Raw genomic sequence first — 56,269 nt, forward strand, 5'->3', positions numbered from 1 at the left:
ACATGGAAGAACTGGTATCGCTCGAGCGCCAGCCGCTTGGCATCGAGGACCGGCCGGGCGCCGGTCCCATTGCAATCGGTCAAGGCGAGATTCGCTTCGAGCACGTCACGTTTCACTATGGCGCGAGCGCCGTCCCGCTCTACCGCGACTTCTGCGTGCGCATTGCGCCTGGCGAACGCGTGGGTCTGGTCGGCCATTCGGGCTCGGGCAAGACCACGTTCATCAAGCTGATCCAGCGTCTTTACGACGTGTCGGGAGGCCGCATTACGATCGACGGCCAGGACATCGCGCGCGTCAAGCAAGCGTCGTTGCGCAGCCAGATTGCGATCGTGCAGCAGGAGCCGGTGCTGTTTCACCGCTCGCTGGCAGAGAACATTGCGTATGCCCGGCCCGAGGCGAGCCGTGCCGAGATCGAGCAAGCGGCGCGGCTTGCTAACGCGCACGACTTCATCAGCGCGTTGCCGGACGGCTACGACACGCTTGTCGGCGAACGCGGCATCAAGCTCTCGGGAGGCGAACGTCAGCGGGTAGCCATTGCGCGCGCGTTTCTCGCGGACGCCCGCATTCTGATCCTGGACGAAGCCACCTCCAGCCTCGATAGCGAAAGCGAAGTGCTGATCCAGCAGGCGATGGAGCGGTTGATGTTGGGCCGCACGACGCTAGTCGTCGCGCATCGTCTTTCGACTGTGCGCGCACTCGACCGGCTGCTCGTGCTCGACAAGGGCAAGGTGATCGAAGAAGGCAGCCATGAAACGCTGATCGGCCTCGAGAACGGCGTGTATCGCCGGCTCTTCGAGCGTCAGGCGCTGGAGTTGATCAAGGGCTTGAGCGAACCGCCGGTGGTTCGGCATGAAGCGTCGCAGGTGCGCGCCGCTCACGTCGACGATTCGAGTCTGCTGGTCAGCGAGTAGAGAAGAACAGGCACCGAGCGGCAAAGCCGGCGCACGTCAACCGGAACCGCCTTCATTGAAGGCTCGTTCCGCCGACGTGCCGCCGGCTCACACCACGCCCGAAGGAAGACCGATGCCGCGCGCCATGCCGGTGGCCGCAAACACCATCAGCACCAGCAGGACGGTCTGAATCACGCTCAGATGCGCATAACGGCGCGCGTTGTGCAAATCCGGCGCCTCGCCTTTTCGGATCGACGCACGCCAGCGCATGAGCGCGAGCATGGACGGCACTTCCAGCGCGAGAATCGCCACGAGCAGCGCCATCTTCACGTGAAAGAGCGGCTCGTGGAGATAGTAGTCGGCGCCCTTCTCGTACGAACCAAAAGCACGCATCAGTCCGGTGATGATCAGCACCAGTGCAGAGAGACCCCATCGCGTATCCGCACGGAACACCGAGCGCAACGCGGCGGGCACGGCTGCGCGACGCAGCGACCATGTGCGCCGCAGAATCGACGCGAGCGCAAAGCCATAAGCGAGCAGATGAAGAGCGGCAAGTAACCAGCGAACCAGCATAGCGACTCCTGCAAACGACACGGCAATATCGATTGTTATCGCCCGCGCAGCGTCAGGCGCGGGCGGCATCTTTGTTTCATTATCGACCACGGCTTACTGTACAACGCGTTCATCGGTCGCGACATGTGACCGAATGCACACAGCAGGCTTCAGACCTGCCGCAACGTGCTGTCGAGCGCGCGTGCCGCCACGCGGTCGCCTTCGGTTGTCAACGCGGTGCGAAAGACAGTTTGGCGGTTGTGGCCCGCAGCAGCGGGCGAATCCCACAGCAGCTCGATTTTTGGACGCCGGCCAAACGCAGCGCGTGCGAGCGACGGCCCGCCGCCGCTGCGCGAGGACGCGGCCGTCGTGAACGTTTCGGCCGCCGCGTGCAGCGCGACCATCGGCGCGGGCGGCGACGCAGACCCCGTGCCCGCGCCGTCCGCCCAGCGCACCGAGAGTTCGCGTGCGTCGTACTGCCCCACCTTGCGACGCTCGGCCCACACGCTCACGGTGCGCGTAAGCGGATCCAGCGACACGGCATAGCGCCCGATCGCAAAGCGACGCGCGGCAATGTTGGTGCGCCACAGCGCGCGCGGACGGCAGATCCAGAGAACGGCCGCGTACAGTGCCGGCGCGGCCAGCAGCCAGCCATTCGTTGCCGCGACCGTCTGCGCGGCGCGGCGCCAGCCGGCGCTGACAGCGAATGCGCTGACAGTCCACACCGCAAACAGGAAGCCGAGGAACGCGAACAGACGCAGTGCTTGCCGCAGCCATTGCGGCAACGGATGAAACGGACGCTCGGCCACCGCCCGCGCGCCCGGCAGAAAGATCAGCAGGAACAGAAAGACAAGGTTGATGCACGCCCACGGCGAAGAGGCCATGGCCGACAGCGACGACGTCAGATCCATCTCCGACATCGAAAACAGCCAGCGGGCAAGAAGCACGAGACCGATGGCGCGCAACGCGAAAATCGTTCCGGCGCCGGGCGCGGCATTCGCACGCGTCTCTTTCGTTCTCGCCAAGGCATCCTCCTGTCGTCGGCGGCGCCGCAGCCAAATTTGCGGCACGGCCATTATAGGGATATTACGAAAGCCGGCTCGCCCCCGCGGCCCGAAACACCCGGTTTGCATCGCGAAACGCGAAAAAACGCGGCGCGCATGCAACAACGCCCCGCGAGCGGCTTGCAAGCGGGGCGTTGCGGGTGGCGGGCGAAGCGCGCTAAAGCGCTAGATTCGCCACGCCGGTTGACTGACCGACAGCTTCAGTCCGGCGTGCGCTTGGTTCGCGCTTAGGTCGCGCTTAGTTCGCGTTCACTTCGCGCAGCACGGTGCGGTGCTTCTCACGCAGCAGCTCTTCATACGTGGCGACGTAATTCCGTGCCATCACCTTCGACGAGAAGCGCGCTTCGAACGCCTTGCGCACCAGCTCGCGCGGCAGCGTGTGCAGGCGCTTGAGTGCCGCGACTGCGCTGATTTCATCTTCAACGACAAAGCCCGACACGCCGTTTTCGATCACTTCCGGCACCGAACCGCGATTGAACGCGATCACCGGCGTGCCGCACGCCATCGCTTCGATCATCACGAGACCGAAGGGCTCCGGCCAGTCGATCGGGAAGACCAGCGCATGTGCGTTGCCGAGGAACTCGCGCTTCTCGGCTTCGCCGATTTCGCCGATGTACTCGACGTGCGGCAGCGCCATCAGCGGCTTGATCACTTCTTCGTAATAGGCGCGGTCGGCCTTGTCGATTTTCGCGGCCACCTTGAGCTTCATGCCTGCCTGGCCCGCAATGCGGATCGCGCGATCAAGGCCCTTCTCCGGCGAAACGCGGCCGAGGAACGCGAGGTAGCCGGGCTGCACGTCGGGGATCGGCCGCAGCACGTCTTCCGGCAGGCCGTGATACACAGTTTGCAGCCAGTTTGCCTGCGGCAGCGGAATGCGCTGGTTGTCCGAAATCGACACCACCGGCACGTCCTTGAACGTGTTGAAGATCGGCTGCAGTTCCGGCAAATCGAGACGGCCGTGCAGCGTGGTCAGGAACGGCACCGGCTGGCGTGCGAAAAGCGAGAACGGGTAATAGTCGATGTGGAAATGCAGCACGTCGAATTCGTCCGCGCGGCGGCGCACTTCTTCGAGCAGCAGCATGTGCGGCGCCATCACGTCGCGAATGGTGGGATCGAGGCGCAGCGCTTGCGGCCAGAAGGCTTCGAGCTTTGCCGAGGTTTGCGAATCGCCGCTCGCAAAAAGCGTGACGTCGTGACCCTGCTCGACCAACGCTTCGGTCAAGTAGGAAACCACACGTTCCGTACCACCGTACAGCTTGGGAGGAACCGCCTCGTGCAACGGAGCGATTTGAGCGATTCGCATAGTGAAAACTCCTCGTAAAAACCGGCAAAAGTACTGCGTTTGGTAAAAGCGACTCGCTTTGCTCGCCAGGGCAGTCGGGCCGGACACCCCGGCGCGGGCCTGATTCTTTCGAGATTTCCTGCGGCAGGTCGCTTCAGTTTAAATAGCCCGGACGGCAATCGCCTTCCATGCCTGTGCGGTAAACGCACAGACGTGCTCGACGTTGACAAACTGTCAGAAATTTCGCAAGGGCTTACAGCGCACGCATTATCAGTGCCTGGCTTCTCGCTGCAGCACAACATTTCAAAGTCTTTACGTTGTTACAAGGGGGATACACTTTGCAAACCCTTGTTTTGCAAGACAGTTTTACAGTAGCGACTGGCCGGCGACATGAGGCTGCCCGACTCTCGCGCCACTCGCCGGTTGCGCTTTGCGTCACGCTTGCCGGCACGGGTTGAAGAGAATCCAGCGCCCGGGCTGAATGCAATTTGTAATTATATCCCGAAACAATCCGCGATCAGCGTGAACCCTTGCCACCGCAGTCAGTCCAGCAAGAGGTAGATCGCGGACGTCCATCGCGACACCAATCGCGCCATATGCCCGGAAACCCAGGGCGCAATTGCCTTTGCGTGTTTACAATGCGAAGCATTGCCTGCGCCGCGACATTTTTTCGCGTGGCCCATGCCTTGCATGCACACCTCCGACTCACACCAACCTCTCGATCAATTGGAACATTTGACCATCGCCCAGCGCAACGCCCAGAACGCAAAGCTCGCGAGCTATGCGCACAGGCCGCTTGCGTTCGTTTTCCGTTTTATCCGCCGCCATCCGCTCGCTCATGCGACCGTGCTGTGCAGCGTGATAGCGGCCGTGGGCTGTGCGCTCGCTTCGCAATACGCGATCAAGCACCTGATTGATGTGCTCGGCACCGGCCGGCATCATCCCGGGCCGTTGTGGGGCGCGTTCGCGATACTCGTCGGCCTCATCGCCGCAGACAACCTGCTGTGGCGGGTCGGCGGCTGGGTCGCGGCTCACACGTTCGTCGCGGTGACCGGCGACTTGCGGCGAGACCTGTTCCAGTACCTGAGCGGACATTCGCCGACCTACTACTCCGAGAAGCAGCCCGGCATGCTGGCAAGCCGCATCACTGCGACCTCGAACGCGGTCTACACGGCGGAAAACACCACCGCCTGGAACGTGCTGCCGCCGTGTATAGCCGTGCTCGGTGCAATCGTCATGATCATCGCCGTGAACCCGCTGATGGCGGCCGGCCTGATGCTGTGCTCGGCAATTCTGTCGGTGGTGCTCTACAAGCTCGCCGGCCGCGGTTCGGTGCGGCACCATCATTTCGCGACCCGGGCGGCGTCCGTAGACGGCGAACTCGTCGACGTGATCAGCAACATGGGCCTCGTGCGCGCGTTCGGTATGACGTTGCGCGAGCAGCAGCGCTTCGGCGCCACGGTCAAGGCGGAAATGGACGCGCGTCAGCAAAGCCTGCTCTATCTGGAAAAGCTGCGCCTGCTGCACGCGGTAATCACGGCGCTGCTCTCCGCTGGCCTGCTTGGCTGGGCGCTCGTGCTGTGGGACCAGGGCAAGGCGACCTCGGGCGACATCGTGCTCGTCAGCTCGCTCGGCTTCACCATTCTGCACGGCACACGCGATCTGGCGGTCGCGCTGGTGGACGTCACGCAGCATATTGCGCGTCTCGCAGAAGCCGTGCGCACGTTGCTCGAGCCGCACGGCATGCCCGATCGCGACGGCGCGACGGAACTGGTGCCGCAAGGCGGGCGCGTGGACTTCGAAGGTGTGACGTTCGCGTATCCGCGCCGCCGGCCGATCCTCGATCATTTCGATCTGCACATCGAGCCGGGCCAGCGCGTCGGTCTGATCGGCAAGTCGGGCGCGGGCAAATCGACCGTGCTCGCACTACTGCAGCGCTTCTACGAAACACAAGGCGGCGCGATCAAGATCGACGGCCAGGACATCGCCGCCATCACGCAGGACAGCCTGCGCCATGCCATAGCGCTGGTGCCGCAGGACATTTCGCTGTTCCACCGCACCGTGTACGAAAACATTGCGTACGGCCGCCCCGAAGCGACGCGCGAGGAAGTGCTGGCCGCGGCGCGCGAAGCACGCTGCACGGACTTTATCGAGGCAATGCCCGAAGGCTTCGACACGATTGTCGGCGACCGTGGCGTGAAACTCTCCGGCGGACAGCGCCAACGCATCGCGATTGCGCGCGCGATTCTCAAGAACGCGCCGATCCTGCTGCTCGACGAAGCCACCTCGGCGCTCGACAGCGCCTCGGAAGAAGCGATCCAGAAGGCGCTCGACCGGCTCATGGTAGGCCGCACGGTGATCGCGATTGCACACCGCCTGTCGACGCTGCATAACTTTGACCGCATCATCGTGATGAGCGCTGGCAAGGTGATCGACGACGGCAGCCCCGAAGAACTGCGCCAGCGCCCCGGCCTCTATCGCGACCTGCTGTCGAAGCAGTACGGCAAGGGCACGACGTTGCACATCGGCGGCAAGAAGGTCGACGAGCAGCACGTGATCTGAGCCGCGCACCGCCGGCAAAGAGCCTGAGGTCTACGACAAGTAAGCCGCACAACGCCCGCAAGGTCCGCCGCGTCCGCCGCGTCCGCCCTGCGCGGCCCCGGCCCGGCCACCAACAGAAAAGCCGCTTTTCAGCGGCTTTTCTGTTTCCGAAATCATGCGTGCGGGCAATCAGCCGGCCAGAACTTCGCGCGTATTTTTCTTCCCCACTCGGGCGCGCGAACGCGCGAGCGCGGTGCGCGTTGCACCATCGGCGCGCTGCAGATCGCGCATGAAGTTGTCGCGCCACACCGAAACATTGTTCTCGCGCAGTTGCGCCATCATGTCCCGATGACGCGCCTGGCGTTCCGCAAGCGGCATTTCGAGCGCTGCCGCGAGCGCATCGGCCATGCCGTCGATGTCGACCGGATTCACGATCAGCGCACCGTCCAGTTCCTGCGCTGCGCCGGCAAAGCGCGACAACACGAGCACCCCCGGATTCTCCGGGTCTTGCGCCGACACGTATTCCTTCGCGACGAGATTCATGCCGTCGCGCAAGGGCGTCACATAGCCGACGTGAGCCGTGCGAAAAAGCGCGGCGAGCACCGAGCGTTCATATTGCTTGTGGATGTAGAGAATCGGCGTCCAGTCCAGCTCTGCGAAGCGCCCGTTGATGCGGCCCGACTCGCCCTCCAGTTGCAGGCGGATGTCCTGATACGCGTGCATGTCGGCGCGCGTGGGCGGCGCGATTTGCAGGAACGACACCTTGTTGCGCTGCGCCGTGGTGTGCTCGAGCAGGCGCTCGAACGCACGAAAGCGCTCGACCAGTCCCTTCGAATAATCGAGGCGGTCCACGCTCATGATGAGCTTGCGCGAATGCAGCGTCGCTTTCATCGTGCGCACCGGCTTGCCCCGCTCTCCTGCTTTCGCGAGTTCGGCGATCTCGTCCGGATACACGCCGATGGGATAGGCCGCGGCGCGCAGCGTGCGGTCAAACGCGTGAATGGTGAGCGGACCGTCGGACGACGTGTCCACCGTGCCGTTCGCCTCGTTGACGATGTAGTCGCAAAACGCGCGCAGATCGGGCGCCGTCTGGAAGCCGAGCAGGTCGAATGAACACAGGGCTTTCACGAGCTCGCGATGCGGCGGCACCGCAAGCAGCACTTGCGAGGCCGGAAACGGAATGTGCAGAAAAAAGCCGATGCGGTTCTTCACGCCCGCCGCGCGCAGCGCCTCGGCGAACGGTATCAGGTGATAGTCGTGGACCCAGATCACGTCGTCTTCGCGCAGAAGCGGCACGAGTTGCTGCGCGAGCCAGGCGTTCACGCGGCAGTAGCCTTCAAAATCATGCCGGTCGTACTGCAGCAGATCGGCTCGATAGTGGAAGGCCGGCCACAGCGTCGCGTTCGAAAAACCGCGGTAGTACTGGTCGTAATCCCGGCGCATCAGCGCGATCGTCGCGAACGTCACGGGGCCGCGCTCCTCGACCTTGATCTGCGGCAGGCCGGAACTCAGCACATCGCCGCTCCAGCCGAACCACATGCCGCCGGTTTCCTTCAGCGCGTCGTACACGCCCACAGCCAGACCGCCCGCAGCCGGACCGCCCTCCGAGATCGGCGCGACCCGGTTCGAAACGATAATCAGTCGGCTCATGAAGCGCTGTCCCCGATGTAATACGTCGTTCTGTTGCTATGTTGTGTGTGGTGCCGCGCGCAACATTGCGCGCCAACTCGTGTGCGTCCCAGGCATTGCAGCGTGAACGACGCGAGCCTCATGCGTGACGCGCCGCGGCAATCACTGCCTGTAGCCAGTCGAGCAGCGCGCTTACCGACTCGATGCGGGTCTGCGCCGTCGTTTCGCCCGCGCCGACCTTGATGGACAGTCCGGCGCGCTCGTTGACGACCGCAAAGCCTTTTTCGTCCGTCAGATCGTCGCCGGCAAAAACGGCCTTGCGGCCGACGAACGGCGGCTCGTCGAGAAATGCACGCAGCGCGCGGCCCTTGTCGACGTCCTTGGGCTTGATTTCGTAGACCATCTTGCCTGGCTGCAGCACGTACGCGCCCGCATAATCGGCAACCAGCCGCTCGGTCGCCTCGCGCGCCGCCTGTTCGCGGTCCGGCGCGTTGCGAAAGTGCAGCGCGAGCGCCGCGCCCTTGATCTCGAGGAGCATGCCGGGGTTGGCGTTGACCACTTCGGCCAGCACCTGCTCCATGCGCAGTAGCCGCTCGTCATGAAAGCCGATGCGTTGTGTGTCGCCGTTCGCGTCGCGCCGTTCGGCGCCGTGCAAGCCGGCAATCGGCAGATCGGGCATGCCGAGAAAGCCGTCGATGCTGTCGATCCCGCGCCCCGAGACCACGGCCACCGCCCCATTCGTCAGGCGGCGCAATTCGCCGAGCAGTTCGATGACGCGAGGTTGCACCTGCACGCCATCCGGCGTGGGCGCCAGTTCGACGAGCGTGCCGTCGAAATCGAAGAAAAACGCGGTCTCGCTCGGAGACAGAAAAACTGGAGGTGCCTGCATCGGGTCATTTTGCCTTTCGGCCTTGTGCAGCCGGAAAAGTGTGCGCATCTTACCGCGCATCCATCAATTTTTCGAGAAAGGAAACAGGGGCGCAAGCGCCGCAAGCCAGCGCAGCGGCACCATCATCGCGCACCCGTACGCATTGCGCTCAAAATGGCAACGATCCGGTTTCAGAGGGCTTTCAACTGCGTGCGTCAAATTGCCTCGCGACCGGCGCGCCAGTGGGCCTGCGGCGACACGGCCCGGCATTTTGCGATACAGTCGCAGCCACACAAGACTTTGGCGTTACGACGATTTTTGTCCACTATCGCAATCTGCCTGCCTTGCAAAGCGTACGCCAGCTGGATGAGCGCGTGCGGGCGGCGCGCCGCTTCTTAATCGAGTCATTCATACCCGCTTTGTTCCCGACCATCTCACCGCGACGGCTTCACCCCGATCTGGCGCGTGCGCCGCGCGCCGGCCGCACGCGCCGCTTCGCGCCCGTGCTCGGCACCGCTGCCCTGCTCACGATGATCGCACTCGCCGGCTGCAGCCAGCGCGCCGAACCGTGGCATCTGACGAACGTAAGCGGCCATCTACCCGACCTCGATTTCTCGCTGACGGGCGACGACGGCCGGCCCGTTACCGGCGCTTCCTTCAAGGGGCGCGCGTCGCTTGTCTACTTCGGCTACACGCACTGCCCGGACGTCTGCCCGGAAACCATGGGACGGCTGATGCAGGTGCTCGGCAAGCTCGGCCCCGACGCGCAAAAGGTGCGCATTCTCTTTATTACTGTGGACCCGGCGCGCGACACGCCGCAGGCGCTGCACGACTACGTCGGCGCATTCGACGCGACGCACGCCGAGGGACTGACCGGCACGGACTGGCAGATCGAGTCGCTCGCCAAGCGCTACCGGGTCGCCTATCAGATGGAAAAGCGTGACCCGAACGGCAACTACGAAGTCACGCACAGTTCCGCCGTGTATGTGTTCGACGCGCAAGGCCGCGCGCGACTGCTCGCCACCGACAACGACACGCCCGATGCGATCGCACAAGACCTGCGCCGCATCGTCGATCAACGCTCCTGACTTTCAATCATGAACCTGATGACGACCAAAGTTCGCACCCTGTCAGCCTCCGCCGCCGCTGCCCTTTCGCTCTCGCTTTCGCTCGCGTTCGTGAGCCACGTTCAGGCCGCCGCCCCGCAGGCGATTACTGCCAAAGACGCATGGGTGCGCTGGCTGCCGAACAACCTGCCGGCGGCCGGCTACGTGACGCTCGTGAATGCCGGCGACAAACCGGTCGATCTCGTCGATGTCTCGAGCAGCGACTACGGCGACGCGATGCTGCATCAAACGGTATCGAACGGCTCGTCGCAGAAAATGGTGATGGTCGACAAACTGACCGTTCCCGCGCACGGCCAGGTTGCCATCGCGCCCGGCGGCTATCACCTGATGCTCGAAGACGCGAAGCACAAGATCGCACCGGGCGACACTGTGCACCTGAAGCTCAAGTTCTCCGACGGCGCGACGCTCGACACGCCCTTCGCGGTCAAGTCACCGGCGCAAACAAAGTAAGCAGGACGAGCCACAGTGATGAACCTGTTCTACTGGCTCGATCCGTGGGAATTTTCGCCGACGGTCGTTATCGCGCTACTCGTGCCCGCAATGCTGTTCTTACGCGGCGCGCGCAAGGCAAAGGTGTCGACGGCGCGGCGCATCTCCTTCTGGTTCGGGCTGGTGGCGCTCTACGTCGCGCTGCACACGCGGCTCGATTACTTCTTCGAGCATGAGTTCTTCATGCATCGCGCACAGCATCTCGTGCTGCATCATCTTGGGCCGTTCTTCATCGCGCTGTCGTATCCGGGCGCGGCCTTGCGCGCGGGCATTCCGTTTGGCTGGCGGCAGCGCTTCGTGCGGCCAGCGTTCGCCACGCCAGCCGTGCGCAAGCTGCTCGACGTCGTCATGCATCCGGTGGTCGCGGTGGTCCTGTTCGTCGGGTTGATCTACTTCTGGTTGCTCTCGCCGATCCATTTTGTCGCGATGCTCGACTGGCGGCTGTATCGCGTCATGAACTGGAGCATGGTGATTGACGGTCTGTTGTTCTGGTGGCTCGTGCTCGATCCGCGCCCTGCGCCGCCTGCCCGCCTGTCGCCCGGCAAGCGCGTGCTGGTAGTGATAGCAGCCATTCCGCCACAGATCGTGCTGGGCGCGTTGATCTTCTTTACGCCGCGCGAACTGTACCCGATCTATTCGATCTGCGGCCGCGCATTCACGTGGCTTAGTCCGATGCGCGATCAACAGATCGGCGGGCTGCTACTGTGGATTCCCGGTTCGATGATGAGCGTCATCGGTGCGCTGGTCGCGCTGCGTCACTGGATGCGCCTGTCCGCACGCGGACGCGTGCGCGGCGAACGGCGCGCGGTGGCAGGCAATGCTGCCAAGGCTGCCGATGCAACGAATGCATCGAATGCATCGGACCCATCGAACGCAGGCAACGCGACGCACTCGGCTAGTGCAACCAACGCTACCAACGCGCTCGCTGCGAAGGCCGCTGCGGCGAGCCGCGCTGGTCGCGCGTAGCGGTTGGGTGGAGCGTGCGTGGTGTGTGGGTGGGCGCTGCATGGGTGGCGCTTGAATAACGCTCGAGTGGCGCATCGCTCGCGCCGCCGCCCGCATGGGCGCCAATGTCTGTTAATCGCCCTCAGGCAGATCGCATCCACACGTGCGGAATGCCGTCTTCCTCATGAATTTCGGACACCGGCTCGAAACCAAATGCACCATAGAAACGTTGCAGGTGCGCCTGCGCGTGCAGGCGAATGGGCGTGCCCGGCCATTGCTTGCGAATCTGCGCAATGGCGCGCTCGAGCATCGCATTGCCGAGACCGATGCCGCGAAACGCCGCGGTAGTCAGCACGCGTCCGATGCGCACGTCGGCGTCGTCGGCGTCGGGCAGCAGCACGCGCAGATAGCCGGCGAGCGGCGCCCGCTGCGCGCCCGCAGCTGCTTGCGGACTTGCCCCCACAGATGGGCCGAAGGCAAGCAGATGCCACGCGTCGACATCCAGACCATCGATATCGCCATACAGGCAGTTCTGCTCGATCACGAAGACGGCGCTACGCGCGGCTAGCATCGCGTAGACCTCGGCGCTCGTCAGATCGTCGAACGCTTTCCAGCGCCATTCGAGTGCCGCGAGTCTGGCTGCGGAGGTTTGCTGCGGTTCAGTCATGAGAGGATGTCTTAAGAGAAAGATACGTGCATTTTGACGCGATGGCCCACGCAACCTGAGCGGCAACGGCAAGCACGCAATTATGCCGCGGGCAGCGGCATACGGAGTGCGATTGCGTCGATTGCAGACAGATCACCTATCCCGCTACTCGCTTTCGAACACCGGCTGCACAGACCGCGCAAGACAATCGACAAGGTTGTCCGGCCCGCACAGATGCAGCGCGCCGACCACTACCAGCGTCCGCTCAGGTCGAGCGAGCAGCTCGCTCACGCGCTGCGCCCAGAGGCGGTTGCGCGTATCGAGAATGGCGCGCCGGATCTCGGGCAACGCGAACATTGGCGATTCGACGGCGATGCGCTGCACGCCCGCCAAATCTCCTTCGAGCCACGCTGCATGCATGCGCTCGAGCGTGCGCTGCGGCTCGCCGACGTCCGCCGTCAGCGTGGCAAGCACGTCCGCGACAACGGCAAGCGGAATGGCTTCGAGCGCGTCGGCGACTTCACTCGCCGTTTCCAGATACTCATACGGCTTGCCGTGCGCCATCGCCCAGCGCAGCATGCGCGGCTCGACGCCGTCGACGAGGTGCTGGAACAGCGTCGGCGCCACGACCAGCGTGGCCCACGGACGAAGCCCGGCGAGCGGCGCAAGCGGACCTTCGGTCGGCCACGCGGCTTGCAGACGGGCCCAGGCATCGGCAGAGATGAGCGGTTGCAGATGTTCCGCGGCGCTCTGTCCATCCGCTTTCAGGAAAGGCAGGATGGTCGGAGGATCGGACTCGAATACCAGCGTTTGCGCCCAGTCATAGGCTTCTTCGATCCAGGGCGGCGTTCTGCGGCTCGCTGCCGGAAAGAGATGCATCGAGCCAAGCAGGCGGACATTCGTGCCGGTGATGTGTAAATACATGCGCGTTCGGTGGCGAGGAGCAAAGACGCCATTGTGCGCCATGTCCTTTGCGCGCTGCATGCGGGGCAAGGCGTGTCGCACACGGTGTGCGATGCGCTGCGGATTGCGGACGCACAAAAAGAAAAGCCCCGACGTGTCGGGGCTTTTCTCTACTTCAACTACTGGAGGCGCGAGCCGGAGTCGAACCGGCCTAAACGGCTTTGCAGGCCGCTGCATAACCGCTTTGCTATCGCGCCGCAAGCGGAGGGGAATCTAGTTGCAGATTCGCTGGTTTGCTGGATGGACAACCGTCAGTCCACCAAACAAAAAGGGAAGCGTTGCTTCCCCTGATGTATGGAGCGGGAGACGAGGCTCGAACTCGCGACCTCAACCTTGGCAAGGTTGCGCTCTACCAACTGAGCTACTCCCGCATTGCACTGCTTCGCAACGCCTTGCACTTTAACTTGCTGAACTACTTAACCGAACAACGCGCTGCTTCAAAAATCTGGAGCGGGAGACGAGGCTCGAACTCGCGACCTCAACCTTGGCAAGGTTGCGCTCTACCAACTGAGCTACTCCCGCGTAGTACTGCTTGGTGTTGCTTTGTACTGCTTCGTGCCGCTTAAAAGGCCCTACTGCTGCCTTCTTGCCGGTACTGCATCCGACGTTTCGAACTGCGTGCATCGGAGAAACGAGATTATGGAGAAACGACCGAAACGTGTCAACCCCTTTCGCCTATCTCTTTAACTGAACAGAATTGACTCACGAAGTCGCCGCCGTTCACCGGCTTTCAACGGCACGCGCTTGTCACATGAAGCATCCAGGCAAGCGCGCGCACCGGTTCACACAGCCCCGCCGCGCTCGCGGATTTGCGGCCATGCGAGCTTCATGTAATAGAGCATCGACCAGATGGTCAGGACGGCCGCAAGATAGATGAGCCACAGGCCCCAGGTGCGCGTGTCGATCGCCACCCCGCCGCCGAACGACAGCGGACCGTTGAACAGCAGCATCGGAATTGCCACCATCTGGCATGCGGTCTTGAACTTGCCGAGCGAATTCACGGCGACGCTCTTCGACGCTCCGATCTGCGCCATCCATTCCCGCAGCGCCGAAATGGCGATCTCGCGTCCGACGATCACGAGCGCGATTGCCGAGTCGATGCGCGCGAGCTGCACCAGCACGAGCAACGCGGCGGTCACCATGAGTTTGTCCGCGACCGGATCGAGAAACGCGCCGAACGCCGAAGTCTGATTCCACTTGCGAGCCAGATAGCCGTCGAACCAGTCTGTCAGCGCGGCCAGCACGAAGATGGTCGCCGCGGCGAGATTGCGGTGCGCGGGGCTCATCATCATGTCGGGCAAATAGAACACGCCGACGACGAGCGGGATCAGAACGATCCGCAGCCAGGTCAGGAAAATCGGGAAATTGAACGGCATGGGCAGGCGCAACGTCTGACAGGAGAGATGCAATTGTGCCGTGTCACCGTGGCTGCCACAAGCAAAGCGGCGCCGCGAGCCCGGTGCGTGCGCCTGCTGTGAACACGTTGGGCGACGCGCGCGCCCAGCTTTCGGGCGAGCGCCGTCTCGAGCGTTGGTTGGCAGTCAGTGCAATTGCCGGTAGATCTGCTCGGCGAGCGCTTGCGAAATGCCTTCGACACTCGCGAGATCTTCAACGCTCGCCGCGACCACGCCGCGCAATCCGCCGAAGCGCGCGAGCAGGCGCTGCCGCCGTTTCGCGCCGACGCCCTCGAGTTCCTCGAGCCGCGAGGTCTGACGCGTCTTGCCGCGCTTCGCGCGCATGCCGGTAATGGCGAAGCGGTGCGCCTCGTCGCGGATCTGCGCGACCAGCATCAGCGCGGCGCTTTCCTTGCCGAGTTCGAGCGGCGCGCGGCCGTCGGCGAAAATCAGGGTTTCCAGGCCGACCTTGCGCCCCTCGCCCTTCGCGACCCCGACCAGCATGCCGGTGTCGAGTCCCAGCTCCGTGAACACCTGCCGCGCGATTTCGACCTGGCCCTTGCCGCCGTCGATCAGCACGATGGTCGGCAATACGCCGCCCGCGGCCACCGGCTCGGCCGCCTCCGGCGTCAGCGACGGGTCCGCGGCTGCGTCGCTTTGCAGTTCGGCGGCTTCGTCCGCAGCGTTGGCGGCGGCTTGCGCGACCATCTTCTCGTAGCGGCGCGTGAGAACCTGGCGCATCGCCGCGTAGTCGTCGCCCGGCGTGATGCCGGTAATGTTGTAGCGGCGATATTCCGACGACTGCATCTTGTGATGGTGATACACGACGCACGACGCCTGCGTTGCCTCGCCCATCGTGTGACTGATGTCGAAGCATTCGATCCGCACGTGTGCGAGGTCGTCGCATTCCATGCCGAGCGTGTCGGTGAGCGCGCGCGTACGGGCCTGCTGCGATCCCTGTTCCGAAAGCAGCCGAGCGAGCGCAAGCCGCGCGTTCTGCTCAGCCATAGCGAGCCACGCGCGGCGCTGGCCTTGCGGCTGACGCAGCACGGTGACCTTGTGGCCGGCCTGCTCGATCAACACGTCGACGAGCTCGCGCGTGGCCGGCGCATGGCTGACCACGAGCACGGGCGGCACGCGGTTGCCGAGATAGTGCTGTGCGATGAATGCCTCTAGCACTTCCGATTCGATGCCGGCCGCGGCGCGGCGTTTGCGCCCTTTCGCGGGCGCTTCGCCGGCAGTGGCGTCGGCGTCGGCGTCCGCATCGGCGGCGTCGTCTTCTTCGGGTGGCAGTTCCTGTGCGATGGCGAGGGCGTCGGCTTCAGCGTCCGCATCGGCGTCAACTGATTGCGCGTCGCCAGCCGCCTCGTTGTCCGCCTCGTCGCCCGCGTCCTGTTCGACCGGCGAAGTCGTATCCGACGCAAGATCCGCGAGCACGTCGCCACCGTCGCCGTCCTCGAGTCCCCCCTCTTCCGCCGTCAGCGCGCTTTCCACATGGGCGGGGAAATATGCCTTGTCGCCCAGATGCCGGCCGCCGCGCACCATCGCGAGATTCACGCACACGCGGCCGCCGAGCGCGACCACTGCGAGGATATCGACGTCGCTGTCGCTACCCACTTCGATAGCCTGCTGATGCAGCACCGTCGACAGCGAACTCATCTGGTTGCGCACCGCGGCGGCCTGCTCGAATTTCAGCTCGCTCGCGAACGCATGCATCTTCTGCTCGAGCTCCTTCATCACTTCGCCCTGGCGGCCAAGCAGGAAGCGCGACGCGTTCGCGACGTCGCGCGCATAGTCTTCTTCGCCGATGTTGCCGACGCACGGCGCGGTGCAGCGCCCGATCTGATGCAGCAGGCACGGCCGCGTGCGGTTGTTGAACACCGAGTCCTCGCAGGTGCGCAACTGAAAGACCCGCTGCAGGATCTGAATGCTCTCGCGCACGGCCCACGCGCTCGGAAACGGGCCGAAGTACTGGTTCTTGCGATCCACGGCGCCACGGTAGTAGGCCATGCGCGGGAACTTGTGGCCCGTCAGCTTCAGATACGGATACGACTTGTCGTCGCGAAACAGAATGTTGTAGCGCGGCGCGAGCGCCTTGATCAGATTGTTTTCTAGCAGCAGCGCTTCCGCCTCGGAACGCGTGACGGTCGTCTCTACGCGCGCAATGCGTGTGACCATCATCGCGATGCGCGGCGACAGTTGCGTCTTGGTGAAATAGCTCGAGACGCGCTTTTTCAGATCGCGCGCCTTGCCGACATACAGCACCGCGCCGTGCGTATCGTAGTAGCGATACACGCCTGGCAGATGCGGCAATTGGGCGAGCACCTTCTTGGGCTCGAATTCAATGCTTGCTTCGGGTTCGGTCATGCAGGATCGGCTGGGTGGACTGTCTCGGAAGCCTCGCGCCGTGTGCCGCCCGGCGCATGCACTCTGGCACGCAAACTCCGGAGGAGGCTTTCATACGAGTGCTTTAGAATCGCCAGTTTAGAACATTCCGCGTTCGCACGAGCCCTGCCGATGTCCTCCTCCGCGCCGCTCACTGCTTCATCCGTCGCTCGGCCCGCCGAACTATCCGCCGAACCGTCCACGGCAATTGCCTGCGATATTTTCTGCGCGGTGATCGACAACTTCGGCGACATCGGCGTCTGCTGGCGCCTTGCGCGGCAACTGGCGAGCGAGCACGGCTGGCAGGTCCGCGTCTTCGTCGACGAGTTGCGGGCGTTCCAGAAGCTCTGCCCGTCGCTCGCGCTGGATCGGTCACGGCAGACGGTCGAGGGCATCGTCGTCGAGCATTGGCACACGCCCACGCACGCGGGCGACACGCTCCAGGTCGGGGACGTCGTGATCGAGGCATTCGCCTGCGAGCTGCCGCCCGTCTACGTGGCGGCAATGGCGCAGCGCGAGCGCGCGCCCGTGTGGATCAACCTCGAATATCTGAGCGCCGAAGACTGGGTCGCGGACTTTCACCTGCGACCCTCGCCGCATCCGCAATACCCGCTCGTCAAAACGTTTTTCTTTCCGGGGCTCGGCCCAGGCACCGGCGGCGTGCTGAAGGAACAGGGTCTGGATACCGCACGCGCCGCGTTCGAAGCGTCGCCGGGCGCGCGCGACGCCTGGTGGCACGCAACCGTCGGCCATGCGCCGCCGGCCGGGGCGACCGTCGTGTCGCTGTTCGCTTACGAGAATCCCGCCCTCGACAGCCTGCTCGAACAGTGGCGCGACAGCACCCAGCCGGTCGTGCTGCTGGCGCCGGAGGGTCGCATCTCCGGCGCACTGGCGCGCTTTTTCGGACTCCCTTCGTTTGACGCGGGCGCTCACGCAGAGCGCGGCTCCCTGAGCGCTCGCGGGCTCGCGTTCACCGAGCAGTCAGCTTACGACGCGCTGCTGTGGGCCAGCGACATCAATTTCGTGCGGGGCGAGGATTCGTTCGTGCGCGCCCAGTGGGCCTGCAAACCCTTCGTCTGGCACATCTATCCGCAAGCCGACGACGCGCATCTGCCGAAACTCGACGCCGCGCTTGCGCATTACACCCGCACGCTTGGCGAAGATTCCGCCGCTGCTCTCGCACGCTTCTGGCACGCGTGGAACGGCGCCGGCGCCCCCGACTGGGCGGACCTGTGCCGTCACTCCCCCGCACTGCAGCGGCGTGCGGCCGAATGGGCGGCCGAACTCGCGCAAGTTGGCGACCTGGCGGGAAATCTGGCCTTGTTCACAAAAACTCAGTTAAAATAAGCGGTTATCCAACGGCCGACGACGCAAGCGCGGCCCGATCGCAGCAAAAAATCCTGGTGTTTCCGGTTTAACGTGGCGCAGAAAACCCTGCGCCAGGCGTGAAAAAACCGCGCAAAACGGCGTAACACTGCACCAGGACCACGCTGCCGACCGGCGCCACTCGTGTACACGCCCGCATCGGGTAAAAAGCAGGTAACGGACTGCGGGAAACGGCGAAGCGCGCTGCATCGGCAATTCTGTCGGCGGCGTCCATCGCGAATCCCGCGGCAAGCCAACCCACGCTTCATGCACCGCTTTGCGCCGGGCCGTCCCGGCGCCGCGCGGCGCGCAGGAACGTCGAAGCCGCTTGCGCCGTATGCCGTTGAGCACCAGTTACAGCTACTTATTTCGTACAGGACAGTTTTATGAAGACCGCACAGGAACTCCGCACCGGCAACGTCGTGATGATCGGCGCAGACGCCATGGTCGTGCAAAAGGCCGAATACAACAAATCGGGCCGCAACTCCGCCGTCGTCAAGATGAAGTTCAAGAACCTGCTGACCGGCGCAGGCATGGAAAGCGTGTACAAGGCAGACGACAAGTTCGACGTCGTCGTGCTCGAGCGCAAGGAAGTGACCTACTCGTACTTTGCCGACCCGATGTACGTGTTCATGGACGCCGACTACAACCAGTACGAAGTCGAAGCCGAAATGATGGGCGACGCGATGAACTACCTCGAAGACGGCATGGCTTGCGAAGTCGTCTTCTACAACGACAAGGCCATCTCGGTGGAACTGCCGACCACGCTGGTCCGCGAAATCATCTACACGGAACCGGCTGTGAAGGGCGACACGTCGTCGGGCAAGGTGCTGAAGAGCGCCAAGCTGAACACCGGTTTCGAACTGCAAGTGCCGCTCTTCTGCAATATCGGCGACAAGATCGAAATCGACACGCGTACGCACGAGTACCGCAGCCGCGCTTAAGCGCCGGCCCACTTCTCCCGCGCGCCGGGAAAAACAGAAAAGCGCCCAGACGGGCGCTTTTTCTTTTTTGGGCCGCCGGGTATCGTTGAGGAAAACTTTACCGGCAATTTTCTTCAAATTGCCGCCCCCGGCGCCCGTTCTTGCCGCGTAGGCCACACATAAGCCCTTGATCTGGCAAGTCAAAATGGATTGGCATAAGTCGTGCTAGTCAGCCTTTACCCTATATTTGCGATTGCGGAGATGCGAGATGAACAACGACATCGCTGAAGGCAAGTGGAAGCAACTGGTTGGCAAAGCCAAAGCGGCATGGGGCGAACTGACGGACGACGAATTGACGATGGCCGAAGGCCGCGCCGACCGCCTCGCCGGCCTGATCCAGGAACGTTATGGCAAGACCCGCGAGGACGCGCAGCGCGAAGTGCGCCGCTTCTTCGACAGCAACCGGGATTTCTGACAGCAGAACTGACAGCAGAAGTGAGGTAAGTACCGGCGCCCTCGCCCGTCGCATCGTGACGGCGAGGAGGCCGGTGGATTTGGACCGGGGCGGCGCGACGCGAATCGGTGAGTCGCGAATCGCCCTCTTGCTACAGCAAAGGACCAGAACTACGTGAGTCGACTCGCCGCCCGCTTCGCCCGGTGTGATGCACGCCGGATACCGCGCACATGCCGACTGGAGCGTCGCTGTCGCGCCGCCTCGGCTGACGCCGCGGGCGTGGCGGCGCATCCGACCGACAGTGCCGGCCAGCCATCGTGCCCGCGCCGCGCGTTGCAATCTCCGCGCGCAGAAGCGGGTATTCCATCCATCTAAAAAGTTGCGCTCGCCATGCCACACGCCCTGATTGTTGAAGACGATCCCAATAGCCTGTCGGGCCTGTCTGCCATTCTCGCCGCCGACGGCTTTTCCGTCGACACGGCGACCACGCTCGCCGAAGCGCGGGCCGCGCTGACACGCTTCATCCCCGACGTCGTGCTGGTCGACCTGAATCTTCCTGACGGCAGCGGGCTCGACCTGCTGCAGCATCTGCCCGCGCATCCGCCAGGCGGCGCGTTGCCCGTCATTGTCATGACCGGCAACGCGACCGTCGAAAGCGCGATCGAGGGGTTGCGGCATGGCATCTGGGACTATCTACTGAAGCCCGTCAATATTCCGCGGCTGCGCAGCCTGCTCGCCCGCATTCCGCGCCCCTACGAACTAACTGAGGAGGTGCAGACGCTGCGCGCGTCGCTGCGCCAACTGGGCCGTTTCGGTTCCATGCTCGGCCGCAGCGGCGCCATGCAGCACGTCTACGACACGATCGAACATATCGCGCCCACCGAAGCGGCGGTGCTCATTTCAGGCGAAGCCGGCACCGGTAAGCAGGTAGCGGCCCGCACGATGCACGACATGAGCCGGCGCCGCAAAGGCCCGTTCGTGACACTCGACTGCCGCAGCGCGGGCGGCGCGGTGGCGCTGCGCTCGCTGGACAGCGTGCTGTTCGGCCACGAGCGGGGCGCGTTCAGCGGCGCAGAGACGCGCGAGCCGGGCCTGTTCGAGCAGGCGAGCGGCGGCACGCTGTTCATCGACGAAATCGCGGAGTTGCCGCGTGCACAACAGGAGGCGCTGCTACGCGCGCTCGATTCGCAGACGTTTATGCGCGTGGGTGGCACGAGCCAGGTGGTGACCGATTTCCGCCTGATCGCGTCAACCCGCAAGCCGCCGCGCGCCGCGGTCGCAGACGGCAGCCTGCACCAGGACCTCGCGCTGCGCCTCGAAGCCGCCGCCGTGACCTTGCCGCCGTTGCGCGAGCGTGGCGAAGATCCGGCGCTGATGGCGCAGGCCATCGTCGACGAATTGAATCATGACGCGGCGGCGCGCGGCGCTTCGGAGGTCGCGAAACAGATCGGGCCGAATTTCCTGCGCGAATGTCTGAGCTACGAATGGCCCGGCAATGTACGCGAACTGCAGGACCGCGTGAGGCGCGCCTATCACGCGTCGGGCGACGTGTTGGAGTCGCTGCGTGCGGACGAAGCCGGCTCCGTGAACGGCCGCGATCTGAACGGCAGCCGTGTGCAGGTGACGGTCGGCACGCCGCTCGCCGATGTCGAAGAAATGCTGATCCGCGCGACGCTCGACGCGGTGGGCGGCACGCGTCATAGGGCGGCGTCGCTGCTCGGCATCAGTCCGAAAACGCTCTACAACAAGCTGCAACGCATGCGGCTGAATTGACGGGTACGGATAGCCAGCGGAAGGTAGCGAACGAGAAACGGCGTCTCTTGCGAGACGCCGTTTTTTCTGGCCGCTGTTCGCTGTTCGCTGTCCGGCGCTCGCCGTTCGCCGCTCACGGGAAGACGCTGCGCAACAACGCCTGCGCTTGCAGATACTGCGGTTGCGCGACGAGCTTGCTCCACTTGAGCGCCTTGCCGCGCGGCCGCATGCGCTTGATCCGCTGCTGCGATTCGCGGGACGGCGTAAAGCGCAATTCGTCCAGCACCCGTTCCGCCTGTTCGGGCTGATTGCAGATCAGCACCATGTCGCAGCCGGCCTGCAGTGCCGCCGTCGCCCCTTCGGTGAGCGTGCCGCCCTGGCGCGCGGCCTCCATCGACAGATCGTCGCTGAAAATCGCGCCTTCGAAGCGCAGTTTGCCGCGCAGAATGTCCTGCAGCCAGACGCGCGAGAAACCCGCCGGCTTCGAGTCGACTTGCGGATAGACCACATGCGTAGGGATCACCGAGCCGAGCGACAGGCCGAGCCAGTCGTACGGCGCGACGTCGTCGCGCAGGATCTCGTCGAGCGAGCGATCGTCGACGGGCATCGCGACGTGCGAATCGGCGTGCGCGAAACCGTGCCCCGGAAAATGCTTGCCGCAGTTACTCATGCCCGCCAGCGCAAGACCATGATTGAGGCTTTTCGCGAGCAGCGTGACCACGCGCGGATCGCTATGAAACGCGCGATCGCCGATCACCTGCGACTGACCATAGTTCAGATCGAGCACCGGAGTGAAGCTCATGTCGATCCCGCATGCACGCAGCTCGGAAGCGAGGATGTAGCCGACCGCCGTCGCAACCTTGGTGGCGTGCAGCACGTCGCTATCCCACAACGCGCCGAGCTTGCCCATCGCCGGAAGCACCGTGAAGCCGTCGGTCCGGAAGCGCTGCACGCGGCCACCCTCGTGGTCCACGGCGATCAGCAGATCCTCGCGAATCGCGCGGATCGAATCGGTTAGCGCGACCAGTTGCGCGCGGCTCTCGTAGTGGCGCGCGAATAGAATCACGCCGCCGGTCATCGGGTGAGCAAGGCGGCGCCTGTCGTCGTCGTTCAGCGTTTTGCCGACCACGTCGAGCATCACCGGTCCGGGAATGGTTTTCATCGAATTCCGTTTTGAAGAATGCGTGGAGCAAGGAAAGACGCGGCCGCGCAGGCCCCGGTTCCTCGTCAATTTTTGTCGGCAGGATGAGTGGCGCGACCCGGGCTCGTGTTCTCGGGATTCCCTGGCTGCGTGCTCTCGGCGATCACGAACGACACCGCATAATCGCGCTCGTCGCTGATCGTGACGCGCGCCGTAATGCCGCGCTCCGCGAGCCATTCGGCGAGCTCGCCCGAGGCCACCACCATCGGCTCGCCGCTCGGCTTGTTCAGCGTTTGCAGCGCGCGCCATGTCATCGGCCAGTGCATGCCGAGGCCGATTGCCTTCGAGAACGCTTCTTTCGCCGAAAAACGCGTGGCGAGGAAGGCAAGGCCGCGCGCCGCCGAACGCGCATGGCGTGCGTGATAGACGCGCAGTTCGTCGGGCCCGAGCACCTTCTCGGCAAAGCGGCCGTTGGTGCGCTGCATGACCGCCGCGACGCGGCTCACCTGCACGATGTCGGTACCGATACCGTAGATGGTCATATGCGTGACTCGTCCGCGCGAAGGCATCAGGCGCGTGCGCCGAGACGGGCGGCGACCATGATCGCCTTCATCTCGCGCACCGCGTTGTCCCAGCCGGCGAAGAGCGCGTGTGCGACGATCGCATGGCCGATGTTCAGCTCGACAATGCCGTCGATCGCCGCGATCTGCTGGACGTTCGTGTAATGCAGACCGTGGCCGGCATTCACCTTGATGCCGAGCGTCGCGCCGAACTCGGCCGCGCGGACCACGCGCTCGTACTCGCGCTGCTGTTGCGCGGGATCGTGCGCCTCGGCGTAGCGCCCCGTGTGCAACTCGATGACCGGCGCGCCGGCTTCGTGCGCGGCGCGAATCTGCGTCTCGTCGGGGTCGATGAAGAGCGACACGCGCGAATTCGCGTCCGCAAGCTGACGGCACGCGGCGCGCACCGCCTCGAACTGGCCGGCCACGTCGAGACCGCCTTCGGTTGTCAGTTCCTGACGCTTTTCGGGCACGAGGCAAACGTCGTGCGGCTGCAACTCGCACGCGATGTCGAGCATTTCCTGCGTGACCGCGCATTCCAGATTCATTCGCGTCTTCAGAAGCGGACGCAGCGCGCGCACGTCCGCGTCCACGATATGTCGGCGGTCTTCGCGCAGATGCAGCGTGATTGCGTCGGCGCCCGCCTCTTCCGCCATCAGCGCAGCGCAAATCGGGTCAGGATAAGAGGTGCCGCGCGCGTTGCGCAGCGTGGCGACGTGGTCGATATTCACGCCGAGATCGATCACGTTCGGCGAGGTTAGAAAGAAGCTCATAAGTTCTGCAAGTCGATCAGGATCTGGCGCGTCGCGAGCGGCGTGCCGGCAAGGTAGGTGTTGAGCAGAAAGCGCATTAGCGTTTTGCTTTGCGCGACGGTCTGCGCTCGATGGTAATCGTCCTTTTCCATATCGAGCAAGGTTTGCCCCGCGACCACCGGCCATTGCGCCGGCAAGTCGTCGGATGCTTCGCGCACGCCGCGCTCGGGGTCGAACACATAGCGGCTACCCGCTTCGACCGCCTTGCGCGTAACCGTGCGATCCAGCGACATGGCGTAACCGGTCTCACGCAGCAGCACGCGCTCGAACGAGCGCAGCACCTGGACCGGCGGCTCGTCGTGCGCGAGGCGCGTCATCGTGACAACGTAATGATGGAACAGTTGCGGGTGCGGATCTTCACGCGCGCAGAACTTCACGAGCAGTTCGTTCACGTAGAAGCCGCACAAGAGCGCGTCGCCGGTCAGCGGCAACATGCCGCCGACCCATTCGGCGCCGGTAAGCGTGCGCACCTCGGACTTGCCCGACCACGACAGCGCGAGCGGCTGGAACGTCTGCAACACGCCGCGCAGCGCCGAGTGCGGGCGCTTCGCGCCCTTCGCGACCAGCGCGAGACGGCCGTGATCGCGCGACAGCACGTCGATGATCAGGCTCGTCTCGCGATACGGATAGCTGTGCAGAACAAATGCGGGTTGCTCCGCGATCCGGTATTCGGACGGCGAGCCGGAACCGCGCGACGACTTGCGGGCTGGCGTCTTGCGCGGCTCATCGCCGGCAGTGGCGTCCGGGGCGCTGCGAGTGGAGGTTTTGCGGCTACCGCGAGCGGCCCTGGCGGAGCGCTCGCGCGACGGTTCGGCCGGCTCGGAATCGTCCGGGTCGGTGTCGGAATTCAGCGTGACCCACGCGTCATTCGTACCCATACGCACGAAGTCCCGCTTCGTTGTCGGCCCAGCCGCTCTTCACCTTGATGAAGGTTTCGAGATACACGGGGCCGTCAAACAGCTTTTCCATGTCGAGGCGCGCCTCGCTGCTGATCTGCTTCAGCTTGGCGCCCTTCTGACCGATGATCATGGCTTTGTGCGTATCGCGTTCGACAAGGATGGTCGCGAAGATACGACGCAGCCGTCCTTCGGTCTCGAACTTGTCGATCAGCACGGTGCTGGTGTACGGCAGTTCGTCGCCGGTCCAGCGGAACACTTTTTCACGCAGAATTTCGGCGGCGAGAAAGCGTTCGCTGCGGTCGGTGAGATCGTCTTCGCCGTAAATCGGCGCGCCTTCGGGCAGGTAAGGTTTCACGGTCGCCATCAGACGCTTGATGTCGTCTGGATTCTTGGCCGACAGCGGCACGATCTCGTTGAACGGGCGCAGCGCGCTCATCTGCTGCATGAACGGATACAGCGAGTCTTTGTCCGACACGCGATCGAGCTTGTTCGCGATGAGCAGCGTGGGCACCGACGGCGGTATCAGGTCGAGCACTTTCTGATCGTCCGCGCCGAAACGGCCGGCTTCGATCACGAACAGAATGGCATCCACGGCGGTGAGCGTGGAAGTCACCGCGCGGTTCAGCGAACGGTTCAGTGCGCTGCTGTGCTTGGTCTGGAAGCCGGGCGTGTCGACGAAAATGTACTGCGCGTCTTCCAGCGTGTGGATGCCGGTGATGCGATGGCGCGTGGTCTGCGCCTTGCGCGAGGTGATGCTGACTTTCTGGCCGACGAGCGCGTTCATCAGCGTCGATTTGCCGACGTTCGGACGGCCGACGATTGCGACCATGCCGCAGCGAAAACCAGTGGGAGTGGGAGCGTTCATATTCGGGGCTACGGCAGGTTCAGACGACGCGCAGTGTCGGCGCGCCGATGGCAATCAATGGCCCGCGTCGGCGACGCGCGTTTGCACCGCGTCGGCCACGCCGGGTTCGTGTTCGGTGGGCGCGACCGCGCTCGTTGCGGCCGGGGCGGCGGGGGCGGCCGGGCTGGCGTTAGCCGCTGCCTCGCGGGCGCGATGCGGTTTGTCGGTGGCGCGCGAGGCGGGTTCGGCGATTGTGGGATCGGCAGATTTCTCGGCAGATTTCTCGGCAGATTTCTCGGCTGACTTCTCGGCCGAGTGCGCGGCCGAGTGCGCGGCCGAGTGCGCGCCCGGCTTCTCTGTCTTGTCGGCTCGGTCCGCCCGGTCCACTTTCTCCGCCTTGTCGGTCTTTTCGGTGCGCTCTGCCCGCTCTGGCGCGCTGTACTCGACGTGCGCGGCGCGAATCACGGCGAGCGGCGCAGCCGCCGCGCCTGCCACTGTCAGAACCGTGCGCTCGCTCACAGGCTCGGCACCCTGCGCCACCCGCGTGTCGCCCCGCATCGCGGCGCGCTCGTTCTTGCGGTCGGAGCTGCTGCGCAGATCCAGCGCAGCCTGCACGCCGGTCACGCCCGGCACGACCTCCGCTTCGGCCTTCTTGGCCGCGCGGGCACCCTTGGACCGCTTCGACCTGGAGACCACGGCCGGCGCCGCGGCCATCACCTCGTCCAGCGCCTTTTTCGCCGCTGCCTGCTCCGCGGCACGACGGCTGGCACCCGAGCCCGACACCTTCACTTCCAGCTTCGGAACCGTGCATTCCACTTCGAACTGCTGATTGTGCGCCGCACCATGGGTGGCGACGACCGTGTAGGTCGGCAGTGCGATCTTGTGTCCTTGCAGATATTCCTGGAGAAGCGTCTTGGCGTCCTTGCCTAGCGTGCGCGGGTCGATGTGATCGAGAATCGGCACGTAAAGGCGCTTGATGACAGTCTGCGCAGCCTCAAAGCCGCCGTCGAGGAAAACTGCGCCCAGCACGGCTTCCAGCGTATCAGCGAGGATGGACGGCCGACGAAAGCCGCCGCTTCGCAACTCGCCTTCGCCAAGGCGAAGTCCTTCCGAAATATTGAGGGCCTGAGCGAGTTCGTAAAGCGACTGCTGCTTGACCAGGTTTGCGCGGACGCGCGACAGATCGCCTTCGTCCAGTTTGCCGAAACGTTGGAACAATAGCGCAGCCACCGCGCAATTCAGAACGGAGTCGCCTAAAAATTCGAGCCGTTCGTTGTGCGTGGAACTATGACTGCGGTGCGTTAAAGCCTGGCGCAGCAATTCCGCATTGCGAAATTCATAGCGCAGACGGCTTTCCAACGGAGATGAGGGCATGGGCAGAGTATAACGCGGGCGCCGCACCGGGCGAAAACGCGGTACGGCCAGCGGAAAAAGCGTGGTGAAGCGACGTTACCGAAGTTTCTTAAAGTGGCGTGATAACACGCCGCCACTTTCAGGGCCGTTGAGGCGATCGCACATCTAGTCGCGATCGCTCGGTGATAAGCGGCCCTGCTTGCGGCGAGTGCAGCTGTTCACGCGAAGCTCACTGGAACGAACCAATGCGCTTCAGATTGCTGAAGTTCATCCAGATAAAAAACGCACGGCCGACAATATTCTTATCCGGCGCAAAGCCCCAATAGCGGCTGTCTGCACTGTTGTCGCGGTTGTCGCCCATCATGAAGTAATTGCCCGGCGGCACCTTGCAGATAACGCCGCGTGCGTTATACGTGCAGTTATCGCGATACGGATAATCTTCGGCACCTACGATAAACGGCGGCACTGCGGGATTGTTCAGAATCGCGTTCTTGCGGCCCTCGAGATTTTCTTCGAACTGCTTCGCGTAGCCGAGACGCTCCTCGTCGAGATAGTCGGGCAGCGGCGTTTCCGGCACCGGCTTGCCGTTGATCGTCAACTGCTTGTCCTGATACGCGACGACGTCGCCCGGCAAACCGATCACGCGCTTGATGTAATCGACCGACTCGTCTTTCGGGTAGCGGAACACCACGACGTCGCCGCGCTGAAGCGGACGGCCTTCGGTGATTTTGGTGTTGATGATCGGCAGGCGGATACCGTAATCGAATTTGTTGACGAGGATGAAATCGCCCACCAGCAGCGTGGGCACCATCGAGCCCGACGGAATCTTGAACGGCTCGACGACAAACGAGCGCACCACGAAAACCACCAGAATCACCGGGAAAAAGCTCGCCGAGTATTCCAGCCACCACGGTTGGCGCAGCTTGTCGTCACGCAGACGCGCGCGCGTTTGCGCGGCGTTCTCGTCGGCGAAACGCTCGCCCACGCGCTCCTGCTGCCGGTCGAATTCGGCGACAGCGGCCTCCGCCGCGCGCCGCCGTTGCGGCATGAAAACCAGTTTGTCTGCGACCCATGCGACGCCCGTCAAAATAACGAGCACAAAAAGAATCAGCGCAAAATTCATAGGGTTCCGTTGTTCGTCTTATTTGTCTTCGACACGCAGGATGGCGAGGAAAGCCTCTTGCGGAATCTCGACGGACCCCACCTGCTTCATTCGCTTCTTGCCTGCCTTCTGCTTTTCGAGCAGCTTCTTTTTACGTGTTATGTCGCCGCCGTAGCATTTTGCCAGCACGTTCTTACGCAACGCTTTAATGTTCTCGCGCGCGATGATGTTCGAGCCGATGGTAGCCTGCACCGCGACGTCGTACATTTGACGCGGAATCAGTTCGCGCATTTTTGCCGCCACTTCGCGGCCGCGGTACTGGCTTTGCGAACGGTGCACGATGACCGACAGTGCGTCGACCTTGTCGCCGTTGATCAGCATGTCGACCTTTACCACGTCCGACGCGCGATATTCCTTGAACTCGTAGTCCATCGACGCATAGCCGCGCGAAATGGACTTCAGGCGGTCGAAGAAATCGAGCACGACTTCGCCCATGGGAATCTCATAGGTGAGTTGCACCTGGCGGCCGTGGTACTGCATGTTGATCTGCGTGCCGCGCTTTTGCGTGCACAGCGTGATCACGGGGCCGACGTAGTCTTGCGGCATGTACAGATTCACCGTGACAATCGGCTCGCGCACCTCTTCGATCTTCGACGGCTCCGGCATCTTGGCCGGGTTCTCGACCATCACCGTGGTGCCGTCGCGTTGCACCACTTCGTACACCACGGTGGGTGCCGTCGTGATCAGGTCCATGTCGAACTCGCGTTCGAGACGTTCCTGCACGATTTCCATGTGCAACAGCCCAAGAAAACCGCAGCGGAAACCGAAGCCCAGCGCTTGTGATACTTCCGGCTCGTATTGCAGCGACGCGTCGTTGAGTTTCAGCTTTTCGAGCGAATCGCGCAGCGCGTCGTACTGGTTGGCTTCCACTGGATAGAGGCCGGCGAACACCTGTGGCTTCACTTCCTTGAAGCCCGGCAGCGGCTCTTCCGCCGGACGGTTCACGAGCGTCACGGTATCGCCCACTTTCGCGGCGGCCAATTCCTTGATGCCCGCGATAATGAAGCCCACCTGCCCCGCCGACAATGCTTCCAGATTCTTCGACTTCGGCGTGAACACGCCAACGTGTTCGACCGGATACTGCGCGCCGGTTGCCATCAGACGGATCTTGTCCTTCGGACGCAGCGTCCCGTTGACGATGCGAACCAGCATGACGACGCCGACGTAATTGTCGAACCACGAGTCGATGATCAGCGCTTGTAGCGGCGCGTCGGGATCGCCCTTCGGCGGCGGTACTTTCGCAATCAGCGCCTCGAGAACGTCTTCGACGCCCAGACCGGTCTTCGCGCTGCAATGCGTGGCGTCCGTTGCGTCAATGCCGATTACGTCTTCGATTTCTGCAATTGCGTTTTCCGGGTTCGCGGCCGGCAGGTCGATCTTGTTGAGCACCGGAATAACGTCGACGCCGAGTTCGATTGCCGTGTAGCAGTTGGCAACCGTCTGCGCCTCCACGCCCTGGCTCGCGTCGACAACCAGCAGCGCGCCTTCGCAAGCGGACAGCGAGCGGCTGACTTCGTACGAGAAGTCGACGTGGCCCGGCGTGTCGATCATGTTGAGGTTGTAGACCTTGCCGTCGCGCGCGCGATAGGTCAGCGCCGCGGTTTGCGCCTTGATGGTGATGCCGCGCTCGCGTTCGAGATCCATCGAGTCGAGCACCTGGGCTTCCATCTCGCGGTCAGACAGACCGCCGCAAAGCTGGATGATGCGATCGGCGAGCGTCGACTTGCCATGGTCGATGTGCGCAATGATCGAGAAATTACGAATATGATCCATTCAGTGCCGATCAAGCAAAAAAGGCGCGCTCGGACAATAGCGGAGCACGCCTTGTAAGTAGGTGAAAAACTTATCTATTTTAGCCGAAAAGGCTGACGCCCGGCGCATCTTGCAAGGTTCGGGCGGCAGTTGGCCCTGCCAACGACCGCCTGACGCGAGGCCGCAGGCACGCCTGCGGACCGCTTGAAAGACTTTTGCAAAGCCTGACTGGTGTCAGGATGCCTCGCCCTGAACACCCGCGACGCCGGCGGCCCACGCCGCCAGTGCGGCGCGCACGCGCGATTCCTGAAGATGGTAGTGGCAGAGCTCGACGCCGTCGCACAACAGAACCGGCACCCGTTCGTTGTAGCGCGCTTCGAGCACGGGATCGCTATCTACGTCGATCACTTGCACTTGCGCACCGAACTCGGCCAGCAATGGCTCGAGCGCGGCGCGCATGTCGTCGCACAGATGGCACCACGCGCGCCCATAAAGCGTGAGCGGTGCCAGTTTCTTCATTTCTGTACGCTGCGCGGGCGGATCGGCACGAACTGCGTATTCTCGCCACGGCGCACCAGCAGCGCGACCATCTTCTGCGAATCCAGATGAGAGGTCACTTCGTCGAACTGCTTTGCGCTCGTAATGTCCGTATCGCCCACCCGCAGGACGATGTCGCCCTTCTGCAGGCCAACGCGCGCGGCAGGACCGTCCACGGCGTCGATCTGCACGCCATTGCGCAGTTTCAGCGCGCGCAACTGGTCAGCAGGGATATCGCTGACGGCAAGGCCCAACGCGTTTGTGGCGCGCTGCTTCGGCGGCTGCGGCCGCTTCTGGTCGGCCTTTGCAGTCTTGTCCGGCTGCATCTCGGCGATCGTGACCGGCAGATCGCGCGTCTGGCCCTTGCGCCAGACGGTGATAGTCGCCTTCGTGCCCGGTTTCGTGTCGCCGACCATGCGCGGCAGGTCCGTCGCCGTGTCCACGGAATGGCCGTTGAACTTGAGGATGATGTCGCCCGGCTGCACGCCGGCCTTGTCCGCCGGGCCGCCCGGCTCGACGCTGCTGACGAGCGCGCCCTGCGCCTTCGGCAGACCGAGCGAGTCGGCCACGTCTTTCGTCACCTCGCCGATTGCCACCGCGATCCGGCCGCGCACCACTTTGCCGGACGCCTTCAGCTGATCGGCCACGCGCATCGCCTCGTCGATCGGAATCGCGAACGAGATGCCCATGAAACCGCCGGTGCGGCTGTAGATCTGCGAGTTGATGCCGATCACTTCGCCCTGCATATTGATGAGCGGCCCACCCGAATTGCCGGGATTGACGGCCACATCGGTCTGGATGAACGGCAGATAGTCGCCGGTGTCGCGCCCCTTGGCACTCACAATGCCGGCTGTCACCGTGTTTTCGAGGCCGAACGGCGAACCGATCGCGACGACCCACTCGCCCACGCGAACCTTGTTCGAGTCGCCGATCGTGATGGTCGGCAGGTTGGCGGCGCTGATCTTCACGACCGCGACGTCGGTGCGTTCGTCCACGCCGATGAGCTTTGCCTTGAATTCGCGCTTGTCGGTCAGCGTGACATAGATGGTGTCCGCGTCGTCGATCACGTGCGCGTTCGTCATCACATAGCCGTCGGCCGACAGGATGAAGCCCGAGCCGACGCCGCTGTTCTGTTCGAGATCGTTGCTGTCTGGCGTGTCCTGGCTACCGCCGCTTCCGCCGCTGCCGCCGTTGTTGCCGCCGCGCGGCATACCGGGCGATTGTGGCGATTGCGGCGACTGCGGCATCGGAATGCCGAAAAAGCGCCGGAAAAACTCGGACATGTCGCCGTCGTCCATGCCGGGCGGCAGTGCGCCGCGCGGGCCGCTGCTCGTCACGCGGGTGGTCGTGCGGATATTGACGACCGCCGGTCCGACCTTGTCGACGAGGTCGGTAAAGTCGGGCAGATTGGCTGCGGAGGCCGCCGACGCCGCTTGCGGCGCGAACGGCAAACATGCCGCCACCACCGCGGCGGCGAAGAATTTGCGCAGCGAGAAAGTCGTCATAGTGTGGGAGCCGAGGGATTCAGGATTCGGAGAATTACTTCGGAGCCTTATATTCTATGGCAGACGCGAATTGCTGCAACGTGGCCTGGGGCACTTCGCCGAGCAGGGTAATCCAGAAGTCGCCGCGCCGCTTGACCAACACGTGCGTCGCGCCGCTGCTGCCCGCGCCTTCCTTGCGCGTATTGTTTTCAACCGGCTCGATGAATACGGAGACCGCGGCGAGACCGTCCGAGAACACCGCCTGATCTACCGGAATAGTGGGTTGGCCGGCTTCGCGCGCCGCCATAGGGCGGCGCAGTTCGCGGATCTTGCGAAAGCCCGGCACCGTTGCGCCGAACTGCCAGCCCTGCGCAGCCATGTCGACCGGCTCGATGGGCGGACGCACTACCGTCCAGCCGGCGGTATTGCGCATTCCGTTGACGATACCTGCCTTGTCGATCGGCACCCCAATGCGAATTTGGGAAAACGACAGTTGCTCAAGCACCTGGCCGTTCGGGTCGAGCGTTTGCGCGCGCAGCAGCAGGCCGGTCTTCTTGTCGGCCCACAGTTTGTAAGCGAAACGATAAGCGTCTTTCGGATCGAGCTCGATTACCTGGCTTTCGACGCCAGCCACACGATCGTCGCCCAGCAACTTGGGTTCATATACGGTGAGAACCTGTTCGCCGCTTACAGCAAGCAATGCGGGAAACGAGTCTTTGTTCTGGCGCTTTTCCACCACGCACAAATGACGTTCCGGCACGAACGTGTAGAGCTCGTCGTTATGACGCAGCATTTTGCGCGGCTTGCCGTCCAGGCTTTCCAATTGCTCGAATTCGCCGTCGCCGCGCGTTGCGTAATGCGCGATTCGCGAAGTTTGAACGAAATTGCCCCGCTGATAGACGAACGCGCCCTCGTAATTCTGCTGCTGCGCGGCCTGATGAATGCGATCGAGCATATCGGCGGCCGTGCGGCGCGCGACGAGCGGATCGTCGGTTTGTGCAAAGACCCGCGGCGTAGCGGACAACAATACGGCTGCACAGAACAGAAATGCTGGCAGCCGCCCCCAGATAGTCGTTTTATTGAACCGCGAAGTCTGCATCAAACTATTGGCCTTGCGTTGAAACGGCGGCAGCCCGGATGAGCGGCATGGAACCCGGCAAGACCGGTTGCTGCGCGAATTGCTGGTGTGCTTCCAGATACTGGTCGAGGCTCGCGTCGCGAATGATGTTGGCGTCCTGAGCGACCGGCATGACGTTGGCAGCGGGCACGGACGCCATTGCCACCTTTTGCAGCGCGTCGCCATGCGAGGACACCGAGGCGACCTGCGTTGCGCCGGGGCCGCCCGGCACGCCTTGTAGCTGCGGCACGACGATCCACGTCAGGGTAGCGGCCGCCGCAGCCACGGCAAAGGCCGGGACGGCCCGACGACGCAGCGCGAGCAGACGGCGCGTGAGGGGCAGAGAGGCCGGCTGGGACCCAGACTGCAAGCCGGACTGCAAAGCCGGCGCAAGCAGATGCGGCTCGCTTTCGAGGCGCGCTGCGAAGCCGCTGAGAAAAGCGTTGCTCGTTGCGGCACCGATTGCGAGATCGTCGGAACGCAATGCGTCGCCAATCAGGTGATAGCTGGACCATGCGGCGCGATCTTCGCCGTCCAGCTCGGACAGAAACTTGTCCAGATTCAGATGCTCTTCGCCGAACAGCTCACCGTCGACAAAAGCGGACAGACGCTCGCCGCGCGGACTGGCTTGCGATTGCATCGAGACCGACCCCATGATGCTCCCCATCTTACGAAAACCCCGTAGTGACACCACTAATCCAGATATTGCACCCTCGCCCCGGGCGGCGCGCCGGATTTACCAGCGCTTGCCTTCAGGTGTGTCAAGCAACGGACGCAATTTTGCCGCAATGGCTTCGCGAGCGCGGAAAATTCGCGATCTGACGGTGCCAATAGGGCAACTCATCATTTCTGCGATTTCTTCGTAGCTCAGACCTTCAATTTCACGAAGAGTAATGGCGGTACGCAGCTCTTCCGGTAAAACCGCCATCGCAGCATTGACCGTCTCGGCGATCTGCTTGCTCATCAACATCGACTCAGGCGTGTTGATATCCCTTAGTTGGTCGGCGTCCGAGAAAGTTTCAGCTTCTTCAGCATCTGCTTCCGTCGATGTCGGCGCTCGCCGGCCTTGGGTCGCAAGGTAGTTCTTCGCCGTGTTGACCGCAATCCGGTACAACCACGTATAAAACGCGGATTCGCCGCGAAATTGCGGCAACGCGCGGTAAGCCTTGATGAAAGCGTCTTGCGCAACGTCTTCCACCTCGGCGGGGTCGCGCACGAGGCGCGAGATCAGCCGGAGAATCTTGCGGTGGTATTTGGAGACCAGAAGCTCGAACGCGGCCTTGTCGCCCTTCTGGACGCGCTCGACCAGCACCTGATCAATTTCTTTTTCGCTCACCTGATAAATCCGTTAACTTAAGGGCGCATGACGGGGGCACCATTGTAGCGTCCCGCTCGACGGGGCACGTTACGCAGCACATGACGCCCGGTAACAGCGGTTACAGTCGTTACAGTCACGCGCCGGCGCGGCGGCGGGCGCGCACCGCCAGTTCGCGAAAGACAGCCGGCGGGACGGTGTCGGCGGGAATGAGCAGCGTGTGCGAGCGCCCCTCTTCCGGTTTCAGCACGAGCACGAGCAGACGGTCACCCCAATGGGCGCAGCCCGCTATGCGGCCTTGCGCGAGCAGAATACCGGCCCGCCCCCACGCAGCGAGACTCTCTCGCCCCACGGTCAGCGCCACTGGCTGTGCCCGGTCATAGCGGACCGAACCAAGCGCGAGCAGCGCGAAAGCAGCAAGCGTCAACGGAAGCGCTTGCCAGGCGCCCAGCCACGACGACAGACAGCCGTAAACCGCCGCCGACGCCGTGGCGATGAAAACTGCTGACGCAGCGCGCATCGCGAAAGAGCGCCGCAGCGCGATTCGCTGCGGCGCTCTTTCGGATGTGACCGTTTCAGGGGAAGGCACCGGCGCAACCGGCGCCGACGGCTGGCGCGTCACCCGGCTGCGAGCCTCAGGCGCGCTTGAAAACCAGCGTGCCGTTCGTGCCGCCGAACCCGAACGAGTTCTTCAGCGCGACGTCGATCTTCATCTCCCGCGCAGTGTTGGCGCAGTAGTCCAGGTCGCACTCGGGGTCCTGGTTGAAGATGTTGATCGTGGGCGGCGACACCTGATGATGCACGGCAAGCACCGTGAACACCGACTCCAGACCGCCGGCACCGCCGAGCAGGTGACCGGTCATTGACTTCGTCGAATTCACGACGATGTTTCTGGCGTGGTCGCCGAACGCGCGCTTGATGCCGGTCGTTTCGGCCAGATCGCCGAGCGGCGTGGACGTGCCGTGCGCGTTCAGATAATTCACCTGATCGGCGTTGACGCCCGCGTTCTTCATGGCCGCCAGCATGCAGCGGCGCGCACCGTCGCCGTCTTCGAGCGGCGCGGTCATGTGATACGCGTCGCCGCTCATCCCGTAGCCGCCGACTTCGGCGTAGATCTTCGCGCCGCGCGCCTTGGCGTGCTCGTACTCTTCGAGCACCATGACGCCCGCGCCCTCGCCCAGCACGAAACCGTCGCGGTCCTTGTCCCACGGGCGGCTGGCAGTAGCCGGGTCATCGTTGCGTTGCGACAGCGCGCGCGCCGCCGCGAAGCCGCCGATGCCAAGCGGCGACACCGTCGATTCCGCACCGCCTGCGATCATGACGTCCGCGTCGCCGTATTCGATCAGGCGCGAAGCCTCGCCGATACAGTGCAGGCCCGTCGTACATGCGGTGACGATGGCGAGATTCGGACCCTTGATGCCGAACTTGATCGACAGGTGACCCGAGATCATGTTGATGATCGACGCCGGCACGAAGAACGGCGAAATGCGGCGCGGGCCGCGGTTGAGCAGCTCGGTTTGCGTGACTTCGATCATCGGCAGACCGCCGATGCCCGAACCGACCACGACGCCGATGCGCTCCGAATTTTCGTCGGTGACTGTAAGGCCGCTGTCCTGCATCGCCTGGATGCCTGCAGCCACGCCGTAATGGATGAACGTATCCATGTGGCGTGCTTCCTTACCGGGGATGTAGTCCTCGATATTGAAGCCCTTCACCTCGCCGGCAAAACGAGTCGAGAAGTTCGACGCGTCGAACTTCGTGATATTGGCAATACCCGACTTGCCGGCGACCAGATTGGCCCAGCCGTCGGCAACATTATTGCCAACAGGCGAAATCAGCCCCAGGCCTGTAACAACAACACGACGGCGGCTCACGGTAACCCCTTTTTCATAGATGACAAAAGCAAAAGCCACAGCGGCCACAGGAACCTGCCCTGTGCGCCCTGTGGCTGTTAAGTCGGCAATCGCGCGGAAACTTGCGCTGTCAACATCGCTGGCTCCTGCATGACAACTCTTGCGGCAAGCGGCGCGGCAAAAAACGCCAGCCCCGGTGGCGTCGACAACCGACGCGGCAGGGCGTCGTACGACGCGAACGCACAAATGCAGGTGCGAATGACCTTAGGCCTTGACGTTTGCGCGAGCGTAGTCGATCGCTTGCTGAACAGTGGTGATCTTCTCGGCTTCTTCATCCGGAATTTCCATGCCGAATTCGTCTTCGAGGGCCATCACGAGTTCAACCGTGTCCAGCGAGTCGGCGCCGAGGTCGTTCACGAACGAAGCTTCGTTCTTGATTTCAGCTTCGGCCACGCCCAGTTGTTCTGCGACGATCTTCTTGACGCGCTGTTCGATATTGTCCATTACCCCTCCAAGGGAAAAGAAGTTCAAAAATACAGTGCGCGCATTTTATCAGGTTTGACCCGGCAAAAAAGCGGCGCATCAGGTTGCTGTCAAGGCATGCGCCCGACGCATTCGAGAAACGCATCAAGGCGCGGATAGTAACCGAATTTGGTTACGACATGTACATTCCGCCGTTCACATGCATCGTCGTGCCGGTGATGTAACCGGCTTGCGGCGACGCGAGGAAAGCGACAGCGTGTGCGATATCTTCCGGGCTGCCGAGACGGCCCAGCGGAATCTGCGTTTTGAGCGCGGTTTGCTGCTCTTCCGGCAGAGTGCGCGTCATGTCGGTGTCGATGAAGCCAGGCGCCACGCAGTTCACCGTAATGCCGCGGCTGCCGATTTCACGTGCGAGCGCGCGCGTCATACCGGCCACGCCCGCCTTCGCTGCGGCGTAGTTGACCTGCCCCGGATTGCCCGCGGAACCGACCACCGAGGTGATGTTGATGATGCGCCCGCCCTTCGCCTTCATCATCGGGCGCAGCACCGCACGCGACAGACGGAACACCGACTTCAGGTTGGTGTCGATCACCGCGTCCCAGTCGTCGTCCTTCATGCGCATGGCCAGTTGGTCCTGCGTGATGCCGGCGTTGTTCACGAGCACATGCAGCGCGCCGAATTCTTTCAACGTGCCGTCGATCAGCGCTTCCGCAGCCGCCGCATCGTTCACGTCGAGCACCGCGCCGCGGCCGCTCACGCCTGCCGCATTGAACGCTTCGCTAATGGCCGCCGCGCCGCTTTCGCTCGTCGCCGTGCCGATCACGGTGGCGCCCTGGCGCGCGAGTTCCATGGCAATTGCGCGGCCAATGCCGCGCGAGGCGCCCGTTACGATTGCGATCTGCTTGTCGAGATTCTTTTCCATCTGTCGATCCGAATGCCCTTCGGAGGGCTGATTGATTGCCGATGCTGGTACCGCGTCTGCGCTGTCGCAGTTAGCTCGCCGTGACGAGCTTGAGGGTTTCTTCGAGCGAGGCCGGATCGAAGACGGACGCGCCGGTCAGAGTGCCGTCGATACGCTTGGTGAGGCCCGCAAGGACCTTGCCCGGCCCGCATTCGACCACATGCGTGACGCCCTGCGCCGCCATGGCTTGCACGCTCTCGACCCAGCGCACCGCGCCTGCCGCCTGGCGCACCAGCGCGTCTTTGATCTGCGCGGGCTCGTTGACGATGGCCACGTCGACATTGTTAATGACGGGGATGGACGGCACCTGAACGTTGACGCTCGCCAGGTATTCGCGCAATTGATCCGACGCCGGCTTGAGCAGCGACGAGTGAAACGGCGCCGACACCGGCAGCGGCAGCGCGCGCTTCGCGCCCTTCACCTTCGCGACTTCGCAGGCCTTCTCGACAGCGGCCTTGTGGCCCGCGATCACGACTTGCGACGGCGCATTGAAATTGACCGCTTCGACGACGCCCGCCGCCGACGCCTCTGCGCACACCGCGCGCACCGTGTCGTCGTCCAGACCGAGAATTGCCGCCATGCCGCCTTCGCCGACCGGCACCGCCGTTTGCATGGCCTGCGCGCGAAAGCGCACGAGCGGCACGGCGTCGCGAAACGCGATTGCGCCGGCCGCGACAAGCGCCGTGTATTCGCCGAGGCTATGGCCCGCGACGATGGCCGGCGTGGGGCCGCCGGCCTGCTGCCACGCGCGGTAGATCGCGTAGGCCGCAGTCAGCATGACCGGCTGGGTGTTGGTGGTGAGATTCAGATCTTCGGCGGGACCTTCGGCGATCAGCTTGCCGAGGTCCTGATTGAGCGCGTCGGAGGCTTCCTGAACCGTCTCGCGCACAATCGCCTGATCGGCGAAAGCGTTGAGCATGCCGACGGATTGCGAACCCTGTCCAGGAAAAACGAACGCAAATTTCATATCGTCCCCAAAGTCGATTTAGTCAGATGTAGGCGCGCGGCTCTCGAGCACGCGGCGCGGGGCGCCTGGAACGGCGCCGCCAGAAGTCAGCCGGCGATCAATAACGGATGACCGACGCGCCCCACGTGAAGCCGCCGCCGACGCCTTCGATCAGCACGTTCTGGCCGCGCTTGATGCGGCCGTCGCGCACCGCGACGTCGAGTGCGAGTGGAATGGACGCAGCCGACGTGTTGCCGTGCTCGCCCACGGTGACGACCATGCGTTCCTGCGGCAAGCCAAGCTTGCGGCAGGTGCTCTGCATGATGCGGATATTGGCCTGGTGCGGAATCAGCCAGTCAATCTGATCGGCCGACAGGTTCGCTTTCTCGAGCGCTTCCACCGCGACTTTCTCCAGCACATTGACGGCCAGCTTGAACACCGCTTGCCCGTCCATATGCAGGAACGCACTGCCCGCCACGACGCCGCCGTTCACGTTACCCGGCGTGCAGAGAATGCCCGAATGACTGCCGTCCGCGTGCAGTGCGCTCGAGAGCACGCCCGGTTCCGCCGACGCCTGCAGGATCACCGCACCCGCGCCGTCGCCGAACAGCACGCAGGTGGTGCGGTCGTTGAAATCGAGAATGCGCGAGAACGTCTCCGCGCCGACCACGAGCGCCGTGCGATGCTGGCCGCTGCGAATCAGGCTGTCTGCGAGCGAAACCGCATAGGCAAAGCCGGAGCACACCGCCTGCACGTCGAATGCCGCGCCGTGATTCTTGATGCCCAGCTTGTTCTGCAGCAGGCACGCCGTGCTCGGAAACACGAAATCCGGCGTGGAGGTGGCGACAATGATCAGGTCGATGGCTTGCGGGTCGATGTCCGCCGCCTCGATGGCGCGCTGCGAGGCGATCTGCGCGAGGTCGCTCGTCGTGACGTCCGGGTCGGCGAAGTGACGCGCGTGGATGCCCGTGCGGGCCACGATCCATTCGTCGCTCGTCTCGACGCCCTGCTTCGCGAGACGCTCAGCGAGGTCCTGATTGGTAACGCGCGCGGGCGGCAGATAGCTGCCGGTGCCGAGGACGCGGGAGTAAATTGTCGATTGAGCCATTATGCCTTCGAGGATTGCGCAGCGTAGGGCTCGGCCGGCTGGCCTGCAATGGGGCTTGCGTGACCCGCACCGCTTGCGTCGCGCGCCGCCTGTTCAAGAGAACCCGCGTTCTCTTCCATCGCTTGCGCAAGGCGCTCCAGCACGCCGTTTTTGACGGCATCATACCCGCGTTTGATAGCCCACTCAAACGCATAGGCGTCCGCGGAACCGTGGCTTTTGATCACCAGTCCGCGCAGACCCAGCAGCGCGGCACCATTGTATTGCCGATGATCGACGCGCTTCTTGAAGCGCATCAATACCGGCAGCGCGAGCACGGCCATCACCTTCGTGAGCCACGAACGGCCGAACTCTTCCTTGATGATGTTCGAGAGCATCTGCGCGAGGCCCTCGGACGTCTTCAACGCGACATTGCCGACGAAACCGTCGCACACGATCACGTCGACCGTGCCTTTGAAGATGTCGTTGCCTTCCACGTTGCCGTGGAAGTTTAGCGTGCTGGCACGCAGCAGCTCACCGGCACGTTTAATCGTGTCGTTGCCCTTGATGACTTCTTCGCCGATGTTGAGCAGGCCGATGGTGGGCCGCTCCTTACCTTCGAGCGCGGACACGAGCGCGTGCCCCATCTCCGCGAATTGCAGCAGATGCTGCGGTTCGCAGTCGACGTTGGCGCCCAGGTCGAGCATCATTGTGTAGCCGTTGGGATTGGGCAAGGCGGACGCAATCGCCGGGCGCTCGATGCCCGCCAGCGTTTTGAGCACGTAGCGCGACACCGCCATCAGCGCGCCGGTATTGCCGGCGGAGATGCAGGCCTGTGCCTCGCCTTCCTTGACGCGATTGAGCGCCACGCGCATGGATGAATCTTTTTTCTTGCGCAGCGCGACTTCGACCGGATCGTCCATGGCGACGATCTCGGAAGCGGATACGACTGTCAACGCCGACAGGTCCTGAGCCTTCAACTTCTTGAGCTGCGCACGAATCGCACTTTCAATGCCGACGAGCAGCAGCTGCGCGTCAGGATGCGAGCGAACGAAGTTGACGGCAGCGGGAACGGTCACGGACGGGCCGTGGTCGCCTCCCATGCAATCTATCGTGAGCTTTACTGTCATGGAGTGCGGCGAATTTCAGGCGCTCTGCAGGGGACTGCGGCAAGCGCTGAAGCTGCAACTGCGATCGACACAAAAAAGCGGCAATTCAATGCCGCCTTTTTGTCGAGCCGGGAAAATGTCAAGCGAGTGTCAAGCGAGCTGATCGCCACGCGAAACGCCGGTTGGCGCAACGCAGTGAAACGATTAGTCGTTCTTCGTCTTGACGACTTTCTTGCCGCGATAGTAGCCGTTCGGGCTGACGTGGTGACGCAGATGCACTTCGCCCGTGCTCGGTTCCACGGCCAGCGGCGCTGCCGTCAGGAAATCGTGCGAACGGTGCATGCCGCGCTTCGACGGCGACTTCTTATTTTGTTGAACTGCCATGACTAACTCCTAAAAATTTTCCGAATTCTAACACAGCCCGACGCGGTGTCCGCCACTGGCCGAATGGCCAATGCGCCCGCCTCGCGCTCCCATGCAACTGTTCAGTGCTTCTTGTCGCCCGGCTTGCCGCGCTTGAGACTTTCGAGCGCCGCAAACGGATTCGGCCGCTCCGGTTCCGCTGCTTCGCCGGCCCCGTCGGCTTCGTCCAGCGCAGCTTCGTCGAACTCACTTTCGGTACCGGCCGCACCAGAGACGAGACTCTCGTGCACCTCGGGACATACCTCGTGCTTGGGCACGAGTGGCAACGAAAGCAGCAACTCTTCCTCGATCAGGTCGATGAGATCGAACTGGCGCGAGCCCACGATCACTTCGACTTCATCCTCGTCAAGCGGAAACTCTTCGGCTTCCGCCTCCGTGTTGACGATCCGGTAGGTCGCGTCGACATTGAACGCCTGCGAGTACGGTGTCATGCACCGCTGACATTCGAGCCACGCAGCACCGTGAATCGCCATCCTCAAATAAGGCTGGGGACCCTCGGTGCCGTCGTCCTGCAATTCCGGCTGCGTCGCCCCTTCGGCCTGCCAGGTGAACGCAGTGTCGCGGTCTGGCGCTTCTGCCGGGACTTCGTTTAACATGCGCGGCAGTTGCGAGACGCGCACGACACCCGCGGCCTGCCGGCCGCTCCGCGCAAATTCGAACAGATCGAGTTCGTGCGGGTCGGACAGACCTGCAGGTTTGCCAGGATGTTGAGTCATGTGCGCTCCTGCGTCGGCAAGAATTCGCCGTTAGATCACGGGATAAACCAGTTTGCGAGAAAGCCCGCGTACCTTCGGTGATGCGCCTGTGGCCGCTTATATTTTTGTTGCCGCTGCCCTTGGCCCTGCCGCTACCCTTGGCCCTGCCGCTGCTACCGCCACGGATCCACGGATCACACCGAAGCCCGCCTGACGCAAGCATACCGATGAAAAGCCCAAAATCATATCCGTTTTGTCTTTTCGAGTCAAACACTTAAGCCCGTACCGGCGCGACCTGCGCGCGAGCCGCGTATGCCCCGCCTCTCCAGCCGTTGATCGACCATGTCAGATTCCCTTAAAAGCCCGCCGCGCCTCATTCTGGCGTCGAGTTCGCCGTATCGCCGCGAGTTGCTCGAACGCCTGCGCATTCCTTTCGACGTGGCCGTGCCCGCGATCGACGAAACCCCGCATGCAGGCGAAACGCCACAAGCCACTGCATTGCGGCTCGCAGTGGCAAAGGCGCGTGCGGTAGCGGCCGCGCTAGCCACCACCGACGCCGCGCTCGTCATCGGCTCCGACCAGGTGGCTACTTATGACGGCCTGCAGATAGGCAAACCCGGCACCCACGAGAAGGCGCTTGCGCAATTGCAGGCGATGCGGGGACGCGAGGTACTGTTCCATAGTGCGCTATGCCTGCTCGACAGCCGCTCGGGCGTCGCCCAGACCGCAGACGTGATTACGCGCGTACGCTTTCGCGACCTTCCGGACGCAATGCTGCAAGCATATCTGCACGCCGAGACGCCGTACGACGTCGCCGGCAGCGCGAAATCCGAGGGTCTCGGCATTGCGCTGCTGGAAGCAATCCATTCGGACGATCCGACCGCGCTCGTCGGCCTGCCGCTGATCGTGCTGTCCGGCATGCTGCTGACGGCGGGTTATCCGCTATTGGGGGCAAAATGAGCGGCACGCTGTATCTGATCCCGAATACGCTCGGCGAGGGCGACGCGCTCGACGCCGTGCTCCCCGCGCCGGTTCGCGCCCGCGCGGCGACGCTTCAGTATTACATTGGCGAAAACGCCAAAACCACGCGCGCGTTCCTGAAGAAAGTCGGCACCGAACGGCCGATCCAGGAAATCGAGATCCGGGAACTGAACGTGAACACGCCCGCCGGCGAGATCGACAAGCTGCTCGCGCCAGTCCTCGCCGGCACGGACGCAGGGCTCGTCTCCGAAGCCGGTTGTCCGGCGGTCGCCGATCCTGGCGCGCTGCTGGTGCGCCGCGCGCACGAGCGGGGCGTCAAGGTCGTGCCGTTCGTGGGACCGAGCTCGATCTTGCTCGCGCTAATGGCTTCGGGGCTGAATGGACAGAGTTTTGCGTTCCACGGCTACCTGCCGGTCGACGCAGCCGAAAGAGCCAAGCGCATACGCGATCTCGAATTGCAGTCGCGCAAAGGCAAGCAGACGCAGATTTTTATCGAGACGCCGTACCGCAACCGGGCGCTGCTGGACACCTTGCTGGCCAGCTGCGCCCCTTCCACGCTCGTTTGTGTTGCCGTGGATCTGACGCTGGAAACGGAAACAATCCGCAGTCACACGGTGGCGGACTGGAAGAAGAAACCAGCGGCCGACATCCACAAGCGGCCGGCCATTTTCCTGATTCTCGCGGCGTAGCGCCGCGACATCACCGCAAGTTCAGCTTGCCACCCAGCGCCAACGCATGCACGGCGCCGCTGCCCACAGCGGCGCCGAATTTGCGCGCGACGCGGTCGGTAATGCTCTCCTTGACCGTGTAGTCGACGATTTCCGGCGCCTTGATGAGTTCTCGCGCGACGTAGTTCGCGTCGCCAAACCCGTCCGCAAGGCCCAGTTCGACGCTCTTCTCGCCCGTCCAGAATAGTCCCGAGAACATGTCCGGCGTCTCGTGCAGACGCTTGCCGCGCCCTTGGCGCACCGCCTCGATGAACTGCGCATGGATCTGGTCCAGCATTTCCTGCGCGTGCTGGTCCATCTTCGGCGTTTCGGGAGAGAACGGGTCGTAAAAACCCTTGTTCTCGCCCGAAGTATGCAGCCGGCGCTGAATGCCGAGCTTGTCCATGAGCCCGGTGAAGCCAAAACTGTCCATCAGCACGCCGATGGAGCCTACGATGCTCGCCTTGTCCACGTAGATCTTGTCGCCGGCCGCCGCCGCGTAGTAACCGCCGGACGCGCACATGTCGCCCACCACCACGTAGAGAGGAATTGACGGATGTTTGGCCCGCAAACGGCGCATTTCGTCGTAGATGATCCCCGCTTGCACCGGACTGCCGCCCGGGCTGTTGCAACGAAGAATCACCCCCGCCGTGCCGGCGTCATCGAACGCGCTTTCCAGCGCCGCCGCCACATCTTCCGCGTTCGCTCGCGTATCAGCCGATATTTCGCCGTCAAGCGCGATTAACGCGGTATGGCGGCCGGACGCTGCCAGCTTGTCGCCGGAAAAATCGAACACGGCCCAGATCAAGAAGCCCAAGAGGGCAAGAAATAGAAGTCGGAAGAAAATCTTCCAACGCCGCGCGGCGCGCTGCTCGTTAATCGCAGCGAGCGCGATACGCTCGAGCGCCGCGCGCTCCCAGCCCGGCTCCTCGGCAGAAGCTCGGCTGCGGCTACTGAGGGACGGTTCTTTCGTTTCAGGCGTCAAATTGTCGGACATGCGGCTTTTGGGATAAATCGAAAAATGGGGGCCAGGCAGGACGGACCCGCGTCAGGGCATGGCGGGCTGCAATTCGCCGTCCGGGAGCCAGAAAACGGCGCGGCCTTCGGGTGTGTCGCGCTCGTCGACCTGGAGAGCGCGCAACCGCGCCCCGCGGCAAGGACCGCCTACGCATTTGCCGGTATCCGGTGCGTAAATCGCGCCGTGGGTGGCGCACATCAAGTATAAACCGGACGATTCGAAGAACTGACCCTCGGCCCAGTCCAGCTCCATCGGCACGTGCGCGCAGCGGTTCAGGTAACCATAGGCGCGACCGTCGTAGCGAACGAAAAACACCACGACTTCTTGCGCGCCGATTCTCGCGGCGCGCCGAACCCCTCGCCCGCCGTCGAGCAGTTCCTCCGACGCGCACACGCGCACCGCCTGCGCTGCGGACTCCTCTACGCGCCCGCCTGCCTCTTGCGTCGAGCTCATGCGTTGTCCCTCAACCAGCCTGACAGGGCTCCGACGCTCGAAGCCACATATTTCGGCGACAGCGCGCTGAGCGAGTCGGCAGGATGCGCGCCGTAGGTCACGCCGATACCCGCGACGCCCGCGTTGATCGCCATTTGCAAATCGTGGGTCGTGTCGCCCACCATGACCGTGCGCACCGGATCCTGCCCGAGTTCGCGCGTCAATTCGTGCAACATGGCCGGATGCGGCTTCGAAAACGTTTCGTCGGCGCAGCGCGTGCCATCGAAGAGGCTCGTGAGCCGCACCTGATCGAGCGCGCGGTTCAGTCCGACGCGGCTCTTTCCCGTAGCCACGGCAAGCAGATACCCCTGGTCCCGCAATTCCTGCAGCATCTCGCGCACGCCAGCAAACAGCTCCGTAGTCTGGTCCTTTACCAGATAGTGGAACCGGTAGCGCTCGGCAAGCCGCGGGTAATCGGCCGGATCGAGCGTGGGCGCCGCGATTTGCAGCGCGTCCCGCAAGCCGAGGCCGATCACGTAGCTGGCCGCTTCGTCCGCGGGCACCGGCAGACCGAGATCGCGGCACGCGGCCTGAATGCTGCGCGTGATGTGCGCAGTGGAATCCATCAGCGTTCCGTCCCAGTCGAAGACGATCAGATCAAATTGCTCTCTAGCCATGCGGTGCCGTCTCCGGGTGTGACCCATTTCGTAATTCGTTCAGCTGCGCGATGAAGTTGCGGCACTCGGCCGGCAACGGCGCTTCCAGTTGCAGCGGCGCGCCCGTTGCCGGGTGCGTGAGCTTCAGGCGGTAGGCGTGCAGGAACATGCGCTTGAGGCCGGGCTTCGCGTTGGCACGCGCCAGCGCCTTGTTCAGTGCAAAGTCGCCGTATTTGGCATCGCCGACGATCGGCAGTTCCAGATGCTGCAAATGCACGCGAATCTGGTGCGTGCGGCCAGTCTTCAGCTCCGCTTCCAGCAGCGCGTAGTCCGGCCAGCGGTCGATCAGGTTGAAAACAGTGTGGGACGCGAGGCCGTCGGCCTGCACGCGCACGCGCCGCTCGCCGTCGGCGGTCAGGTACTTGTGCAGCGGCTCCTTGACGGCGCGGCGGCGGCCCCAGTCGCTCGCCCATTCTCCGTGCACGCACGCGTAGTAGCGCTTGTCCATTTTGTTCTCGCGGATCTGGTCGTGCAGATTCACGAGCGCCGAGCGCTTCTTGGCCAGCATCAGAATGCCGGACGTTTCGCGATCCAGCCGATGCACCAGTTCGAGAAATTTAGCCTGCGGCCGCGCCTCGCGCATCTGCTCGATCACGCCGAAGGCCACGCCGCTGCCGCCGTGCACCGCGACGCCAGCCGGTTTGTCGATGACGAGCAGATGTTCGTCTTCGAAAATGATTTTGAACTGCGCACTGGGCACCGGCGCCTGAGCGGCTGCCTCATCATGCTGCGCGACCCGAATAGGCGGCACGCGCACCAGGTCGCCGAGCTCCAGCCGGTATTGCGCGTCGATCCGGCCCTTGTTCACCCGCACTTCGCCGCTGCGCAGGATGCGGTAGATATGGCTTTTCGGCACGCCTTTACAGACCCGCAACAAAAAGTTGTCGATGCGCTGTCCGGCCGCACTGTCGTCGATTTCGATCACCGACACCTGATCGCTTGCGACCGCACTTGTTACCGATTTCTGGGATATTTTGCCTAACTCTTTCATTCTGAATATAATTTGCCCAGCAGTCTGCGGCGGCCGGCGCAGTGTCCGGAATTCGGGCGGACTGCGCAGGTGCAAGCGTAAATCGTTATTTTACTTGCGCCGGGGTCTGGTTGCTCACCCCGAGAATGAGATGCAACAAGTTGCACGCACGAAGCCAGTGCCCGGCAGGGACGGCGCCCACAGGCGCGTTCGGTCAAAGGTCGGCTTCGACGGTAACGGAATTTTGGTCAAAAAGAATTTAACCTCCAGCTTCGGATTGGGCGATTTCGCGCCCTGCTGTACGAAGCTGCAGGTTGCGAAAATACGGCGTGCGCCCATGGCGTCTTGTAGAAAGTACAAGACTTGGCGACGTCAAAATGAGGCGAGACACCCCCAGCAGGAAAAGACGCGCCGCTTGCGCGAACTTCCCGTTGCGGCATGACCGCAGCCTTCGACCCTCCGGTCCCGCGCCCCGTTGGCGCCGGCGAGGAGATCGTGGGCTGATGAAGGTTTGCCGGCAGAACCCGCGGCGTGTCGGGTCGTTATTTGAAGCCGTGTTCGCATGTGCCCTGCGGCACCGCGCCCCGTCGTCTATGGGCCGGGCCCTCCCAGGCAATTCTCCCGCCATTCTTCCCGCTCCAGCGTGCTTGTGAAAACACAATAAGGCGCGGCATGCCGCTGCCCTCTCTCCCGGCCTGACACCCCGGAAGAAGGCCGGCCGAGCCGCTCTGGAGCCGTTCAATGAAACGCATGTTGTTCAATGCGACGCAGCAGGAAGAGCTGCGCGTCGCCATCGTCGATGGGCAAAAACTCATCGACATCGACATCGAAACCGCCGGGCGCGAACAGCGCAAAGGCAATATTTACAAGGGCATCATTACCCGCATCGAACCTTCGCTGGAAGCCTGTTTCGTCAACTACGGCGAAGACCGCCACGGCTTTCTGCCGTTCAAGGAAGTAGCCCGCCAGTATTTCCGCGACGGCGTGGACATGCGCTCCGCGCGCATCCAGGACGCGCTGAAGGAAGGCCAGGAACTGATCGTTCAGGTCGAAAAAGAAGAGCGCGGCAACAAGGGCGCGGCACTCACCACCTTCATCTCGCTCGCCGGCCGCTACCTGGTCCTGATGCCGAACAACCCGCGCGGCGGCGGCGTGTCGCGCCGCATCGAAGGCGACGACCGCCAGGAACTGCGCGAAACCATGGCGCAGCTGCAGTTGCCCGAGGGCATGAGCATCATCGCGCGCACGGCCGGCATTGGCCGCAGCGCCGAAGAACTGCAGTGGGACCTGAACTACCTGATGCAACTGTGGCGCGCGATCGAAGCCGCGTCGCAAAGCGGGACGGCCGGCCAGCCGATGCTCATTTATCTCGAATCGAGCCTCGTGATCCGCGCGATTCGCGACTACTTCCAGCCGGACATCGGCGAAATCCTGATCGACACGACCGAAATCCATGACCAGGCGCGCGCCTTCATGGACATCGTGATGCCGGACAACGTCAGCAAGGTCAAGCGCTATCACGACGACGTGCCGCTCTTCTCGCGCTTTCAGATCGAGCATCAGATCGAAACGGCGTACTCGCGCACCGTGCCGCTGCCCTCGGGCGGCGCGATCGTGATCGATCACACCGAAGCGCTCGTCGCGATCGACGTCAACTCGGCTCGCGCCACCAAGGGCGCCGACATCGAGGAAACGGCCGCGCGCACCAACCTCGAAGCCGCCGACGAAGTCGCCCGCCAGTTGCGCCTGCGCGACCTGGGCGGCCTGATCGTGATCGACTTCATCGACATGGAGTCGGCAAAAAGCCAGCGCGAAGTCGAACAGCGCCTGAAAGACGCGCTCAAGCACGACCGCGCTCGCGTGCAAATGGGCAAGATTTCGCGCTTCGGCCTGATGGAGCTGTCGCGTCAACGCCTGCGCCCCGCCCTGTCCGAAGGCAGCCACGTGACCTGCCCGCGTTGCAACGGCACGGGCCACATTCGCGATACTGAATCGTCCGCTCTGCAAGTGCTGCGGATCATTCAGGAAGAAGCAATGAAGGAAAACACCGCGGCAATCCATTGCCAGGTGCCGGTCGAGGTGACCGCCTTCCTGCTGAACGAAAAGCGCTCGGAAATCAACAAGATCGAGTCGCGCTTCAAGGTCAACGTCGTGCTGGTGCCGAACAAGCACCTGGACACGCCGCATTACAAGCTGGAGCGCCTGCGTCACGACGACGCCCGCCTCGACGACCCGCGCGCTTCGTGGAAGATGGCCGAAGAAGCAGCACGCGAACTGGAGTCGGAAACCGGCTACAGCAAGCGGGCTGAAGATGTGAAGCCGAAGCAGGAAGCGGCGGTCAAGGGCATCACGCCCGAAAAGCCGGCGCCGAGCGCACCGGTTCGCCCGGCGGCAACCCCGGCTCCGGTCGCTGTGGCGCCGGCCACCGGCGGCTTCATCGGCTGGTTGAAGAACCTGTTCGGCATGCAGCCTGCCGCGCCGGCGCCTGCTGCACCGGCTGCGCCAGAAAAGCAGGCGCGTCCGCAACGCGGCGAGCGCACGGAGCGTGGTGAACGCACCGGCGAGCGCGGTGGCGAGCGCAACCGCAATCGTCGTGGCGGCACCGGCGGCCGTGATGCGGCAGCACGCACCGAAGGCGCGAATGGCGGCCGTCAGGGCCAGCAGCCGTCGCAGCGCCGCGAGGAACGCGAGCCGCGCGAAGCCCGTGAGGGCCGCGAGGGTCGTGAAGCACGCGAAGGTCGTGAACCGCGTGAGGCCCGCGAACCGCGTGAGGCGCGCGAGCCGCGTGGCAATCGCGAAGGACGCGAAGGTCGCGGCGAGGCACGCGAGCCGCGTGAGAGCCGCGAGCGCGACAATCGCGCCGGCGAGCGTGCCGAAACGGTGGAAAGCGCACCGCGCGGCGAACGTCAGGAACGTGGCGAGCGCCGTGAGCGCGCCGAACGCGGTGAGCGTCGCAAGCAGCAGACGGAAACCGCAGATGCGTTGACGCAAGCCGAAACGCAAACCGCGGACGAACTGGCGCTGAACCCGGCCGCCGTGACCGAAAACGCTGCGCCCGCCGATCAGGAAGCGGTAGCGCGTGAGGGCGAAGAGCGCCGTCGCCGCCGCCGCGGCCGTCGCGGCGGTCGTCGTGAGCGTGAAGAAGACGTGAACGGCAACCTGGCTGCGGACGTCGCCGAAGCGGAAGGTGAAAACGCCAACATCGGCGAAGAAGCGCCGCTGCGTGTCGCCCAGCAGCCGGCAGAACGCAAGCCGGAAGCGAACGAAGTTAGCGCAGCCACGGAAGTGGCGCCGGTCGAAGTCGTGGTTGCCGCTGTCGCGACCGAAACGGCTGTCGTCACCGAACTGCACGCCGCCACGGAAACTCCGGCTCTTGCCGCCGAAAAGGCAGCCAGGACGGAAACGGTTGTGCCGGTCGCCGAAGTGCCGGCAGCTCCGCCCGTTGTCGAGCCGGTTGCAGAAGTGCCCGTCGCGCAAGCCGCAACGCCCGTCGAACCGGCACAGACCGCACCTGCGGCTGCTGAAACGGTATCGCTGGTGGCGCCAGTGCTTCGCGAAAAAGCAGCAGCGCCGGCTACGCCGGCCGCCGAGGCGCACGCTGCGCCGGCTGCTCCCGCTGAAGCAGTCGCCGTCCCGGCTGCCGAACCTGCGCCGCAGCCGGAAATCGTCGAGCCGAAGCCGGTCGTCGCGGCAGTGGCGCCGACGGTCGAGTCGGCAGCCGTGGCCGCCGCGCCGCAAGCCGCTCCGGCCCCAGAAGCTCCGCAGGCTCCGCAATCGGCTGAAGCACCTCAGGCAGCCGAACCGGCCAAGCCGTCGTTCAATGCCGCGGTCTCGGCCGAAGCACTGAAGCCGGTGCTGGAAAAAGCCGGTCTGGTCTGGGTCAACACGGACGCCAACAAGCTGCGCGCCGCCCAGGAAGCCGCCGCCCAAACGGTCAAGCCGCCGCGCGTGGTGCGCGAGCGCAAGCCGTTGCCGCCGGTCGACAGCACGCCGATGCAGCAAGTGGAAACCGGCCAACACCCGCAGTAACTCCTGCGACGCCGCCTGAAAAAGCCCGCCCTCACCGGCGGGCTTTTTTTCGCCTGGACACCGCCGCCGCACTGCTGGCGCCCCCCCCCCGTAAACCCCGACCGTGCTTGCCGTCGCCAAGCCAAAAGAGGCATTTCCGATAGAATGAACAGATCGCCTTGCCGGTTCGACACAACCAAAGCAATCCATGTCCCGACGCATCATCCCTGTTGCCGATCTCAGCGCGGCGCCGGTCATCTCCGGCCCGCTGCAGACGCCTAGCGGCGTGCTGCACGACACGCTCGCGCGCCCGCTCAGGGACCTGCGCATTTCGGTGACGGACCGCTGCAATTTCCGCTGCGTCTACTGCATGCCGCGCGCCATTTTCGACAAGGACTACGCGTTCCTGCCGCACAGCGCGCTGCTGAGCTTCGAGGAAATAGAACGGCTCGCACGGCTCTTCGTCGCGCATGGCGTCGAGAAAATCCGGCTGACGGGCGGCGAACCGCTGCTGCGCAAGAACCTCGAGTTCCTGATCGAGCGGCTCGCGCAGCTCACCACGCCCGCCGGCCGGCCGCTCGACCTGACGCTGACCACCAATGGCTCACTGCTTGCGCGCAAGGCGCGCAGTCTGAAGGACGCCGGCCTCTCCCGCGTCACCGTCAGCCTCGACGCGCTCGACGACACCCTGTTTCGCCGCATGAACGACGCGGACTTCGCGGTCGCCGACGTGCTGGACGGGATTGCCGCCGCGCAAGCCGTGGGCCTCGCGCCGCTCAAGGTCAACATGGTGGTCAAGCGCGGCACGAACGACAGCGAAATCGTGCCCATGGCACGCCATTTCAAAGGCTCGGGCGCGGTGCTGCGCTTTATCGAATATATGGACGTGGGCACGTCGAACGGCTGGAACATGACCGAAGTGCTGCCGTCCGCCGAGGTGGTCGCGCGCATTGCCGAGCATTTCCCGCTCGCGCCGCTCGAAGCGCATAGCGCCGCAGAAACGGCCCAGCGCTGGGGCTACGCAGACGGCAGCGGCGAGATCGGCGTGATCTCCAGCGTGACGCGCGCCTTCTGCGCGAGTTGCACGCGTGCGCGCCTGTCGACCGAGGGCAAGCTGTACCTGTGCCTGTTCGCGTCGGCGGGCCACGACCTGCGCGCGTTGCTGCGCAGCGGCGCGAGCGACGCCGACATCGCGACCGCCGTCGCCGAAATCTGGCAAGGCCGCACCGACCGCTACTCGCAATTGCGCGGCAGCAACGCGGCCGACGCAAGCGCACAGGCAGGCCGCCGCGTCGAAATGTCGTACATCGGCGGATAAGCGGCAGGCATGCACGCAATCGGGCGGCCGACACGCGACCAGCTTACCGGCCTCGTGCTCGCGGGCGGGCGCGGCACGCGCATGGGCGGCGTCGACAAAGGCCTGCAAGCGCTGCATGGCGAACCGCTCGCCGTCCACGTGCTAAGACGCCTTGCCCCGCAAACCGGCGCGCTGCTGATCAGCGCGAACCGTCACCCTGACCTTTATGCCTCATTGGGCGCGCCGTTCGGCGCGAAGATCGTCGCGGACACTGTGCCCGAATTTCCCGGCCCGCTGGCCGGCCTGCTCGCCGGTTTGCGCGCGGCCCATAGCGACTACCTGCTGAGCGCGCCGTGCGACACGCCATGGCTGCCCGCGGACCTGGCCGAGCGCCTAGCGGACGCACTCGCAGCAAACGGCGCCGACATTGCCACCGTCACCACTTCGGACGCCGGGGGCAACGTCTCGCTCCATCCCGTATTCGCACTGCTGCGCACGAGTCTCGCCGACGATCTCGCGGCCTTTCTCGACGCCGGCGAGCGCAAGGTGCGCGCGTGGTACGCGCGCCACAAGACCGTGGAAGTCGCCTTTACCGACGAGCGCGCGTTTTACAATATCAATTCTTTACAAGAACTCGCCGACCTCGAGCATCTTCGGGGTCCCGGCTGAAATCCCGCTCCGCCGCACGGCAAGTGCACTCCGCCGCCGGCCGCGACGTCCAGCTTCTTGATGACCACGCATAACGAATTTTCACGCTGCGTCGCGCAGTACGATCCTCACGCGCTGCCCGTTTCGGCCGCTCAGGCGATCACTCGCGAGTGGGCGGCGCCGGTCACAGCCGTCGAGCGCGTGGCATTGCGCGATGCCCTGGAACGCGTGCTCGCCTCGGACATCGTTTCTCCGATCGACGTGCCGTCGCACGACAATTCGGCGATGGACGGCTATGCGTTCAGCAGCACTGCGTTGGCACAGGGCTCGCCGTCCGTGGCGCTGACGGTGGCGGGCAAGGCGTTGGCCGGCCATCCGTTCGCGGGCCACGTGCAAGCCGCGCAATGCGTGCGCGTGATGACGGGCGCCTGCATGCCGAACGGCTGCGACACGGTGGTGCCGCAAGAACTGGCGGAGCGCAGCGCCGATTCCACATCCATCCGCTTTGCCGCCGACGCCGTCGTGGCCGGCGCCAACCGCCGCCGCGCCGGCGAAGACCTGGCTCGCGGCCACCCGGCGTTGCGCGCGGGCCGCGTGATTCGGGCGTCCGACCTTGGCTTGCTGGCTTCGCTCGGAATCGGTGAAGTCAACGTGCGGCGGCGTGTGCGCGTCGCGTTCTTTTCGACCGGCGACGAATTGCGCTCCCTTGGCGAGCCGCTCGAAGCGGGCTGCGTGTATGACAGCAATCGCTATACGCTGTTTGCGATGCTGCGGCGCCTGAACGTGGACACGCTCGACCTTGGCGTGATCCGCGACGAACCCGCCGCGCTCGAGGCCGCCCTGCGCACCGCCGCGGCGAGCGCGGACGTGGTGCTGACCTCGGGCGGCGTCTCCGTTGGCGAAGCGGATTTCACGAGGCAGTTGCTGCAAACGTTCGGCGACGTCGCATTCTGGAGCCTCGCCATGCGCCCGGGCCGCCCGCTCGCGTTTGGCCGCATCTGGTCGGGCGAGCGGCCGGGCCTCGGGCTGCCTGCGCTATTCTTCGGACTGCCGGGCAATCCCGTGGCGGTCATGGTGACGTTCTATCAGATCGTGCGTGACGTGCTGCTGCGCATCTCGGGCGCAACACCGCAGGCGCTGCCCGTAATTCACGCCGCGAGCCAGCGGTCCATTCGCAAACGGCCCGGTCGAACCGAGTTTCAGCGCGGCGTCGCCACCCAGGATGCCAACGGCGAATGGCAGGTCACGCCGACAGACTCGCAAAGCTCAGGCGTGCTCAGTTCGATGAGCGAGGCCAACTGTTTCATCGTGCTCGGCCATGAAGAAGGCGACATTGGCGAGGGCGAACGCGTCAGTATCATGCTGTTCCACGGCCTGATCTAGCCGCTTCACAAGCTTTCACGGCGCGGCGCTTCCATCGCGGTCACGCTTTGCACGTTTTGCTTTACCCATTACCACTACGACATGCGGGTTTGACTTACATGAAAAAACAGATCTCGTTCATCGCACCGGGACAAACGGCCAAAGCACTCATCCTCGTCTACCTGACGTTTTCGGTGCCTATCGTGCTGCTGGGCGTGCTGGTGGCGTTCGTGCGCTACGGCTCGGTCGAACTGAGCACTGTGTTCAGCGCGCTGCTGTTGAATGCGATTCTCGGCTTTATCCTGCTGTGGATTGCCTGCCACGCATACAACTGGGTCGCATCGCGCTTCGGCGGCATTGAGATCCAGCTGACCGACGCACCGGAAGAAGCCTGATGCGGGTTTGGTAGCGCACCGTTACTGCTGCGCCGGCGGGCCATGCCTGCGCGGCGGCCCGCGTCACTGCTCGTCGGGATCGATACCCGGCAACGCGCCGCCCATCACGCCATGTGCCTCCTCGCCGGGCAGCGCCTCCACTTCGCGCAGCTTGCGGTTCATGACCCGCGTGCGCGTTTCCGCTGCCTCGATGGAACGCGTGACCGTTTCAAGCTGCGACTTCGTCTTCGCGAGCACATCGCCGAATTTGCCGAACTCCGTCTTGACGGCCCCGAGCACCTGCCACACCTCGCTCGAGCGCCGCTCTATGGCGAGCGTGCGGAAACCCATCTGTAAACTATTGAGCAGCGCGGTGAGCGTAGTAGGCCCGGCAATCGTCACGCGATAATCGCGTTGCAGCAGATCCGAGAGGCCCGGCCGACGCAGCACCTCGGCGTATAACCCTTCGGTCGGCAGGAATAGCAGCGCGAAGTCGGTGGTGTGCGGCGGCGCCACGTATTTTTCGGCGATGCTGCGCGCCTCGGCGCGAATCCGTGCTTCCAGCGCACGCGACGCTTCTTCCACCGCAAGCGGATCAGCGCGTTCCTGCGCGTCGATCAGCCTCTCGTAGTCCTCACGCGGAAACTTCGCGTCGACAGGCAGCCACACCGTTCCGCCCGCCTCCGTTCGTCCCGGCAAGCGGATAGCGAACTCCACGCGCTCCGCGCTCCTGGGCACCGTGGCGACGTTCTTCGCGTACTGATCCGCGGTGAGCATCTGCTCGAGCAATGCTTCGAGTTGCACTTCACCCCACGTGCCGCGCGTCTTGACGTTCGTCAGCACCTTTTTCAGGTCGCCGACGCCGGCCGCGAGCGTCTGCATTTCGCCGAGCCCGCGATGCACCTGCTCGAGTCGGTCGGATACCAGCTTGAACGACTCGCCAAGGCGCTGTTCAAGCGTGGCATGCAATTTTTCGTCGACCGTGCGCCGCATTTCCTCCAGCTTGCTCGCGTTATTCGACTCGATGTCCTTGAGCCGCTGCTCGATGGTCGCGCGAACTTCAGCGAAGCGCCGATCGTTCGCCTCGGTGAGTTGACCGAGTTGCAGGCTGAGCGTGTCGCCGAACTGCTTGAGCGAGCGGCCCTGCTCGTCGCGCGCCTGCTGCGCCTGTTGCTGCAGACTGTGGCGCACTGCGTCGAGTTGCTGGGCAAAGCCGTCGATCTTGCCGGCCTGCACGGTCGTCATGCTGCCGAATTGCGCGGCCAGCGTCTGCTGAAAGTGCGCGAAGCCGCCGCTCTGCTCGGTGCGCGACACGCGCGCCGTCTCGGCAATGTCATTGCGCAACTGCCGCTCGAGACGCTCGTACGCGTGCGCCTGCGCATCGGCTGCCGCGTCGACGCGCTGGCTCAGCAGTTCGAACTGTTCGTGCTCGCCGACGCCGCCCTGGCCGCGCATGAGCAAAGCCACAGCAAGCACGAGAGCGACCGCCAGCACGGCGACGGCTCCGACCAGAATCATCGTCATGCACGCGCCCGGCCGATTACTTCGGCATTGATCGGATTGGGCGGCTGGCCCGCGCGCGGACCTTCGCCGAGAGCGGCGATCAGGTTGTCCGCGGCAAGATTGGCCATCGCGCGGCGCGTCGCTTCCGTTGCGCTGGCAATATGCGGCGTCAGCACGACATTCGGCACTGTAAGCAGGTCCGGGTTCAGGTTCGGCTCGCCTTCGTACACATCGAGCCCGGCCGCCGCGATCCGCTTTGCGCGCAGCGCCTCGACGAGCGCGGCATCGTCGACAATGCCGCCGCGCGCGATATTGGTCAGCGTGGCCGTGGGTTTCATCAGCGCGAGTTCGGCAGTGCCGATCGTGTGATGGTTTTCCTTGGTGTACGGCAGAACCAGCACCACGTGATCGGCACGCCGCAACAGATCCTGCTTCGATACGTATTCGGCGTTCA

The 56,269-nt window shown here is 63.9% G+C and carries 53 protein-coding genes and 3 tRNA genes (2 of these 56 only partly in view); 16 read left to right on the plus strand and 40 right to left on the minus strand.

The genetic code is table 11. The features are described 5' to 3' along the window. Positions 1-911, plus strand: partial view of an ABC transporter ATP-binding protein gene (locus JNB89_RS22425; RefSeq protein WP_220363629.1) — the final stretch only. The gene continues 970 nt to the left of window position 1, outside the view; 911 of the gene's 1,881 nt are visible here — the last part of the coding sequence; its start codon lies off the left edge, out of view; its stop codon occupies positions 909-911. An 87-nt stretch (positions 912-998) separates the two neighbouring features. On the opposite strand, the gene JNB89_RS22430 is transcribed toward JNB89_RS22425, so the two are convergent. The 3 genes from JNB89_RS22430 to JNB89_RS22440 form a co-directional block, all read right to left on the minus strand. Further along, complete coding sequence (locus tag JNB89_RS22430) at positions 999-1,463, minus strand: DUF2214 family protein (RefSeq protein ID WP_013340027.1); 465 nt, start codon at positions 1,461-1,463, stop codon at positions 999-1,001. A 149-nt stretch (positions 1,464-1,612) separates the two neighbouring features. Continuing rightward, a complete protein-coding gene (locus JNB89_RS22435) occupies positions 1,613-2,467 on the minus strand; it encodes a hypothetical protein (RefSeq protein WP_220363630.1) in 855 nt (284 codons plus the stop codon). 277 nt (positions 2,468-2,744) lie between these two features. Beyond that, positions 2,745-3,809: a glycosyltransferase family 4 protein gene (locus JNB89_RS22440; protein WP_220363631.1), complete on the minus strand. Its 1,065-nt coding sequence runs from the start codon at positions 3,807-3,809 to the stop codon at positions 2,745-2,747. A gap of 705 nt (positions 3,810-4,514) precedes the next feature. Between JNB89_RS22440 and JNB89_RS22445 the strand changes: the two genes are divergently transcribed. Then, entirely contained in the window at positions 4,515-6,350 is a 1,836-nt protein-coding gene (locus tag JNB89_RS22445; RefSeq protein ID WP_041729043.1) for an ABC transporter ATP-binding protein, read from the plus strand. Positions 6,351-6,518: 168 nt separating this feature from the next. Here the strand turns inward: JNB89_RS22445 and otsA are convergent, their stop codons facing one another. Continuing rightward, complete coding sequence (gene otsA / locus JNB89_RS22450) at positions 6,519-7,979, minus strand: alpha,alpha-trehalose-phosphate synthase (UDP-forming) (protein ID WP_220363632.1); 1,461 nt, start codon at positions 7,977-7,979, stop codon at positions 6,519-6,521. Between the two features lie 118 nt (positions 7,980-8,097). After that, positions 8,098-8,847 carry a trehalose-phosphatase gene (gene otsB / locus JNB89_RS22455; protein WP_220363633.1) on the minus strand — a complete coding sequence of 250 codons (750 nt, stop codon included), beginning with the start codon at positions 8,845-8,847 and terminating at the stop codon, positions 8,098-8,100. 398 nt (positions 8,848-9,245) lie between these two features. On the opposite strand from otsB, the gene JNB89_RS22460 reads away from it, so the two are divergent. Genes JNB89_RS22460 through JNB89_RS22470 form a run of 3 tightly spaced genes read left to right on the plus strand, consistent with a single transcriptional unit; the run spans position 9,246 to position 11,408 of the window. Then, complete coding sequence (locus tag JNB89_RS22460) at positions 9,246-9,914, plus strand: SCO family protein (protein ID WP_431026598.1); 669 nt, start codon at positions 9,246-9,248, stop codon at positions 9,912-9,914. Positions 9,915-9,932: 18 nt separating this feature from the next. Then, positions 9,933-10,403 carry a copper chaperone PCu(A)C gene (locus JNB89_RS22465; protein WP_220363634.1) on the plus strand — a complete coding sequence of 157 codons (471 nt, stop codon included), beginning with the start codon at positions 9,933-9,935 and terminating at the stop codon, positions 10,401-10,403. An 18-nt stretch (positions 10,404-10,421) separates the two neighbouring features. After that, positions 10,422-11,408 carry a cytochrome c oxidase assembly protein gene (locus tag JNB89_RS22470; RefSeq protein ID WP_220363635.1) on the plus strand — a complete coding sequence of 329 codons (987 nt, stop codon included), beginning with the start codon at positions 10,422-10,424 and terminating at the stop codon, positions 11,406-11,408. Positions 11,409-11,529: 121 nt separating this feature from the next. Here JNB89_RS22470 and JNB89_RS22475 read toward each other — a convergent pair whose 3' ends face one another. The 7 genes from JNB89_RS22475 to uvrC all read right to left on the minus strand — a co-directional run bounded on the left by JNB89_RS22475 (position 11,530) and on the right by uvrC (position 16,757). Next, positions 11,530-12,054, minus strand: coding sequence for a GNAT family N-acetyltransferase (locus JNB89_RS22475; RefSeq protein WP_220363636.1), 525 nt, complete (start codon positions 12,052-12,054; stop codon positions 11,530-11,532). 144 nt (positions 12,055-12,198) lie between these two features. Then, positions 12,199-12,957 carry a TraB/GumN family protein gene (locus tag JNB89_RS22480; RefSeq protein ID WP_220363637.1) on the minus strand — a complete coding sequence of 253 codons (759 nt, stop codon included), beginning with the start codon at positions 12,955-12,957 and terminating at the stop codon, positions 12,199-12,201. A 162-nt stretch (positions 12,958-13,119) separates the two neighbouring features. Then, positions 13,120-13,193 (minus strand) — tRNA-Cys (locus JNB89_RS22485). Between the two features lie 98 nt (positions 13,194-13,291). Next, positions 13,292-13,367, minus strand: a tRNA-Gly gene (locus JNB89_RS22490). Between the two features lie 75 nt (positions 13,368-13,442). After that, a tRNA-Gly gene (locus tag JNB89_RS22495) sits at positions 13,443-13,518 on the minus strand. Positions 13,519-13,778: 260 nt separating this feature from the next. Then, on the minus strand, positions 13,779-14,372 hold the full coding sequence (gene pgsA, locus JNB89_RS22500) for a CDP-diacylglycerol--glycerol-3-phosphate 3-phosphatidyltransferase (RefSeq protein ID WP_013340038.1): 594 nt from the start codon (positions 14,370-14,372) through the stop codon (positions 13,779-13,781). 165 nt (positions 14,373-14,537) lie between these two features. Then, positions 14,538-16,757 (minus strand): excinuclease ABC subunit UvrC, encoded by a 2,220-nt coding sequence (gene uvrC / locus JNB89_RS22505; protein ID WP_220363638.1) that lies wholly within the window; start codon positions 16,755-16,757, stop codon positions 14,538-14,540. A gap of 150 nt (positions 16,758-16,907) precedes the next feature. On the opposite strand from uvrC, the gene earP reads away from it, so the two are divergent. From earP to JNB89_RS22525, 4 genes are all read left to right on the plus strand, one after another. Then, positions 16,908-18,122: an elongation factor P maturation arginine rhamnosyltransferase EarP gene (earP, locus tag JNB89_RS22510; protein WP_220363639.1), complete on the plus strand. Its 1,215-nt coding sequence runs from the start codon at positions 16,908-16,910 to the stop codon at positions 18,120-18,122. 404 nt (positions 18,123-18,526) lie between these two features. Then, positions 18,527-19,084, plus strand: a complete 558-nt coding sequence (gene efp, locus JNB89_RS22515) for an elongation factor P (protein ID WP_013340042.1) — start codon at positions 18,527-18,529, stop codon at positions 19,082-19,084. Positions 19,085-19,331: 247 nt separating this feature from the next. Further along, positions 19,332-19,538, plus strand: a complete 207-nt coding sequence (locus JNB89_RS22520) for a CsbD family protein (RefSeq protein WP_220363640.1) — start codon at positions 19,332-19,334, stop codon at positions 19,536-19,538. A 369-nt stretch (positions 19,539-19,907) separates the two neighbouring features. Beyond that, on the plus strand, positions 19,908-21,290 hold the full coding sequence (locus tag JNB89_RS22525; RefSeq protein WP_013340044.1) for a sigma-54-dependent transcriptional regulator: 1,383 nt from the start codon (positions 19,908-19,910) through the stop codon (positions 21,288-21,290). A gap of 112 nt (positions 21,291-21,402) precedes the next feature. On the opposite strand, the gene nagZ is transcribed toward JNB89_RS22525, so the two are convergent. The 22 genes from nagZ to JNB89_RS22635 form a co-directional block, all read right to left on the minus strand. Beyond that, entirely contained in the window at positions 21,403-22,431 is a 1,029-nt protein-coding gene (gene nagZ, locus JNB89_RS22530; RefSeq protein ID WP_220363641.1) for a beta-N-acetylhexosaminidase, read from the minus strand. Between the two features lie 65 nt (positions 22,432-22,496). Beyond that, complete coding sequence (acpS, locus tag JNB89_RS22535) at positions 22,497-22,952, minus strand: holo-ACP synthase (RefSeq protein WP_220363642.1); 456 nt, start codon at positions 22,950-22,952, stop codon at positions 22,497-22,499. A 26-nt stretch (positions 22,953-22,978) separates the two neighbouring features. Next, positions 22,979-23,743 carry a pyridoxine 5'-phosphate synthase gene (pdxJ, locus tag JNB89_RS22540; protein WP_220363643.1) on the minus strand — a complete coding sequence of 255 codons (765 nt, stop codon included), beginning with the start codon at positions 23,741-23,743 and terminating at the stop codon, positions 22,979-22,981. Then, entirely contained in the window at positions 23,740-24,660 is a 921-nt protein-coding gene (gene recO / locus JNB89_RS22545) for a DNA repair protein RecO (protein ID WP_220363644.1), read from the minus strand. Before recO ends, pdxJ begins: the two co-directional genes overlap by 4 nt. Then, positions 24,647-25,546, minus strand: coding sequence for a GTPase Era (gene era, locus JNB89_RS22550; protein ID WP_027214206.1), 900 nt, complete (start codon positions 25,544-25,546; stop codon positions 24,647-24,649). The genes recO and era overlap by 14 nt, the downstream gene beginning before the upstream one ends. Positions 25,547-25,600: 54 nt before the next feature. Then, positions 25,601-26,899, minus strand: a complete 1,299-nt coding sequence (gene rnc / locus JNB89_RS22555; RefSeq protein ID WP_220363645.1) for a ribonuclease III — start codon at positions 26,897-26,899, stop codon at positions 25,601-25,603. A 208-nt stretch (positions 26,900-27,107) separates the two neighbouring features. After that, a complete protein-coding gene (gene lepB, locus JNB89_RS22560) occupies positions 27,108-28,001 on the minus strand; it encodes a signal peptidase I (protein ID WP_220363646.1) in 894 nt (297 codons plus the stop codon). A gap of 18 nt (positions 28,002-28,019) precedes the next feature. Beyond that, entirely contained in the window at positions 28,020-29,813 is a 1,794-nt protein-coding gene (lepA, locus tag JNB89_RS22565) for a translation elongation factor 4 (protein ID WP_013340052.1), read from the minus strand. Between the two features lie 213 nt (positions 29,814-30,026). Further along, on the minus strand, positions 30,027-30,311 hold the full coding sequence (locus tag JNB89_RS22570; RefSeq protein WP_220363647.1) for a glutaredoxin family protein: 285 nt from the start codon (positions 30,309-30,311) through the stop codon (positions 30,027-30,029). Beyond that, on the minus strand, positions 30,308-31,834 hold the full coding sequence (locus JNB89_RS22575) for a DegQ family serine endoprotease (protein WP_135892758.1): 1,527 nt from the start codon (positions 31,832-31,834) through the stop codon (positions 30,308-30,310). The genes JNB89_RS22570 and JNB89_RS22575 overlap by 4 nt, the downstream gene beginning before the upstream one ends. A 34-nt stretch (positions 31,835-31,868) precedes the next feature. Then, positions 31,869-32,912: a MucB/RseB C-terminal domain-containing protein gene (locus tag JNB89_RS22580; protein WP_220363648.1), complete on the minus strand. Its 1,044-nt coding sequence runs from the start codon at positions 32,910-32,912 to the stop codon at positions 31,869-31,871. Positions 32,913-32,916: 4 nt separating this feature from the next. Next, complete coding sequence (locus tag JNB89_RS22585) at positions 32,917-33,585, minus strand: sigma-E factor negative regulatory protein (RefSeq protein WP_220363649.1); 669 nt, start codon at positions 33,583-33,585, stop codon at positions 32,917-32,919. A gap of 81 nt (positions 33,586-33,666) precedes the next feature. Next, positions 33,667-34,266, minus strand: coding sequence for an RNA polymerase sigma factor RpoE (gene rpoE, locus JNB89_RS22590; RefSeq protein WP_013340057.1), 600 nt, complete (start codon positions 34,264-34,266; stop codon positions 33,667-33,669). Between the two features lie 115 nt (positions 34,267-34,381). After that, on the minus strand, positions 34,382-34,765 hold the full coding sequence (locus JNB89_RS22595; protein ID WP_220363650.1) for a protein YgfX: 384 nt from the start codon (positions 34,763-34,765) through the stop codon (positions 34,382-34,384). 115 nt (positions 34,766-34,880) lie between these two features. After that, positions 34,881-36,119 (minus strand): beta-ketoacyl-ACP synthase II, encoded by a 1,239-nt coding sequence (fabF, locus tag JNB89_RS22600; RefSeq protein WP_041728250.1) that lies wholly within the window; start codon positions 36,117-36,119, stop codon positions 34,881-34,883. 243 nt (positions 36,120-36,362) lie between these two features. Further along, positions 36,363-36,602, minus strand: coding sequence for an acyl carrier protein (acpP, locus tag JNB89_RS22605; RefSeq protein ID WP_004197638.1), 240 nt, complete (start codon positions 36,600-36,602; stop codon positions 36,363-36,365). A 151-nt stretch (positions 36,603-36,753) separates the two neighbouring features. Further along, a complete protein-coding gene (fabG, locus tag JNB89_RS22610) occupies positions 36,754-37,503 on the minus strand; it encodes a 3-oxoacyl-ACP reductase FabG (RefSeq protein ID WP_220363651.1) in 750 nt (249 codons plus the stop codon). A 70-nt stretch (positions 37,504-37,573) separates the two neighbouring features. Next, the gene (fabD, locus tag JNB89_RS22615; protein ID WP_220363652.1) at positions 37,574-38,509 is read right to left on the minus strand and encodes an ACP S-malonyltransferase; all 936 of its coding nucleotides are present in this window, start codon (positions 38,507-38,509) and stop codon (positions 37,574-37,576) included. A gap of 97 nt (positions 38,510-38,606) precedes the next feature. Next, positions 38,607-39,596, minus strand: coding sequence for a beta-ketoacyl-ACP synthase III (locus JNB89_RS22620; protein WP_013340062.1), 990 nt, complete (start codon positions 39,594-39,596; stop codon positions 38,607-38,609). Next, the gene (gene plsX, locus JNB89_RS22625; RefSeq protein ID WP_013340063.1) at positions 39,596-40,702 is read right to left on the minus strand and encodes a phosphate acyltransferase PlsX; all 1,107 of its coding nucleotides are present in this window, start codon (positions 40,700-40,702) and stop codon (positions 39,596-39,598) included. The genes JNB89_RS22620 and plsX overlap by 1 nt, the downstream gene beginning before the upstream one ends. Positions 40,703-40,885: 183 nt before the next feature. After that, positions 40,886-41,065 carry a 50S ribosomal protein L32 gene (rpmF, locus tag JNB89_RS22630; RefSeq protein ID WP_006051932.1) on the minus strand — a complete coding sequence of 60 codons (180 nt, stop codon included), beginning with the start codon at positions 41,063-41,065 and terminating at the stop codon, positions 40,886-40,888. Positions 41,066-41,166: 101 nt separating this feature from the next. After that, positions 41,167-41,820 carry a YceD family protein gene (locus JNB89_RS22635; protein WP_220363653.1) on the minus strand — a complete coding sequence of 218 codons (654 nt, stop codon included), beginning with the start codon at positions 41,818-41,820 and terminating at the stop codon, positions 41,167-41,169. A 321-nt stretch (positions 41,821-42,141) separates the two neighbouring features. Here JNB89_RS22635 and JNB89_RS22640 point away from each other — a divergent pair, with 321 nt between their 5' ends. Further along, a complete protein-coding gene (locus JNB89_RS22640; RefSeq protein WP_220363654.1) occupies positions 42,142-42,759 on the plus strand; it encodes a Maf-like protein in 618 nt (205 codons plus the stop codon). Next, the gene (locus JNB89_RS22645) at positions 42,756-43,469 is read left to right on the plus strand and encodes an SAM-dependent methyltransferase (protein ID WP_220363655.1); all 714 of its coding nucleotides are present in this window, start codon (positions 42,756-42,758) and stop codon (positions 43,467-43,469) included. The genes JNB89_RS22640 and JNB89_RS22645 overlap by 4 nt, the downstream gene beginning before the upstream one ends. Before the next feature lie 10 nt (positions 43,470-43,479). On the opposite strand, the gene JNB89_RS22650 is transcribed toward JNB89_RS22645, so the two are convergent. Genes JNB89_RS22650 through JNB89_RS22665 form a run of 4 tightly spaced genes read right to left on the minus strand, consistent with a single transcriptional unit; the run spans position 43,480 to position 46,644 of the window. After that, complete coding sequence (locus tag JNB89_RS22650; RefSeq protein WP_220363656.1) at positions 43,480-44,484, minus strand: S49 family peptidase; 1,005 nt, start codon at positions 44,482-44,484, stop codon at positions 43,480-43,482. Between the two features lie 51 nt (positions 44,485-44,535). After that, a complete protein-coding gene (locus tag JNB89_RS22655) occupies positions 44,536-44,958 on the minus strand; it encodes a Rieske (2Fe-2S) protein (protein WP_220363657.1) in 423 nt (140 codons plus the stop codon). Next, complete coding sequence (locus tag JNB89_RS22660) at positions 44,955-45,614, minus strand: HAD-IIIA family hydrolase (protein ID WP_013340069.1); 660 nt, start codon at positions 45,612-45,614, stop codon at positions 44,955-44,957. Before JNB89_RS22660 ends, JNB89_RS22655 begins: the two co-directional genes overlap by 4 nt. Continuing rightward, positions 45,607-46,644, minus strand: coding sequence for an RluA family pseudouridine synthase (locus tag JNB89_RS22665; RefSeq protein WP_135892767.1), 1,038 nt, complete (start codon positions 46,642-46,644; stop codon positions 45,607-45,609). The genes JNB89_RS22660 and JNB89_RS22665 overlap by 8 nt, the downstream gene beginning before the upstream one ends. A 720-nt stretch (positions 46,645-47,364) precedes the next feature. On the opposite strand from JNB89_RS22665, the gene JNB89_RS22670 reads away from it, so the two are divergent. The 5 genes from JNB89_RS22670 to JNB89_RS22690 all read left to right on the plus strand — a co-directional run bounded on the left by JNB89_RS22670 (position 47,365) and on the right by JNB89_RS22690 (position 54,333). Then, the gene (locus JNB89_RS22670) at positions 47,365-50,652 is read left to right on the plus strand and encodes an Rne/Rng family ribonuclease (protein WP_220363658.1); all 3,288 of its coding nucleotides are present in this window, start codon (positions 47,365-47,367) and stop codon (positions 50,650-50,652) included. Positions 50,653-50,839: 187 nt separating this feature from the next. After that, positions 50,840-51,949: a GTP 3',8-cyclase MoaA gene (gene moaA, locus JNB89_RS22675; protein WP_220363659.1), complete on the plus strand. Its 1,110-nt coding sequence runs from the start codon at positions 50,840-50,842 to the stop codon at positions 51,947-51,949. Positions 51,950-51,958: 9 nt separating this feature from the next. Continuing rightward, positions 51,959-52,597: a molybdenum cofactor guanylyltransferase MobA gene (gene mobA, locus JNB89_RS22680; RefSeq protein ID WP_220363660.1), complete on the plus strand. Its 639-nt coding sequence runs from the start codon at positions 51,959-51,961 to the stop codon at positions 52,595-52,597. A 60-nt stretch (positions 52,598-52,657) separates the two neighbouring features. After that, complete coding sequence (gene moeA / locus JNB89_RS22685; RefSeq protein WP_220363661.1) at positions 52,658-53,959, plus strand: molybdopterin molybdotransferase MoeA; 1,302 nt, start codon at positions 52,658-52,660, stop codon at positions 53,957-53,959. 98 nt (positions 53,960-54,057) lie between these two features. After that, positions 54,058-54,333: a hypothetical protein gene (locus tag JNB89_RS22690; RefSeq protein WP_006053283.1), complete on the plus strand. Its 276-nt coding sequence runs from the start codon at positions 54,058-54,060 to the stop codon at positions 54,331-54,333. Between the two features lie 63 nt (positions 54,334-54,396). On the opposite strand, the gene JNB89_RS22695 is transcribed toward JNB89_RS22690, so the two are convergent. Together JNB89_RS22695 and JNB89_RS22700 are read right to left on the minus strand one after the other, a co-directional pair. Beyond that, positions 54,397-55,836, minus strand: coding sequence for a DNA recombination protein RmuC (locus JNB89_RS22695; RefSeq protein ID WP_220363662.1), 1,440 nt, complete (start codon positions 55,834-55,836; stop codon positions 54,397-54,399). Further along, positions 55,833-56,269 carry the 3' portion of a 2-hydroxyacid dehydrogenase gene (locus tag JNB89_RS22700; RefSeq protein WP_135892773.1) on the minus strand. Its footprint extends 553 nt past the window's final position, so only the last 437 of its 990 coding nucleotides appear in the window; its start codon lies beyond the right edge, outside the window; the stop codon is at positions 55,833-55,835. Before JNB89_RS22700 ends, JNB89_RS22695 begins: the two co-directional genes overlap by 4 nt.

The organism is Paraburkholderia phenoliruptrix, from assembly GCF_019511605.1.
Classification (GTDB): domain Bacteria; phylum Pseudomonadota; class Gammaproteobacteria; order Burkholderiales; family Burkholderiaceae; genus Paraburkholderia; species Paraburkholderia phenoliruptrix_A.

Excerpts from the sequence above, each read along its gene's own strand:
- acpS (WP_220363642.1), bottom strand. The coding sequence starts at position 22,952 with ATGACCATCTACGGTATCGGTACCGACATCGTGCAGGTGAGCCGCGTC.
- pdxJ (WP_220363643.1), bottom strand. The coding sequence starts at position 23,743 with ATGAGCTTCTTTCTAACCTCGCCGAACGTGATCGATCTCGGCGTGAAT.
- lepA (WP_013340052.1), bottom strand. The coding sequence starts at position 29,813 with ATGGATCATATTCGTAATTTCTCGATCATTGCGCACATCGACCATGGC.
- otsB (WP_220363633.1), bottom strand. The coding sequence starts at position 8,847 with ATGCAGGCACCTCCAGTTTTTCTGTCTCCGAGCGAGACCGCGTTTTTC.
- JNB89_RS22480 (WP_220363637.1), bottom strand. The coding sequence starts at position 12,957 with ATGTATTTACACATCACCGGCACGAATGTCCGCCTGCTTGGCTCGATG.
- fabG (WP_220363651.1), bottom strand. The coding sequence starts at position 37,503 with ATGGAAAAGAATCTCGACAAGCAGATCGCAATCGTAACGGGCGCCTCG.
- lepB (WP_220363646.1), bottom strand. The coding sequence starts at position 28,001 with ATGAATTTTGCGCTGATTCTTTTTGTGCTCGTTATTTTGACGGGCGTC.
- fabD (WP_220363652.1), bottom strand. The coding sequence starts at position 38,509 with ATGAAATTTGCGTTCGTTTTTCCTGGACAGGGTTCGCAATCCGTCGGC.
- JNB89_RS22635 (WP_220363653.1), bottom strand. The coding sequence starts at position 41,820 with ATGACTCAACATCCTGGCAAACCTGCAGGTCTGTCCGACCCGCACGAA.
- pgsA (WP_013340038.1), bottom strand. The coding sequence starts at position 14,372 with ATGCCGTTCAATTTCCCGATTTTCCTGACCTGGCTGCGGATCGTTCTG.
- JNB89_RS22595 (WP_220363650.1), bottom strand. The coding sequence starts at position 34,765 with ATGCGCGCTGCGTCAGCAGTTTTCATCGCCACGGCGTCGGCGGCGGTT.
- uvrC (WP_220363638.1), bottom strand. The coding sequence starts at position 16,757 with ATGACCGAACCCGAAGCAAGCATTGAATTCGAGCCCAAGAAGGTGCTC.
- JNB89_RS22570 (WP_220363647.1), bottom strand. The coding sequence starts at position 30,311 with ATGAAGAAACTGGCACCGCTCACGCTTTATGGGCGCGCGTGGTGCCAT.
- JNB89_RS22470 (WP_220363635.1), top strand. The coding sequence starts at position 10,422 with ATGAACCTGTTCTACTGGCTCGATCCGTGGGAATTTTCGCCGACGGTC.
- JNB89_RS22475 (WP_220363636.1), bottom strand. The coding sequence starts at position 12,054 with ATGACTGAACCGCAGCAAACCTCCGCAGCCAGACTCGCGGCACTCGAA.
- earP (WP_220363639.1), top strand. The coding sequence starts at position 16,908 with ATGTCCTCCTCCGCGCCGCTCACTGCTTCATCCGTCGCTCGGCCCGCC.
- acpP (WP_004197638.1), bottom strand. The coding sequence starts at position 36,602 with ATGGACAATATCGAACAGCGCGTCAAGAAGATCGTCGCAGAACAACTG.
- JNB89_RS22465 (WP_220363634.1), top strand. The coding sequence starts at position 9,933 with ATGACGACCAAAGTTCGCACCCTGTCAGCCTCCGCCGCCGCTGCCCTT.
- efp (WP_013340042.1), top strand. The coding sequence starts at position 18,527 with ATGAAGACCGCACAGGAACTCCGCACCGGCAACGTCGTGATGATCGGC.
- JNB89_RS22690 (WP_006053283.1), top strand. The coding sequence starts at position 54,058 with ATGAAAAAACAGATCTCGTTCATCGCACCGGGACAAACGGCCAAAGCA.
- recO (WP_220363644.1), bottom strand. The coding sequence starts at position 24,660 with ATGGGTACGAATGACGCGTGGGTCACGCTGAATTCCGACACCGACCCG.
- rpmF (WP_006051932.1), bottom strand. The coding sequence starts at position 41,065 with ATGGCAGTTCAACAAAATAAGAAGTCGCCGTCGAAGCGCGGCATGCAC.
- JNB89_RS22660 (WP_013340069.1), bottom strand. The coding sequence starts at position 45,614 with ATGGCTAGAGAGCAATTTGATCTGATCGTCTTCGACTGGGACGGAACG.
- mobA (WP_220363660.1), top strand. The coding sequence starts at position 51,959 with ATGCACGCAATCGGGCGGCCGACACGCGACCAGCTTACCGGCCTCGTG.
- JNB89_RS22520 (WP_220363640.1), top strand. The coding sequence starts at position 19,332 with ATGAACAACGACATCGCTGAAGGCAAGTGGAAGCAACTGGTTGGCAAA.
- JNB89_RS22585 (WP_220363649.1), bottom strand. The coding sequence starts at position 33,585 with ATGGGGTCGGTCTCGATGCAATCGCAAGCCAGTCCGCGCGGCGAGCGT.
- JNB89_RS22655 (WP_220363657.1), bottom strand. The coding sequence starts at position 44,958 with ATGAGCTCGACGCAAGAGGCAGGCGGGCGCGTAGAGGAGTCCGCAGCG.
- JNB89_RS22645 (WP_220363655.1), top strand. The coding sequence starts at position 42,756 with ATGAGCGGCACGCTGTATCTGATCCCGAATACGCTCGGCGAGGGCGAC.
- JNB89_RS22650 (WP_220363656.1), bottom strand. The coding sequence starts at position 44,484 with ATGTCCGACAATTTGACGCCTGAAACGAAAGAACCGTCCCTCAGTAGC.
- rnc (WP_220363645.1), bottom strand. The coding sequence starts at position 26,899 with ATGCCCTCATCTCCGTTGGAAAGCCGTCTGCGCTATGAATTTCGCAAT.
- plsX (WP_013340063.1), bottom strand. The coding sequence starts at position 40,702 with ATGACAGTAAAGCTCACGATAGATTGCATGGGAGGCGACCACGGCCCG.
- moeA (WP_220363661.1), top strand. The coding sequence starts at position 52,658 with ATGACCACGCATAACGAATTTTCACGCTGCGTCGCGCAGTACGATCCT.
- moaA (WP_220363659.1), top strand. The coding sequence starts at position 50,840 with ATGTCCCGACGCATCATCCCTGTTGCCGATCTCAGCGCGGCGCCGGTC.
- JNB89_RS22670 (WP_220363658.1), top strand. The coding sequence starts at position 47,365 with ATGAAACGCATGTTGTTCAATGCGACGCAGCAGGAAGAGCTGCGCGTC.
- otsA (WP_220363632.1), bottom strand. The coding sequence starts at position 7,979 with ATGAGCCGACTGATTATCGTTTCGAACCGGGTCGCGCCGATCTCGGAG.
- era (WP_027214206.1), bottom strand. The coding sequence starts at position 25,546 with ATGAACGCTCCCACTCCCACTGGTTTTCGCTGCGGCATGGTCGCAATC.
- JNB89_RS22695 (WP_220363662.1), bottom strand. The coding sequence starts at position 55,836 with ATGACGATGATTCTGGTCGGAGCCGTCGCCGTGCTGGCGGTCGCTCTC.
- JNB89_RS22640 (WP_220363654.1), top strand. The coding sequence starts at position 42,142 with ATGTCAGATTCCCTTAAAAGCCCGCCGCGCCTCATTCTGGCGTCGAGT.
- JNB89_RS22525 (WP_013340044.1), top strand. The coding sequence starts at position 19,908 with ATGCCACACGCCCTGATTGTTGAAGACGATCCCAATAGCCTGTCGGGC.
- JNB89_RS22440 (WP_220363631.1), bottom strand. The coding sequence starts at position 3,809 with ATGCGAATCGCTCAAATCGCTCCGTTGCACGAGGCGGTTCCTCCCAAG.
- JNB89_RS22620 (WP_013340062.1), bottom strand. The coding sequence starts at position 39,596 with ATGGCTCAATCGACAATTTACTCCCGCGTCCTCGGCACCGGCAGCTAT.
- JNB89_RS22665 (WP_135892767.1), bottom strand. The coding sequence starts at position 46,644 with ATGAAAGAGTTAGGCAAAATATCCCAGAAATCGGTAACAAGTGCGGTC.
- JNB89_RS22580 (WP_220363648.1), bottom strand. The coding sequence starts at position 32,912 with ATGCAGACTTCGCGGTTCAATAAAACGACTATCTGGGGGCGGCTGCCA.
- nagZ (WP_220363641.1), bottom strand. The coding sequence starts at position 22,431 with ATGAAAACCATTCCCGGACCGGTGATGCTCGACGTGGTCGGCAAAACG.
- JNB89_RS22430 (WP_013340027.1), bottom strand. The coding sequence starts at position 1,463 with ATGCTGGTTCGCTGGTTACTTGCCGCTCTTCATCTGCTCGCTTATGGC.
- JNB89_RS22575 (WP_135892758.1), bottom strand. The coding sequence starts at position 31,834 with ATGACGACTTTCTCGCTGCGCAAATTCTTCGCCGCCGCGGTGGTGGCG.